Here is a 56,112-nt window from a genome sequence, read left to right as displayed (position 1 = left end):
TAGCCAGCAGGAAGTACGCACGCCAGGGACCTAGGTCCCGGATAACCGGGCCGAAGTGTGCACGGCGCGGGACGGGGTCCGACCCGGAAAACCGCACATCCCGGGAGGTCTCACCCGCCGACGCCCGCGCGGCGCGGGGAATCCCGCGTCATGCGGCGGGTTCGTTGGCCACCTTCTGCACCTCGGGCAGCAGGTCGCTCTCCAGCATCTCGGTGAGGAACACCGCAGCGACCCGGTGGTCGCGGTCCAGCACGATCGTCGCCGGAACGGTGCTGCGCGGGAAGTTCTGCAACGCCAGCAGCGAGCGGCCGGACGGGTCGAAGAGGGACGGATAGGTCAGCCCGCGGTCGCGGTGGAAGTCCGCCGCCGCGGACTGCTCGTCGCGCACGTTGATGCCGAGCAGCTGCACGCCCTGGTCGGCGGTCTTGTCCTGCACCGCCTGCAGGTCGTCGGCCTCGGCGCGGCACGGCCCGCACCAGGAACCCCAGACGTTGAGCACCACGACCTGGCCGCGGAAGTCGTCCAGCCCGACCTGCTCGCCCTCGCGCATCAGGCTCTCCCCGGACAGCCCGGTCACCGCACCGCGCTCCTCCGGCGGGTAGAAGATCCGCGTCTGCCCGCCCGGGGAGACGAAGGTGAACTCCTCGCCCATCCCGTTGTCCTCGCCGTCCCCGGTGGCGCATCCCGCGAGGAAGGCCAGCACCGCGGTGAGCACGGCGACTCGGGTCAGCAGCCGGTTGGTCGTCCTGCCTCGGAAGGGGTTCATGCGCCGGTCACCTTCGGATCGGTTCCGCCTGCCGGTTCGACGTAGGCGACGCGAACCAGCTCAGCACCGCGGAACACCAGACTGGTCAGCGAGGCCAGCGAGCACTGCCGCCGCCGCGGGTCGTGCCACATAGGCTTGCCCTCCAGGAACCGCCGCAGCGTCCAGATGGGCAGCTGGTGGGACACGCACACCGCCTCGTGGCCGTCGGCCGCCTCGCGGGCGCGCTGCGCGGCCCCGAGCATGCGGTGCGCGATCTGCAGGTAGGGCTCGCCCCACGACGGCCGGAAGGGGTTCCACAGCTTCGGCCAGTGCTGCGGCGAGCGCAGCGCCCCGTCGCCCACCGAAACCCGCAGGCCTTCGAACCGGTTGTCCGCCTCGATCAGCCGCTCGTCGGTGTGCACGTCGAGCTGGAACGCCGCCCCGAGGGGCCCCGCGGTCTGCTGCGCGCGCTGCAGCGGTGAGGCCGCCACCTGCGCGATGTCCCGGTCGGCGAGGAATTCGGCGACCGCCTCGGCCTGCTGCTCGCCCCGGTCGGACAGCCGGTAGCCGGGCAGCCTGCCGTAGAGGATCTGCTCCGGGTTGTGCACCTCGCCGTGGCGCAGGAAGTGCACGACCGTGCGCGGCGCGTCCACCTCACGCCTCCGGCGGCGGGGTGGCCGCCGCGGCGGCGCGCGCCGCGTGCGGCAGCGCGTTCTCGATGGTCTCGAAGGCGGCGTCGTCCATGGCCGCGTTGACGAACCAGCACTCGAACGCGCTCGGCGGCGGGTAGACACCGCGCGCGAGCAGTTCGTGGAAGAACCCGGGGAAACGCCAAGTCTGCTGCTGCTGGGCCTGCTCGAAGTCGTGCACCGGCTCCGCGGAGAAGAACACGCTGAGCATGTTCCCGGCGCGGGACAGCTGGTGCGGCACGCCCTGCTCGGTGAGCGCGCCGGTGAGCAGGTCGCCGAGCCGCAGGCTGTTGCGGTCCAGCGCCGCGTAGGCGTCCGCATCGGCGGCGCGCAGGTTGGCCAGTCCGGCGGCCACCGCGACCGGGTTCCCGGCCAGTGTTCCGGCCTGGTACACGGGTCCGGACGGTGCCAGCAGCTCCATGACGTCCGCGCGGCCGCCGAACGCCGCGGCGGGCAAACCGCCGGACATCACCTTGCCGAAGGTGTAGAGGTCGCCCGCGACACCGTCCACACCGAACCAGCCCGCGCGCGAGACGCGGAATCCGGTCATCACCTCGTCCATGATGAGCAGGGCGCCGGAGTCGCGGGTGATCTCGCGCAGGCCGGCGTTGAAGCCCGGCTGCGGGGCGACCGCGCCCATGTTGCCCGCGGCGGCCTCGGTGATCACGCAGGCGATGTCCTCGCCGTGCTCGGCGAACGCGCCGCGCACCGCATCGAGGTCGTTGTACGGGACGACGATGGTGTCCGCGGCCTGCGCGCCGGTGACGCCGGGGGTGCTGGGCAGGCCGAGTGTGGCCAGTCCGGAACCCGCGCCGGCCAGCAGCGAGTCGACGTGACCGTGGTAGCAGCCCGCGAACTTGAGCACTTTGCGGCGGCCGGTGAACGCCCTGGCCAGCCGCACCGAGCTCATCGTGGCCTCGGTGCCGGAGTTGACCAGCCGCACCTGCTGCACCGGCTCGACCCGGTCGATGATCTCCTGCGCGAGGTCGATCTCACCGGCTCCGGGCGTGCCGAACGAGAGCCCGTCCGTGGCCGCCTCGCGCACCGCACCGACCACGTCGGGGTGCGCGTGCCCGTTGATCATCGGGCCCCAGGAGGAGACGAGGTCCACGTACTCGTGGCCGTCCGCGTCCCACAGCCGCGGGCCGGAGCCGCGCACCATGAACCGCGGGGAGCCGCCGACCGAGTGGAACGCCCGCACCGGGGAGTTGACGCCGCCGGGGGTCACCTCGACAGCGCGGTCGAACAGCTGCCGCGAACGCGGGGCCGGGTCGTTGTTCGGGGTCGCTGGAGTCTCGGCTGTCACGACTCCAGTCTGACAGGCGGTCCGGAGTGTCCGGCCGCACCCCGCGCGCGGTCCCGGTCACACCCGCGGAAGGTTTCCGGCCGCCCGGCCGGTGCGACCTGCGCGGCGAGCCGGTGTCAGCCCGGCCGTCCGGTACCGGCGCGCGTGCGGCGACCGGGCCGCGGACCCAACCACAGCTGGCGGCACAGGTCGAGCAGCACCAGCCCGGCCGCGGTGGCCGCACCGATCGCGGCCGCCTGCCAGTTGCCGAGCGAGCGGGTCACCTGCTGCACCGCGCCCTGCTCACCGGTCACCGCGGGCATGTCGACGAGGACGGTTCCGCGACCCCAGGCCCACCAGGTCACCAGCACCAGCGCGAGGACGACGAGCAGCTCGGCGCCGGCCACCGCCACCCGCCGCGGTTCGCCGAGGCCGGTGGCGGTGGGATCACCCTGCTCGGCGGTGAATTCCGTTTCCTGCCCAGGTTCCCGGTCCTGCCCGGGGTCCGAGTCCTGCCCGAGTTCCCGGTCCTGCGCTCCCTGCCGAGCGCTCGGGTGGTGCGGTTGCGGAGACGTCACGCGCTGCAGCGTCTCACGACCGGAGGCGCCCGCCGACACCGTGCACCGGCCGCGGCTCATGCTTCACCGATGCGCGCGGCGACGGCGGCGGACAGCCCCGCGGGATCCCGCGCCCAGGCGAGCACGACCTCCCCGTCGGCCAACCGCAGCGGGACCTCGGCGGTGCCCTTGGGCGTGGTCCAGCTCCCGCCGAGCACCCGCGCGCCGACCTGCGGCCCGACCTCGGCCACCGCGCTGATCCGGGACACCGCCAGCTCCTCGCGACCCTGCACCAGCAGGTCCGGGGTGAGCCGCACCGAGACCAGCCTGCGCCGCCCGTGCACCCACACCGCCGCGCCCGCGGCGAGCGCACCGCCGACCAGCAGCCAGGTCCACGCGTGCACCGGGCCCGGAGTGAGCAGCTCGAACAGCAGCCCGGCCAGGGCGAACGCGGGTCCCCACAGCACCGGCCACCAGCTGCTGCCGCGTTCGGCGAACAGCACCGGATCAGTCATGCTCACCCGCGATCCAATCGCCGCTGGGCCTGCGCCACAGCAGGACGGCCGCTGCGGCACCGATGACCAGCACCACCGCATTCACGCTGAGCACCGCCCCGGTCCCCAGCAACATCAGCAGGTGCAGCACCCCCACCGCGGACAGCGCGATCCGCGCCCACGGCCGCCTTCGGAACAGCGCCGCGCCCAAGGCGAGGTAAGCGGCGGCGAAGACCACCGCCACCAGGGTGTTCACCAACAACAGGTGCTCGGCGCGGTCCTGCGCGGCCCCGGCGCCGACGGCGCCCTGGCGCAGCAGCACACCGGGCAGCTCGGCGCGGCCCAGCCACATCGACCCCGTCTGCAGCAGCAGCACCACCGCCACGATCCACCAGAGCACGATGGACACCCGCAGCATGCGCGGGGCGGGGGTCGACCCGCTCACCGGCCCGCACCGGGATAGCCCGCATGGCCCGGATATCCGGGGGCGGTGCCAGGACCCTGCCCCGCCACCGCCCGGAAGTAGCGGTTGGACGGACCGGCGAACGCCAGCAGCAGGAACGCGATCATGCCCAGCAGCCCCACCGCGGCCTGCGCGAAGCCGAGCGCGATCAGCCCGCCCGGCGGTTCGACCCCGCCCGGCAGTTCACCGGCGGAGAAGGCGGTCATCCCACCCGCGTTCGGCAGCATGCCCATGCTGACCAGCACCCACAGCCCGGCGAACACGGTCAGCACGACCCGCGCCCAGTTCTTCCCGGCGCGCATCTTGAACCCGAACACGATCCACAGCGCGGTCAGCACGAGGTAGGCCACCGTCAGCGAGATGAAGAAGACCAGCAGGAAGCTCTGCAGCCCGGCCAGCACCTCGTCGCTTTCCGGGGCCGCCCGCCCGGAGCCGGCTGTGGCGTCGAACATGGTGCTGATGAAGTTCAGCAGCAAGAGGTAGCCGACCACGGCCAGCACCGTGGCCAGCAGCGGAATCACCACGCTGATCCAGAACGCCGCCTCGGCGGTCTTCGGGCGCGCCTCTCCTGGCTGCGGAGCCGGATGCTGCGGAGCCGGGTACTGCTGCGCCGGGTAGTGGGGAGCCGGAGCGCCCCACGCGGACTGCTGGTTCCACGAGCCCTGCCCGGCGTCGGGTCGGCTCCAGGGATGCTGCGGCGATGTCACGGGCGAAACGGTAGGGAGCGGCGCGGTGCCGTGTCCACTCGCTCGGCGGAAACGGCCGCGGCTGAGCCGATCAGGATGCGAACCGGGAGCCGATCAGGACGCCGACCTGAGGTAGGCGTTGGATTCCGGCCGGAACGCCAGCACCACGGTCGCGCCGATCGCGATCAGCTGCAGGATCGCCAGCAGCGAGCCCTCCCCGCCGGTGGCGATCGAGGGCAGCGTCAGCACGGCCCACAGCCCACCGACCACGGTGATCACGATCCGGGCCCAGTTGTACCCGCGCCGCATCTGGTGCAGGAACAGGATCCACCCAGCCGCGATGACCACCAGGAACACCAGGGTCACGATCATCGTCGCGTCGTAGACGCTGCGGATCTGCTCGGGCGACAGGCTCGGTTCCTGCCGGGCGACCTCCTGCAGCACCGCGTCGAGATCACCGGCGGGCATCAGCACGAAACCGGTGATGACCACCAGGAACCCGATCACCACGCTCGCCACGCCGCACCAGAAGGACTGGTCCAAGGCCTTGGGACGATCGGGCTTGCTCGGTTCGTCCGGCGGAGTCGCCTCGAACGGATCGGGTTGCGTCACCGCCCCAGGCTAGAAACCGACAATTCCGTTGTCCAACGCGCACGTGTGGCTCAGCGGCGGCGCAACCGCGGCCGCATCCGCCGGAAGTACTCGTTGACCTCGGGGCGGAACATCAGCACGATCGCGGCGATCTCCAGTGCGGTGACCAGCACCTGGGCCAGCAGCTCCACGGCGCTCACCGACTGCCCGGCGAGCTGCTCGATGGTGCCCCGGCCCAGCACCGCCAGGCCGATCGCCGTGATGAACATCGCGAAAACCTCGAAGCCCGCCCACGCGGTGAGCACCAGCCGCGCCCAGTTGACGCCCTGCAGCATCCGGTTGGTCAGCAGCAGCACCACCATCAGCGTCAGCGCGCTGACCAGCAGGGTGAACAGGATGCCGGAGTTCGTCGCCGCATCCACCTCCTGCTGGGACAACTCCGGCGAGCGCTCGCGGATCTCGGCGACCAGCGTCTCGCGGTCGGCGAGCTGTACGACACTGGCCAGCAGGCCGAGCAGCATCGCGCCCAGCCAGACCCAGCGGGCCCGGCGCAACCATTCCGGCACTGCCGGCGCTTCCCCCGCGGAAGACCCGGACTCGTCCAGCTGCGACCGGTCGCTCATGCCCGGTCACCGCCCCGCAACCAGCGGGCGGCCTCGGCGGCCCAGTAGGTCAGGATCACGTCCGCCCCGGCGCGGCGGATCGAGGTCAGCGACTCCAGCACCGTGCGCTCCCGGTCGAGCCAGCCGTTGGCGGCGGCGGCCTCGATCATCGCGTACTCCCCGGAGACCTGGTACCCGGCGACCGGGACGTCGGCCACCCCGGCGACATCGCGCAGCACATCCAGGTAGGACATGATCGGCTTCACCATGACCATGTCCGCGCCCTCGGCGAGGTCCAGGTCCGCTTCGCGCAGCGCCTCGCGCCCGTTGGCCGGGTCCTGCTGGTAGGTCTTGCGATCGCCCTGCAGCTGGGAGTCCACCGCGTCCCGGAACGGCCCGTAGAACGCGGAGGCGTACTTGGCCGAATAGGCCAGGATCGCGGTGTCGGCGAAACCGGTGGCATCGAGGGATTCCCGGATGACGCCGACCTGGCCGTCCATCATCCCGCTCGGGCCGACCACGTGCGCCCCGGACTGCGCCTGCACCACACCCATCTCGCCGTAGAGCTGCAGCGTGCGGTCGTTGTCCACGGTGCCGTCCGGGCGAAGCACCCCGCAGTGGCCGTGGTCGGTGAACTCGTCCAGGCACAAATCCGCCATCAGGACCGCGTCATCGCCGAGATCGGCGGACAGGTCGCGCAGCGCCGCGTTGAGGACGCCGTCCGGATCCACCGCACCGGAGCCGGTCGCGTCCCGCTCAGCGGGCACGCCGAACAGCATCAGCCCGCCGACACCGGCCTCGACGGCCTCGGCCGCCGCGGCGCGCAGCGAATCCCGGGTGTGCTGGACGACACCGGGCATGGACGGGATCGGCGCGGGCTCGTCGATGCCCTCGCGCACGAACATCGGCAGCACCAGATGGCGGGGCTGCACGGAGGTCTCGGAGACCAGTCGGCGTACCGCCGGATTGCGGCGCAGCCGGCGGGGCCGGTGCGAGGGGTACATCGGGGCGGCTCCCAAACGGGCTGGACGGGGATGTCCACCCGAGCCTAGCGATCCGGGCGAGCCGCTCACCGCGCCGGGCGGTGCGGCATTGCGCACAGCGGTGGGAAAGACGATGACGGCCGGGCGGGGACGCTCCCCGCCCGGCCGTCATCGGCGGCTCAGCTGCGGCGCGCGCGCTTGGCCTTCTTCGGCGGCGGGAGCGCGCCCTCGGCGCGCAGCCGGGCGGCGTGCTCGGCCAACGCGTCCACGAGCGCCTCCACGCTGGCGACCTCGGGCCGCACGTCCACCCGCAGGCCGAATTCCTTGGCGGTCTCCGCGGTGTTCGGGCCGATGCAGGCCACCAGGGTCCGCGCGTGCGGCTTGCCCGCGATGCCGACCAGGTTGCGCACGGTCGACGAGGACGTGAAGCACACCGCGTCGAACCCGCCGGTCTTGATCATCTCGCGGGTCTCGGCGGGCGGCGGCGCGGCGCGCACGGTCCGGTAGGCCGTCACGTCGTCCACCTCCCAGCCGCGCTCGCGCAGGCCAGCGGACAGCGTCTCGGTGGCGATGTCCGCGCGCGGCAGCAGGACCCGGTCGACCGGGTCCAGGATGTCGTCGTGCGGCGGGAAGTCCTCCAGCAATCCCTCGCTGGACTGGTCACCGGAAGGCAGGAGTTCCGGCGTGATGCCGAAATCGCGCACCTTGTCCGCAGTGGACTCGCCGACGCAGGCGATCTTCACGCCGGAGAAGGCCCGGGCGTCCAGGCCGAACTCGGCGAACTTCTCCAGCACGGCGCGCACCGCGTTGGCCGAGGTGAACACGACCCACTGGTAGCGACCGTCCACCAAGCCCTTGACCGAACGCTCCATCTGCGCGGGCGAACGCGGCGGCTCCACCGAGATGGTGGGCACCTCGTGCGACACGGCACCGTGCGACCAGAGCCGGTCACTCATCACACCGGCCTGCTCCTTGGTGCGCGGCACCAAGACCTTCCAGCCGTACAGGGCGCGGGACTCCCACCAGGACAGACCGCTGCGGTCCGCGGACACCTCGCCGATCGTCACGACCAGGTTGCCCTGCAGCTCACCGGCATCGGCGGCCAGCGAAGCCAGCGTCGTGTCGATCGTGCGCTGCTGCACCGTGGTGCCGTTGGAGGTCACCGCCACCTGCGTCTGCGCGGGCCTGCCGTGCTCCACCAGCGCGGAGGAGGCCTCGGCGAGGTGGCTGCCCGTGGTGTGCAGCACCAGGGCACCGGGTACCGCGGCCAGCGCGGCCCAGTCCACGTCACCGCGGACATCCACCTCGGTGTGCACCGCGCCGAGCGCGATGCCCGCGTACGCGGGAACCGCACTGCCCGCGGTGACACCGGGGATCACGTCGAAGGTGCTGCCGGTTTCGGCGACCTCGCGGACCTCCCGCACGACCGCGTCCGCGGTCAGCGGATCGGCCGCCACGAGGCGCACCACCGGTCGGCCGTTCGCGGCCTCGTTGGCCAGGTCCTTGGCCACATCCGCCGGATCGCCCACGGCGGGGCGCACTTCGGCGCCGTCCGCCGCCATGCCGACGATGTCGGCAGGTACGTCCGGGTCGGTCACCAGCACCGCGGCACGGGTGATCGCATCCCGGCCCCGAACGGTGAGCAGTCCGGCGTCACCAGGACCGGAGCCCACGAAAGCAATCCGTCCGGGGGTCTTGCGTGCTCGGGTCATCAGGGCACTCCCCATCAACTACTGCCCGGGGCCGCTGAGCATCGCGGCCCTGGCATCGAGCAGCTCATCGGCCAGATCACGGCCAAGCTGCTCGGCGGCGGTCGTCTCACCAGCAACGGAGGCGCGGACCAGCTGATCGTCACCGGTCGCAACCACCCCGCGCACGGACAGCCGCTGCGCCACGCGGCCATCTGCGTCGAGGTCCTCCACCACGTCGGCCAGCGCGCCGATGGGCGCGCTACAGCCTGCTTCGAGCGCGGCCAGCATGGCGCGCTCGGCGGCCACCGCAGCGCGGCTGGCCGGATCGTCCAGAACGGACTGCAGCAGGTGCTCGTTGTCCACGTCGTCGACGCGGCACTCCACTGCGAGCGCGCCCTGGGCGGGCGCGGGCAGCATCTGCAGCGGATCGAGCGTTTCTGTGATCACCTCGTGCCGGCCCACCCGGGCCAGCCCGGCGCGAGCGAGCACGACGGCGTCCACCTCGCCGTCGGTCACCTTGCGCATGCGGGTGTCCACATTGCCGCGGATGCCGCGCACCTCCAGACCGAGGCCGAGGGCCCGGATCTGGGCGGCGCGGCGCGGCGAACCGGTGCCCACGACGGAGCCCGGGGGCAGTTCACCGAGCGTCAGCCCGTCCCGCGCCACCAGCGCGTCCCGCGGGTCCTCGCGGACCGGGACGGCGGCCAGTGACAACCGGGGGTCGGGATCGGTCGGCAGATCCTTGTACGAGTGCACCGCCACGTCGACCTCACCCGCGGCCAACGCCTCGCGCAGCGCGGAGGTGAACACCCCGACGCCGATCTCGGAGATCGGCGCCGACGAGCGGTCGCCCGGGGTGCTCACCGACACCAGCTGGGTGCGGTACCCGGCGTCCTCCAGCCGCTCGGCGACCCAGCTGCTCTGGGCCATGGCCAGCGCACTACCGCGCGTTCCGATGCGCAGTGTTGCCATCAACGGTCCTCACCGTCCTGCTCGGGGAGATCGCAGAGCTCACCGTTGCCGGCGGCCTTGGCCCACTGCGTGCTCGCCACGCTGGCCCCGCCGGGCAGCACTTCGTCGGCCTGCGGGGAGCCGAGGACGGCGGTGGTCTGCGGATCCAGTTCGAAGAGTTCGCGGAGGGCATCGGCGTACCCGGAACCACCGGGCACCGACGCCAGCTGCTTGACGCGGACGGTCGGGGTGTGCAGCAGCTTGTCCACGACACGCCGCACCGCGCGGTCCAGCTCGTCGCGGACGCCCTCCTCCAGCTCGGGCAGCTTGGAGTCCAGCCGCAGCAGCTCCGCGTCGACCACCTCGGCGGCGCGCTTGCGCAGCGCGGTCACCGTCGGGGTCACCTCGGCCGACCGCTGGGCGGCGAGGTAGCCGCGCAGTTCCTCGGCCACGATCTCCGCGGCGCGTTCGGCCTCGCCCGCACCGCGCTGCTCGGTCAGCCGCTGCTGCAGCGTCGCCAGGTCGACCACGGCCACGCCGGGCAGCGCGGCGATCTCGGGAGCGGTGTCCCGGGGCAGGCCCAGGTCGCAGAAGACCAGCGGCCGGGCACCGCGCCCGGCCAGCGCGGTGGAGGCCACCTCTTCGGTGATCACCGTGCCCACCGCACCGGTGCAGGTCACGACCAGGTCCGCGGCGGAGATCGCGTCGTGCAGGCCGTCCAGTTCCCGCGCGTGCGCGCTGACGCCCTCGGCCTGCAGCGCCTCGGCCAGCCGCTGCCCGTTCGCCGCGGTGCGGTTGGCGATCACCACCTCGCCGATGCCCGCGCGGCGCAGCTGCGCGGCCGCCAGCCCACCCATCGACCCGGCGCCGACCAGCAGCGCGCTGCGTCCGGCCAGGCCGTCGAGGGCGGTGTCCGCGTCGGCCAGCCCCTCGGAGACGACCGAGGCGCCTTCGGCGTCGATGTCGGTCTCGGCGTGCACCCGCTTGCCGACCCGCAGCGCCTGCTGCGCGAGCTCGTGCAGCGTCTTGCCCACGGTCCCGGCCGCGTCCGCCGCGGCGTAGGAGTGCCGCAGCTGGCCGAGGATCTGCGCCTCGCCGACGACCATCGAATCCAGCCCGGCGGCGACCGAGAACAGGTGCTCGACGGCGGCCCCGGCGTAGTACACGTAGAGGTGGTCGGCGAGCTCGGCGACCTCGGCACCGGCGTGCCGCGCCAGCACCCGGGTCACGTCGTCCAGCCCGCCGTGGAAGGTCTCGGCGACCGCGTACACCTCGACCCGGTTGCAGGTGGAGGTGACGAACGCTTCGCAGAGGTGGTCGCTGTGCAGGAGCTCGCCGAGGATCTTGTCCAGCTGGTCGGCCGGGATGGCCACGCGCTCCAGCGTGCGCACCGGTGCCGTGCGGTGCGACATGCCGACGGTGATCAGGTTCACAGCCGTTCCACCATCCTGTTCACGGGGTCGATCTCCTGGGACATCCGGCCGGACGTCCCCGGCGGTCCGACGTCCACGCCGTCCACCCCGGCCACACCGGAACCGCCGGCGGTCTCGGGAGCGTCGGCGTCCTGCTGGCGCCGCGCCACGTGGAACGACAGGATCTGCATCTCCACCGCCAAATCGACCTTGCGCACTTCGACGTCCTCCGGAACCTGGAGGACCACCGGGGCGAAGTTCAGGATGCACGCGACGCCGCCGGCGACCAGCCGGTCGCAGACCTCCTGCGCGCCCTGCGCCGGCGTCGCGATCGCACCGATGGTGACCTCGCGCTCGATGCACACCTGCTCGATGTCATCGATGTGGTCCACCGGGATGCCGCCGACCGGGACACCGATCAGGTCCGAGTCCATGTCGAACAGCGCGGACACCGGGAAGCCCCGGCTCGGGAAGCCCCCGTAGTTGGCCAGCGCGTGCCCGAGGTTGCCGATCCCGGCGACGGCGACGCTGTGCTTGCGGGTGAGCCCGAGCGTGCGCTCGATCTGCCCGATGAGCACCGCCACCTCGTAACCGACCCCGCGCGTGCCGTAGCTCCCGATGTAGGAGAGGTCCTTGCGCAGCTTCGCGGAGTTCACCCCGGCAGCGGCGGACAACTCCTCGCTGGAGACGGTCGTGACCTCCTGCTCGGCCATCCCGGACAGCACCCGCAGGTACACGGCCAGCCGTGCCACCGCTGCCTCCGGGATCGCGCGGGCCCGCTCGCGGGCAGCGGGGACCTCGATCGCCGGCTCCGGGGATCCGGTACCGCCGGCACCCGACCCGTCACCGTCCTGCATGTCCGCTCCGTGGACCGCCACGCTGGATCTCCCTCACCCTGCCTGCTGCATTCGCCCGCGCCATGGCGCGCTCGCCCCACCGGCCCGCACTTCCGGCTTCGCTGGAGGCAGGAACACGGCACCGGGGCGGCCGGTCCAACCGGCTCGGCACCCGAGCCCGGCGAGACCCGTCCGGTCCGGCACCCGATCCGACATCGAGCACCCGGGGGCACCGCCCGCCACACCGTAACCATTTGTGAACGCATGCACAAAGTCACCGGACCGCTGCCGCACCGCTTCCGCGAACCTCCTCGCGACATCATTGCTGATGCCCCCTCGACGTGCCAAAACGCGTGGTCTGCGGCACGTGGGCCGGGTCAGGGCGAGCTCGCCAGCGCGGCGCGCAGCCGCTGCTCCTCCACCCGCCAGAATCCGTGCTCGGCTCCATCGATCAAGATCACCGGGACCCGGTCGCCGTACTCGGCGCGCAGCTCCGGATCGGCGTCCACGTCGGCGCTCGACCAGTCGGCGCCCAACTCCGCGCAGATCCGCTGCACGTCCTGCACCGCGTCCACGCAGGCGTGGCACTCCGCACGGGTCAGCACGGTCACTTCGGGCATGCCTTCTCCCTGTCTCGCGAACCGGACGCCGAGCACGATTACCAGGTTCCGCGCGCCCCGGCGCGTCCGGGCGGCGGGACGCGCAGCCGCGGTGGGCGGCTGACGCGGCGCGCCCGCACCGGACCTCCGAGGTTACGCGCCGACGGAGTGACCACCGGTGATTGCGAACACTCTCCGGAGAACTGAACCACTCTTTCGCGTGGCGGAAATCACCACCAAACTGCGGCGACCCCCGCCACAACATCACGCAACGCGTTCATCTCATCACTGCTTTGCACTACCTACTTATGAGTAGCTACCCGTATGCTGCTGCCCCAACCCGCAGGACGGTGGCAGCCCGGCACGCGCTCGTCCCCCGCGCCACGGAAGGCCGGTCCGCCAACGACGGCAGGAGGTCGGAGTCATGAGCACGCCGAACACGCTCACCCGCGCCACCCCGCTCACCCCGATCAGCTCCGACCACCCGGCAGCACGGGACTCCCCCGAACACACCGCGGTGCCCGCGGTCCCCGGAACCGTCGAGTACCCGGCCGCCCCCGACCACCCGGGGCCCCTCGACCACCCCGGGCCCCTCGACCACCCCGGGTTCCCCGAACATCCCGGGTCCCCGGACCATCCCGGCACCTCCGAACACCTCGGCCCCGCGGAACCCGCGGGGACTCCGGAGCGGGGGGCCGCCGATCCCGCGCGTCGCATCGCCGTGCGCCAGGGCGGCACCAACTGGGCCTACGTGCGCGCAGCGCAGCGCGGCGACACGGACGCGTTCGGCCGCCTCTACGACGAGTACGCGCAGATCGTCTACCGCTACGTGCTGTTCCGGGTCAGCGACCACTGCCTGGCCGAGGACATCACCAGCGAGACCTTCCTGCGAGCCATGCGGCGCATCGCCTCGGTCAGCTACCAGGGGCGCGACGTCGCGGCGTGGTTCATCACCATCGCCAAGAACCTGATCCTGGACCACATCAAGTCCAGCCGGAACCGGTTGGAAGTGCCGACCTCCGACCTGGCCGACACCACGCCGGCCGGCCGCACCTCGGCGGGCCCCGAGCAGCACGTGCTCACCAATGCCACCAACCACGAGCTGCTCAGCTGCGTGCGGCGGCTGAACCCCGACCAGCGCGAATGCATCCACCTGCGGTTCCTGCAAGGCCTTTCCGTCACGGAAACCGCCGCGGCGATGCGACGCAACGAAGGTGCGATCAAAGCTTTACAACACCGGGCGATCCGGCGCCTGGCCCAACTGCTGCCGGACGACCTGCGCTGAGCAGCGACGGGCGGACGCTCCGAACGCGGCCAGGTGACCGCCGCCGGTTGGACTCAGGTCTTAAGCTGGAAAGTGGTCGGGACCGGACCACCCGGACGGCCGGGCCCGGCGGCCGTCGGGCGACCAGACAACACCGGCGAGACCCGGGAGGCGCGGCGGTGCCGACACGGCAGGGCTCGGTCGACGATGCGGATCAGGACGGCCCACGGATGCCCCGGCGGATGGAGAGCTTCGACAGCGCGAAGGTCGCCGGGCGGGCGTCCGCCGAAGCGGCCGTGGCCGCGGCGGGTGAACCGGACGCCTCGCTGACCACCCCGGCCGATCTCACCGCAGCCGCGTTCTTCGACGTGGACAACACGATGATGATGGGCGCCTCGCTGTTCCACTTCGCCCGCGGACTGGCCGCCCGCAAGTTCCTGACCGCCTCCGACCTGGCCGGATTCGCCTGGCAGCAGCTCAAGTTCCGGGTCGGCGGCCGGGAGAACGCGCAAGACATGCAAGCGAGCCGGGAGCAGGCGCTGTCCTTCGTCGCCGGGCGCAAGGTCTGCGAGCTGGTGGAGCTCAGCGAGGAGATCTACGACGAGCTGATGGCCGACCGCATCTGGGCGGGCACCCGCGAACTCGCGCAGCGGCACCTGGACACCGGGCAGCGGGTGTGGCTGGTCACCGCGACCCCGGTCGAGCTCGCGCAGATCATCGCGCGCCGGCTCGGCCTGACCGGCGCACTGGGCACGGTGGCCGAGAGCACGGACGGCATCTACACCGGCAGGCTGGTCGGCGAGATGCTGCACGGCAGGGCCAAGGCGCACGCGGTCCGCGCACTGGCGGCCAGTGAAGGCCTGGACCTGCGCCGCTGCACCGCGTACTCGGACTCGGCCAACGACGTGCCGATGCTGTCCACGGTCGGCACCGCGGTGGCGGTCAACCCGGACCAGGGCCTGCGCGAGATCGCCCGGGACCGCGGCTGGCAGATCCGCGACTTCCGCACCGGGCGCAAGGCCGCCCGCATCGGCATGCACTCGATGCTGGGGGCCAGCGCCCTCGCCGGTGCGGTCGCCGCCGGTCTGGCCTACCGGCGGCGCGACCGCTCCTGACGACGACCGCGGCGGGCCCCGCTGCGGTGTCGGCTCAGGTGGGCGCGGCCTCGGAACTGGGTTCGCGCCCGGAGGCCTGCTCCGGGACCCCGCCGCTCGCACTCGGCCGCGCCAGGGTCGTGACCAGCTCGTCGTCCTCGATCGAGGCGACGATCGTGTCTCCCGGTTGCACGTCCCCGGCCAGCAGCAACCGCGAGATCCGGTTGTCCAGCTGGCTCTGGATCGTGCGGCGCAGCGGCCGGGCGCCGAACTCGGGCTGGTAACCGCGGCGGGTCAGCCACTGCTTTGCCTCGTCAGTGATCTCCAGATCGACGTCCTGCGCGCGCAGCAGCCGCCTGCTGCGCGCCAGCATCAGGTCCACGATCCGCGCCAGCTCGTCCTCGCCGAGCCGCTGGAAGATGATGATCTCGTCCACCCGGTTGAGGAACTCCGGCGCCAGCCAGCCGTGCAGATCGTCCATCAGCTGGTCGCGGATCTCGTCCACCGCGCCCTCGTGCGCGAGGATCCGCTGGGCGCCGATGTTGCTGGTCATGATGATCACCGTGTTGCGGAAGTCCACGGTGCGCCCTTGCGCGTCGGTCAGCCGCCCGTCGTCGAGCACCTGCAGCAGCGCGTTGAACACGTCCCGGTGCGCCTTCTCGATCTCGTCGAACAGCAGCACGCTGTACGGCTGCCTGCGCACCTTCTCGGTGAGCTGGCCCGCCTCCTCGTAGCCGACGTAGCCGGGCGGGGCGCCGAGCAGCCGGGACACGGTGTGCTTCTCCTGGAACTCGCCCATGTCGAACCGCACCAGCCGCTGCTCGTCGCCGAACAGGTTCGCCGCCAGCGTCTTGGCCAGCTCGGTCTTGCCGACACCGGTCGGCCCCAGGAACAGGAACGAGCCGATCGGCCGGTCCGGATCGCCCATCCCGGCGCGGCTGCGCCGCACGGCCTCGGCGACCGCGGCCACGGCCTCCTGCTGACCCACCACGCGCTCGTGCATGGCCTCGTCCAGGTTCATCAGTCGGTCCTTCTCGCTGGCCGTGAGCTGGGCGACCGGGATCCCGGTGCGCCGGGACAGGACCTCGGCGATGTCCTGCGGGGTGACGTCGGCGACGCCTTCGCGGCGCTCGGCCTGCCCGGCGAGCTCGCCCTCGGCGACCTCCAGCCGGTGCTTGATCTCCGCGGCCCGGTCGTAGTCCTCGGCCGAGACGGCCTGGTCCTTCTCCCGGCGCAACTTGGCGATCTCGTCCTCCCGCTCGCGGACGCCGGTGCTGCGGTTGAGGCTGCGCAACCGCACGCGGGCACCGGTCTGGTCGACGAGGTCGATCGCCTTGTCCGGCAGGAACCGGTCGCTGACGTAGCGGTCGGCCAACACGGCGGCCGATTCCAGCGCTTCATCGGTGAACCGGACCCCGTGGTGCGCCTCGTAGGAATCGCGCAGCCCCTGCAGGATCTCCACCGTCTCGGCCACCGTGGGCTCGGGGATCATCACCGGCTGGAAGCGCCGCTCCAGGGCGGCGTCCTTCTCCACGTGCTTGCGGTACTCGTCGATGGTCGTCGCGCCGACCACGTGCAGTTCGCCGCGGGCCAGCGCCGGTTTGAGGATGTTGCCCGCGTCCATGCTGCCCTCGGCCGAGCCCGCGCCGACCACGGTGTGCAGCTCGTCGATGAACATGATCACCGAACCCTCGGCCGCGCGGACCTCATCGATGACCTTCTTCAACCGCTGCTCGAACTCGCCGCGGTACTGTGAACCGGCGACCAGGCCGGTCATGTCCAGGGCCACCACCCGTTTGTCCTGCAGCGTCTCCGGGACGTCCCCCGCGATGATGCGCTGCGCCAGCCCCTCCACGATCGCGGTCTTGCCGACGCCGGGTTCGCCGATGAGCACCGGGTTGTTCTTCGTCCGCCGGGAGAGGATCTCCACGGTCTGCTCGATCTCCTCGCCACGGCCCACCACGAGGTCCAGCGCACCGGACCGGGCCTGGGCGGTCAGGTCCCTGCCGTACTCGTCCAGCGTCGGCGTCTCGCTGGACGGCGCATTCGGCGCCCCCTCGGCCTGCGTGGAGCGCTCGACCCGCTCGCGCAGCTTGCCCGTGCTGATCTCCTGCGAGTCCAACAGCTTGACCGCGGCCGAGTTCGGGTCGTCGAGCAGGGCGCTGAGGATGTGCTCCGGGCCGATGTAGGACACCCCCGCGGCTTGCGACCGGGCGTGCGCGCCGATCAGCGCGCGCTTGGCCGCGGGCGTCAGCCCCGGTTCGGCCGAGGGCTGGCCGGAGGCGCCCGGCAGGATCTCGGCGATGCGCTCGGCGAGGTGGTCCGGTTCGGCGCCGGCGGCGATCAGCAGGTCGCGGGACGGGCTGACCCGGGTGGCCGCCCACAGCAGGTGCTCGGTGTCCAGATCGGCGCTGCCGTCCTGCTCGGCCCGCGCCGAAGCCGTGCGCAGCAGCTCGGTTGCCGAATCGCTGAGGAGTCTGCCGATCGGCACCCGCTGCACGTTCGGGGGCGCGTTGCGCGGCGACGTGCCGAAGAACCGGTCCAGCAGATCGGCGAAGGGGTCCTGGGAGCCGAACGGGGTCGGGAAGCTCATCGTGCACCATCCTTCGCGGCGGAGAACGCTCCCGGTCCGGCCGCGCGGCGCGGTGCCTCCGCGGGGAATCGGTCCCCGCGGGCCCCGGGCGGCCGGGCCACCTGGCAGTGACCGGGTGCGCGGCCCCGGCCGGTACGAATACACCAAGGCGCGGCGGGTCCCGCAACGCGGCGCAGGTCGGGCCGCCGCTTGCGGCGGCCCGGTTCGGGTGAACGCCTGGGACGCGGGCTCAGCCGAGGAAGATGTTGGTGCGCTGGGACAGCTGCCGGTACAGCATCTGCTGGATGTGCTCGCGCACCTGGTCGGTCAGGCTGAAGACGAGCATCGGGTCGTCCGCCGAGCCTTCCGGGTAGTCGGCGGTCTCGATCGGCTCACCGAACTCGATGTACCATTTGGACGGCAGCGGAACCGCGCCGAGCGCGCCGAAGTGCGGGAACAGCGGGGTGATCGGGAAGTAGGGCACGCCGAACAGCCGGGCCAGCGGGCGGATGTCGGCGAGCTTGGGGTAGATCTCCTCGGCCCCGACGATCGCGCACGGCACGATCGGCGCCCCGGTGCGCAGCGCGGCCGAGACGAAACCACCCCGGCCGAAGCGCTGCAGCTTGTAGCGGTCCTTGAACGGTTTGCCGATCCCCTTGAAACCCTCCGGCCAGACGCCGACCAGCTCACCGCCGGTGAGCAGGCGCTCCGCATCCGGGTTGCAGGCCAGGGTGTGCCCGGCTTTGCGGGCCACCGCACCGACCATGGGCAGCCGGAACGCCAGATCCGCCGCCAGCATCCGCAGGTGCCGGTGCGCCGGATGATCGTCGTGCAGCGCGACCGTGGTCATCAGCGCGTCCCACGGCAGCGTGCCGGAATGGTTGGCCACCACCAGCGCGCCGCGCTCGGCGGGGACGTGGTGGGTACCGATGGTGTCCACCCGGAACCACTGCTCGTAGAACGGGCGCAGGATGCGCAGGAACACCTCGTCGTTGAGCTCGCGGTCGAACCCGAACTCGTCCACCCGGTAGTCGCCGAGCAGCCGCCTGCGGGTGAAGGCCAGCGCGTCCAGCACGGCTTCCTGCCAGCCCGGCTCGTCCTGCCCGGTCTCCTCGGCCAGCGGGCGGCGATCCCGTTCCCGTTCCGTGCTGTGCAGCGGGATCACCTGCGCGTCCGCCATCGCTTCTCCTCGTGTCAGCGCATGCGCGCGAGCGCGTCGCCCACACCGCGCTCGACGGCCATGATGTCGTCCGGATCGATCATCGGGCGCAGCCCCCGGCCGTGCACGAAATCGTCGAACGCCTGCCGAGTCGTCCACCGCGGGGTGAACCCGAACTCCTCCTGCAACCGCGTGGTGTCCAGCACCCGGCCGAAACCGAGGTAGCGCAACTGCTCCGGGGAGAAGTCGACGAGCCGGGCGCCGCGGAAGAACTGCGCCAGCGGGGGCACCGCCAGACCGGGCAGCGGCACCGCGGGGCGGCCGGCGCGGCGGATCGCCTGGGACAGCAGCAGCACGCCGGCGCCGGCGACGTTGAACACGCCGGGGCGGTCCTGCCGGGTCGCGTGCTCCAGCACGGCCAGCGCGTCCTCGGAGTGCAGCAGCTGCAGGCGCGCGTCGAAGCCGAATACGGTCGGGATCACCGGCAGCGAGAAGTAGCGGGGCAACATCGCGTCGATGCGCGGGCCGATCAGGTTGCTGAACCGCAGCATCGTGATGTCGACCTCGGGCCTGCGCCTGCCGAAACCGCGCACATAGCCCTCGATCTCCGCGGCGTCCTTGGCGTAACCGGAGGAGGGCAGCCCCTTGGGCTCGATGCCCTCGGTGAACACCGCCGGGTCCCGCGAGCTGGAGCCGTACACCGCGCAGGTCGACCGGATCACGAGTTTGCGCACGGAAGCGGAGTTCTGGCACGCGGCGAGCAGCTGCATCGTGCCGATGACGTTCATTTCCTTCATCGTGGCGCGCCCGCCGGAACCGGTGTGCGTGTTGACCGCGGCGTGCACCACGGTGTCCACGTGACTGCTGTCGATCACCTTGTTGATGAGCGGGTTGCGGATGTCGGCGCGCACGAACTCGGTGCGCCCCATCTTGCGCAGCAGATCACGTCCGGGACGGACGGTGTCCACCCCGAGGACCCGTTCGATGCTCGGGTCGGCGGCCAGGCGCGCGGCGAGGTGGCCGCCGAGGAACCGGCTCACACCGGTCACCAGCACGACGTTCGGACTCATGGGTCCCCCTGCGCTGTTCGACCCGGGCTATCGCTGTGCCGGCCAGGGCTGCCGTTGTGCCGACCCGGGCTGCCGCTGGGCGGGCGCGGGCCACGACCGATCGCCGTGATGCTACCCGTTATCGCGACCACGGCTCGCCATTCGTGAGGTAACGAAACGACGTCCGCGGGGAACACCGCGTAACGGAAATCGGGCGAGGGCCCGGGAACGCGAAACCGCCGCCGACTACGAGGCCGGCGGCGGTGCGGAGCGGGAGCTGCGCTGGCTCACTTGCCCAACTTGCGACGCTGCACGCGCGTCCTGCGGAGCAGCTTGCGGTGCTTCTTCTTCGACATGCGCTTGCGGCGCTTCTTGATGACCGAGCCCATGCGCGGACTCCTTCGCTGTCGGGGGCACTTCGATGTCTGCACCGCACCGGTGCAGCCGCAGGAAGCGCGCGCACCAGGCACGACCAACACGGGACTTTACCCGCCCGGGTCCGGTGCCCTGCGCGCGCGGCCCCGCGACGCCGCGGCGACGACCGGCGGCGACGTCGGACCCTCCCGGTCAGCCCGCGCTGTAGTAGGCGTTCTCCAGGTACGCGTGCACATCCTTTTCCGCGACCCGGAACGACCGGCCGACGCGCGCCGCGGGGAGTTCGCCCGCGTGCACCAGCCGGTAGACGGTCATCTTGGACACCCGCATCAGCTTGGCCACCTCGGCGACGGTCAGGAACCGCACCTGCCCCATCGGAGGTGCCTGCTGGCTCGGTTCGGAGTTGGCAGACATGCTTCACCGTGCCCTTCAGCACGCTTCGCGTCCGCCGGCTTCCCCTCCGGCGGAAACCTCACGCACGTGCTCCATCGAGAGTAGCGGGACGGCTGGGATGGCTGCGATGCCCGAAGTGCGCGGGATCGACTTGCACCGGGTCAGTCCTCGTGGGCCCTGCCCAGCTCCGCCGAGCGTTGCCGGGCGGCTTCCACGGCGTCGACCACGGCCGACCGGACGCCGTGCCGGTCCAGTTCGCGCAACCCGGCCGCCGTGGTCCCGCCCGGGGAGGTGACCGCCTCGCGCAGCCGGCCGGGGTGCGCGCCGTCGGTGCGCAGCATGGCGGCCGCACCCGCTGCGGACTGCACGACGAGTTCGGCAGCGGTGTCCCGCGGCACGCCGGCCAGCACACCGGCCTCGATCATGGATTCGACCAGGTAGTAGAAGTAAGCCGGGCCGGAGCCGGACAGCGCGGTGGCGGCGTCCTGCTGCCCCTCGGGAACCAGCACCGCGGAGCCGACGCTGGACATCATCTCCTCGACCAGCTTGAGGTCGGCGTCCTGCGCGTGCGCACCACCGGAGATGGCGCTCATCGCCTCGCCGACCAGCATCGGCGTGTTCGGCATCACGCGGACCACGGCCGTGCCCGCGGGCAGGCTGCGCTCGAACAGCGAGGTGGGCAGCCCGGCGCACAGCGAGACGACGAGCTCGCGCCCGGTCATGTTCGGCGCCACCTCGGCCAGCAGCGGGTCGATGTCCTGCGGCTTGACCGCCACCGCCAGGACGTCGGCGTCCCGCACCGCCTGGGCAACCTCGACCGCGGCGACGCCGTAGCGGTCGGTGAGTTCGGCAGCACGAGCCGGGTAGCGCTCGGTGAACTGCAACTCGCCCGGGGACCACCCGGCCGAGATCAGGCCCGAGAGCAGCGATTCCCCGATCTTTCCCGCACCGAGAACGGCAATGCGCGTCATGCAGCTCAGGGTGCCAGACCACGCAGCGCAGGCGGTACGAGCCGACCCGTCACGCAGCGTCGCCGCGCGCGGGCGATTCGGGAACTTCCCGCGGACCACCCGAACGAACTAATGTGGCTATCACCACAGCGCCCGCCACGGCCGAGTGATCTTTCGCGCACCAGGGGCGACCAGACCGAAGGAGCTCTGAGAACCAGATGCTGAGCACGATGCAGGACGGCGCGTTGTCGATCGCCCGGATCCTGCGCCAGGGCAGCGGACCGCACGGGTCCGCGGAGATCGTCACGTGGACCGGTGCCGAACCGCGCCGCACCACCTATGCGCAGATCGGCAGGCGCGCCGCGCAGCTCGCGCACGCGCTGCGCGGGCTCGGCATCACCGGGGACGACCGGGTCGGCACGTTCATGTGGAACAACGCCGAGCACGTCGAGGCGTACTACGCGGTGCCGTCGATGGGCGCCGTGCTGCACACGCTGAACATCCGGCTGTTCCCGGAACAGCTGGTCTACATGGCCGACCACGCGCAAGACCGGGTCATCCTGGTCGACGCGACGCTGCTGCCGCTGTTCGGCAAGATCCTCCCGCAGCTGCGCGAGGTGCGGCACGTCATCGTCGTGGGCGGGGACGCGTCGGCGATCGAGGCGCCCGCGGGCGTCGAGGTGCACGACTACGAGCAGCTGCTGGCCGGCCAGCCGGAGGAATTCGCGTGGCCGGACGTGGACGAACGCAGCGCGGCGGCGATGTGCTACACGTCCGGCACCACCGGGAACCCGAAGGGCGTCGTCTACTCGCACCGGTCCATCTACCTGCACTCGATGCAGGTGTGCATGACCGACGGGATGGCGCTGGGCCAGACCGACCGCGCGCTGGCCGTGGTGCCGATGTTCCACGTGCTGTCCTGGGGCCTGCCCTACGCCGCACCGATGGTGGGCGCCTCGATCATCATGCCGGAGCGCTTCCTGCAGCCGGAACCGCTGGTGCGGATGATCGTGTCCGAGCAGGCCACGATGGCCGCGGCGGTGCCCACGATCTGGCAAGGGGTGCTGCAGCAGCTGGAGGCGCAGCCGGAGGACATCTCCTCGCTGCGCGAGGTCGTCGTCGGCGGCTCGGCCTGCCCGCCGTCCCTGATGCGCGACTTCGAGGAGAAATACGACGTCCCGGTGCTGCACGCGTGGGGCATGACCGAGACGTCCCCGCTGGGCAGCGTCGCCCGTCCTCCCGCGGGGGTCGACGAGGAACAGCGCTGGGCCTACCGGCGGAGCCAGGGCCGGTTGTCCACGAGCGTGCGCGCGCGGCTGGTCGACGACACCGACCACGAGCTGCCCTGGGACGGGTCCAGCGTCGGTGAGCTGGAGGTCGCCGGGCCGTGGATCACCGGGTCCTACTACGGCGAGGACGACCCGGAGAAGTTCCACGACGGCTGGCTGCGCACCGGCGACGTCGGCTACATCACGCCGGACGGGTTCCTCAACCTCACCGACCGCTCCAAGGACGTGATCAAGTCCGGCGGCGAGTGGATCTCCTCGGTCGAGCTGGAGAACCTGGTGATGGGCCACCCGGCCGTGGCCGAGGCGCTGGTGATCGGCGTTCCGGACGAGAAGTGGTCCGAGCGGCCGCTGGTGGCGGTCGTGCTGCGCGAGGGGCATGCGGCCGACGCCGCCGAGCTGCGCGAGTTCGTGGCCGAGAAGGTGGCCCGCTGGCAGGTTCCGGACTACTGGACGTTCGTGGCCGAGGCGCCGAAGACCAGCGTCGGCAAGTTCGACAAGAAGCGGCTGCGCAAGCAGCACGCGGACGGCGAGCTGGACGTGCTGCGCCCCTGACGGCGGCACCTGTCCCCGCTGCGGTCCGCCCGAGTTCCGGTGCGGACCGCAGCGGGCTGACCCGGTCCCGCGCGGATCAGTCCCGCTCCGGGGCGAGCGCCAGCTGGCGGGCCTGGCAGACTAGCCGGCCCATCGAGTCGACGACCGTGACGTCCTCGTCGAACCACGAGCCCTGCACCGCGCGGGACTCGGCCTGGAGGCGCAACCAGCCGTTGGCCGGCCGGGCGCGCAGCAGCGCGGTGAGCTGGACCGTGGGCGACCAGCCGAACCGCCCGAGGTTGAACGTCACCGGCACCGTGAGGTCCCCGGCCAGCAGCCCGAACAGCGCATCCGGAAACCCGGACTGCGGACGGGCCCACAGCCGCAGCCGCGGCGGACCCTGCTCCCCGCGCAGGAAAGCGGCCGTGCCCGGATCCAGCCGCACGTCGCAGACCTTGGACAGCGCGAAGAACGTGCGCGCCTCGGACGAACCGAGGTCGATCGCCGAGGTGGGCGGGTTCACCGGCATGTCCGGCACCTGCGACCACTCCGCTTCGTCGGCGGCGAACTCACCGGTGGTGACCGTCGCGTCCACGCAGGCGCGGCCGCGCTGCTCCAGCACCAGGCGCAGCACGGCCGTGGTCCGGCCGGTCTTGAGCCGTTCGGTGCGGATCAGCACGGGTCCGACGCGCGGGGCGTGCAGGAACTGGGCGCTCACGGCCAACGGCGACTCACCTGTCGCGAGCTCGGCGGCTCGGGCGAGCACGGCGAGCAGGTAACCGCCGTGCGGGCGGTCGCCCACCGACCAGTCGGGATCGAGGCTGGCGGTGCAGCTGCCGTCTCCCAGCGGTCGTACGGAGATGGCCGTGGCGAACGGGGCGAGCTCCTGGCTCACGTGCGCTCCGCCGCGGGGTCAGCGGCCGCGCCGAGAAAAAGGTTCATGTTCTCGAATTCTAATGAACGCTCCGCGATGTTGATCAACGGGAAGCGGCGGGACCGGAATCCCCGCGCACCGGCTCCAGGTGCAGCCGCGCGAACAGCTGCGCCTCGGCCAGCAGGGCCGCCCGCTGCTGCGCCGTGCGCGCCTTCCGGGTGTTGACCTCCAGCACGACCGCGCCCCGGTAGCCGTCGGCGGCCAGCGCCTCGCAGACCTCCGCGCACGGCTGGTTGCCCTGCCCGGGAACGAGGTGCTCGTCGCGCGGCGCGCCGGTGCCGTCGGCCAGGTGCACGTGGGCCAGGCCGTCCTTCATCCGCTTGAGCAGCTCGATCGCGTCCACGTGCGCCGCGGCCGCGTGCGAGACGTCCAGCGTGTAGTTGCGGTAGCCGACCTCGGTGGGATCCGGCGAGGGCTTGAACGCGGAGAGCCCGGCGCCCTTGCCACCGCGCAGCCTGCTCCAGGTGTTCGGCGGGCGCAGCGGGAACATGTTCTCCACCGCCACGGAGATCCCGCTGGTCTCCTCCAGCTCGCCGACCAGTTCGCCGAAACCCTCCGCGTAGCGGCGCTGCCAGCGGAACGGCGGGTGCACGACGACGGTCGACGCCCCCAGCTCGCTCGCCGCCACCACCGCGCGCCGCAACCGCTCCTCCGGCTCCGCCGACCACACCCGCTGGGTGATCAGCAGGCAGGGCGCGTGCACGGCGAGGATCGGCACCCCGTGCTGCTCGGACAACCGGTGCAGCGCGGCCACGTCCTGGCTCACCGCGTCCGCCCACACCATCACTTCGACACCGTCGAACCCGAGATCGGCGGCCATCTCGAAAGCCGCCCTGGCAGGTTGCGGCCACACCGAGGCGCTGGACAGCCCCACCGGGATCCGATCGGGGGCCGTCTGCCGCGGCTCCGCATCACGTTGCTCTGTCATGACCCGACCAGGATGACTGAGGGTTGGCGGGACGTTGCGCAGAGGTAGTCCCTGGCGGAGTGCCCGCGCGGCGGTGCGAGCCGCGTGCCCCGCCGGGTACGGGGGAACTCGGGGGAAGCACGCCCTAGTGGTTGATCAGCAGCAGCGCCGCGGGCGACATGGTGCACAGCACCCCGGCGAGCACGGCCAGCAACATCGTCTGCAAGTCGTTGCTGCGCAAGACCTTCCACGCGACGAACACCAGGCAGGCGCTGACCATCAGCGCCGCGGCCAGCGCCGCGAACGCGTTGGCCGCCCACAGCCAGCGGAAGCCCAGCCAGAGCACACCGCCGCCGACCAGGGCACCCACCACCTGCACGGCCAGCACGCCCCATTCCCGGCCCGCCGACGGAGCCGGTTCCTCCTCCTCGGCCAGCTCGGACGAGCCGATGCCCGCGGGCAGTTCCGGGTCGTAGTCATCGGCGTACGCGGCATCTCCGCCGCGGGCCGCCCCCGGGTACTCGTCATCCGAGCGGTCGCCGAAGGCGTTGTCCAGGTCGTAGTCGTACGGATCGGGCTGCGGGTCGTCGTCGGGGGCCGGGGCGGCCGGCGCCAGGAAGGTCGTGCCGTGCTGGTCCGGCTGGGCCGGGAGCTCGACGGGCGGCAGCTGCACCGTCGCGCCTTCGACCTGCTGCGCGGGTGGCGCGGGCGCCTGCGGGGCGGGCGGTGGGGAAGCGGGGAGCGCAGGCTGTTGCAGCGTGGTCTCGGTATCGGCGTCGGCATCCGCGTCCACGGCCCCGCCGCGGCTTCCGCCCGCCGAGGCGAACCGCTGCGCCCAGTAGTTCGCCCCCTCGGCCTGGGCCGCCGGCACCGCGGGCTGCTCACCGGACTGCTGCGCGCGATCGGCCTCGCTGCCCGCCGGTGGTCCCGGGGGCGGGGCGACCGGCCCCGGCGGGGCCTGCGGCGGTTGGGCCGGCGCGCTCGGGACCTGCTCGGGCTGCGGGGCTTGCTCCGGCTGCGGGGACGGCCGGTGGCTGCGGGTCTGCGGCGGCTCGGCGTCCGGGTCGATCGGCCGCAGTTTGCCGCTGTCGGACAGCACCCGGTCGATGATCGCCTGCGGCGCGGTCTCGGTCGGATCCTCCGCGCGCCTGCGGCGCTTGCGGGCGTTGCGCTGACCGCTGTCGTCGTTGCCGTACTCGGCGAGCAGCTCCGCCACGGTGCGCTGCGTGGGCTGTTCGGCCCCGCTGTCCCGACTCATCGATCCCACCGTGTCCCGTGCTGTTCCTGCAGTCCAAATCCTTCCGCGGTCCCCGACTCCGCCGACCCGATCTCGGACCGGGCCTCGGGTGCAGTGTGCCGGTCTCCGTGCACGCGGTCCAGCCGCCGCAGGATCACCCCCTCCCGCAACGCCCAGGGGCAGATGTCGAGTTCCCGCAGGGACAGCGCCCGCATCGTGGCCTCGGCCACCAGCGCTCCGCCGACCAGCTGGTGCGCGCGCGCCGAACTCACTCCGTCGAGCGTCGCGAGATCGCCGGACCCCATCCTGGTGATGAACGTCAGCAGCCGGTGCAGGCCGGACTCGGTCAGCGTCCGCGGCACCCGCGGCCCGGCCGAGGCAGCAGCTGCCCCGGTCAGCCGGGCCAGCGTGCGGAACGTCTTCGAGGTGGCCACGGCCCGGTCCGGCGCACCGGCCTCGCGGAACCGCTCGGCCACCGGTGCCAGCTGTTCGTCCAGCCAGCCGCGCACCTTGTCCAGGTCGTCGCGCCCGGGCGGATCGCCGGGCAGCTGCCGCGCCATCCGGCCGGCGCCCAGCGGGAGCGACTCGGCCACAGCCGGCTCCTCATCGATGCCGACGGCCATCTCCAGCGAACCGCCGCCGATGTCCAGCAGCAGCAGGTTCCCGGCCGACCAGCCGTACCAGCGGCGCGCGGCGAGGAAGGTCAGCCGGGCCTCCTCCGTCCCGGGCAGCACCTCCAACTGCACTCCCGTCTCGGATCGCAGCCGATCGAGCACCTCCGCCGAGTTGTCCGCCTCGCGGATGGCCGAGGTCGCCAGGCCCAGCAACTCGTCGCAGCCCGCCCGGTCCGCGGCTTCCCGCGCCCGCTGCACGGTGCGGATCAATTCGTCGGCATCCGCCTCGCCGAGCCGGCCGCACTGCGCACCGATCCGCTCGGCCAACCGGAGCGCGGTCTTCTCGGACGTCATCGGGGTGGGGTGGCCACCGCGGCGCGCGTCCACCACGAGGAGGTGGACGGTGTTGGACCCCACGTCGAGCACACCCAGGCGCATGGCGGACAAGTTACCGGCCGGAGACCTGCCGGCACCGCATCTCGGGACATCGGCGACACGTGACGCGCACCGCTCCGCCCGCCGGGCGGAAGGCCGTCAGGTCTCGAACTTGTACCCGAGCCCGCGCACAGTGATCAGGTACCGCGGGTCGGTGGGATCCGGTTCCAGCTTCGAGCGCAGCCGTTTGACGTGCACGTCCAGCGTCTTGGTGTCGCCGACGTAGTCCGCCCCCCACACCCGGTCGATCAGCTGCGCCCGGGTCAGCACGCGCCCGGTGTTGCGCAGCAGGTACTCCAGCAGGTCGAACTCCTTGAGCGGGAGGCTGACCTCCTCGCCGTGCACGGTCACCACGTGCCGCTCCACGTCCACCCGGACCGGCCCGCCGGCGAGCACCTGCTCCTGCGGTTCCTCGACCTCGCCGCGGCGGCGCAGCACCGCGCGCACCCGGGCGATGAGCTCGCGCGCCGAGTACGGCTTGGTGACGTAGTCGTCGGCGCCCAGCTCCAGGCCCACGACCTTGTCGATCTCGCTGTCCCGCGCGGTGACCATGATCACCGGCACCGCGGAGCGCTGGCGCAGCTGCTTGCACACGTCGGTCCCGCTCATCCCGGGCAGCATCAGGTCCAGCAGCACGATGTCGGCACCGTTGCGGTCGAACTCGTCCAAGGCCGCCTGCCCGTCCGCGGCCACCGCCGCGGTGAAGCCCTCCTTGCGGAGCATGAAGGTAAGCGGGTCGGCGAAGGACTCCTCGTCCTCCACGATCAACACCCTGGTCACCGAATTCCTCCCGTTTCGACAGCGGCGCGCCCGTCCGCGCCTTCGACAGCGGACCCGGCGGTCACCACCGCCCGATCCGGTTCGGCGGCGAGTTCCTCACCGTCCGCCGGGCCGTGCGCGGGCACCCGGAGCGTGAACGTGGAGCCGGTTCCCGGCCTGCTCCACAGCACCACTTCGCCTCCGTGGTTGGCCGCGACGTGCTTGACGATCGCCAGGCCCAGCCCGGTCCCGCCGGTGGCCCGCGACCGCGCCGGGTCCACGCGGAAGAACCGCTCGAAGACCCGCTCGTGGTGTTCGGGGGCGATGCCGATGCCCCGGTCGGTCACCGAGATCTCCACGTAGTCGCCGGACACGCGGCGGCTCACCGACACCGCGCTGTGCGGCGGGGAGTAGGACACGGCGTTGTCGACGAGATTGCTCAGCGCGGTGACCAGCAGCGTCCGGTCGCCGTCGAGCAGGAAGCCGGTGGGACCGTCCACGTCGATCTCGATGCCCGCGGTGTCCGCGGCCACCCTGCTGCGCTCCAGCGCCTCGTCCACCACGGAGTCCACGTGCAGCGTGCTCAGCTCGGGCAGCCGCTCGGCGCCCTGCAGCCGGGACAGCGCGATCAGCTCGGAGACGAGCGTGGCCAGCCGGGTCGACTCGTGCATGATCTTGCTGCCGAACCTGCGCACCTCGTCCGGATCGTCGGCGGCGTCGACCAGCGCTTCGGCCAGCAACCCCAGCCCGCCGACCGGGGTCTTGAGCTCGTGGCTGACGTTGGCCACGAAGTCCCGCCGGGTGGCCTCCAGCCGGACCGCATCGGAGTCGTCCGCGGCGTCGACCACGGTGAACCCGTCGCCCAGCGCCCGGACCTCGCCGAACACCGCCCGCGGACCGCGGCCGCGCACCGTGCCCTCCGGCGGGGAGAGGTCGACCGGGGTCGCTTCCCCGCTGCTGCGGACCCGGTCGGCGACCTCCCGGGCGCGCGGATCGGCGCGGTGGTCGCGGATCAGGCCGAGTTCGTCGGCACGCGGGTTGTGCAGCACGACGTCGCCGAACCTGTTGAGTACGACGATGCCGTTGTCCCCGGTGTGCACGAGACGCTGCAGCAGCTCCGCGACGGTCGGGCCGCGGGGCCTGCGCCGCCGATAGCGTTCACCGGCCCGGGTGGCGAGGAATCCGCCGGTCGCGCCGAGTAGCAGCGCGACGATGATCAGGGCGGTCGAGCCCAATGCGCTCACACCCCGCATCGTAAGCGTGCGCAGGTGCCTCGGGGCCAGCTTGTGCGGCACATCCGTGATACCCGTGACACGTGCCGAGGGATACGTCACCCGCCGTTCACCGCGATCAGCGGCGCCGTTCACGCGCCGGCCACCGGCCGGTACCTCACCCGGACGGAGGAGGCATCCCCCGGACAGACGAAGGGCGGGCGGTGCCGATCACCGCCCGCCCTCGGTCGGGAGCTCGTCCGCCCGCGCTCAGCGACCCTGGTTGGCGACCGCGGCAGCCGCGCTGGCCGCCGCGTCCGGGTCCAGGTAGGTGCCGCCCGGCACGGTGGGCCGCAGCTGCTCGTCGAGGTCGTAGCGCAGCGGGATGCCGGTCGGGATGTTCAGCCCGGAGATGTCGGCGTCCGAGATGCCGTCCAGGTGCTTGACCAGAGCGCGCAGCGAATTCCCGTGCGCGGCGACCAGGACGGTGCGCCCGGCGCGCAGGTCCGGCACGATCGCCGAGTCCCAGTACGGCAGCAGCCGCGCCACCACGTCCTTGAGGCACTCGGTGCGCGGCATCTCCGCGCCCAGGCCGGCGTAGCGCGGGTCGCCGTCCTGGCTGAACTCGCCGCCGAGCTCGATCTCCGGCGGCGGGGTGTCGTAGGACCGGCGCCAGAGCATGAACTGGTCCTCGCCGTAGGTGTCCATGGTCTGCTTCTTGTCCTTGCCCTGCAGCGCGCCGTAGTGGCGCTCGTTGAGCCGCCAGTCGCGCCGCACCGGGATCCAGTGCCGGTCCGCGCCGTCCAGCGCGATGTTGGCGGTGGAGATCGCGCGCCGCAGCAGGGAGGTGTGCAGCACGTCCGGGAGTACCCCGGACTCGCGCAGCAGGTCGCCGCCGCGACGTGCCTCGCCCTCGCCCTTCTCGGACAGCGGGACGTCCACCCAGCCGGTGAACAGGTTCTCGGCGTTCCACGTGCTCTCGCCGTGCCGCAGCAGCACCAGGGTCGCAGTCATGCGGTCAGGCTATCGAGCCGCCGAGGGACCCGCGCAGGACTGTCCGCATGACCGCGGGGAGGTCGCTCCGGGCGCTCGCCGCGCCTGGAGCGCAGCGCCGCGCCCCGGTCACCGTGCGCTACCGGAGGCGGTCCGGCAGCGTCGCGGAGCCCCGGGACCGCCCGGGGAGATCACTGCTCCATATGGGTGACGCAGGGCGGCGAAGCCGGCCCGCGCGGCGAACTCCCACGGCCGCGCCGACCCGGCGTTTCAACCCTTCTTGTCACCTGACAGTTATCCGATCACCGCAGGTCTGTAATTCGAAAGTGTCGCCCATCACGCGCGTTTGCCTTCCGGGGCCGTTTTGACTTCCCAGCGTTACCTTCTTCGGAAAACATCACACCAATGGAGTAATCCGGCGGTCTTGTGGCCACTGCGCGACTCTGCGAAGTTGACATCGCTCTCCTTGATCGGATCCCACGCACTCCCCGATCACCGGAGAGCGGCGCGCGACCCGTTTCCCCCATCGGATCGCGCCCCGCCGGGCAGTGGGCCCCCGCCCACGTCCGCCGGGACCCCACGCGGGGCGGCTCGATTCGCGACTCCCCCTCTCTCCCGAGCCGCCCCGCGCGGTCCCCGCCGGACCGCGCCGGGCACACGAGGGCCCGACCAGGCGGGAGCCGAGCAGCCGGGAGCCCGATCAGCACCGGCGCGCGATCAGCGCGGGTGACCGATCAGGACGCACCGTCGTCCGCGGGCGGCAGCGCACCCGCGCGCTCGACCAGCTGCTGGAACGGCCGCAGGTTCGCCAGCGACTCGCCGCGCGATTCGCGCCAACCCCACTCCCGCCGGATCGCCGTGGCGAACCCGAGCTCCAGCAGGGTGTTGAAGTCGCCGTCGGCCGCCTCCAGCACCTGCCCGAGGATCCGGTCCAGCTCGTCGGCCGTCACCGCGTCCGGCCCGATCCGGCCGACCAGGTAGACGTCACCGGCCGGGTCGAGCGTGTAGTGCACCCCGTACAGCCGGGCGTTGCGGCGCAGCAGGAAGCGGTAGACCTCCTCGTGCGCTTCGTCCGGCTTGCGGCACACGAACGCCTCGACCAGCAGCGCGTGCTCGGTGGGGACCAGCCAGCAGTTGGTCTGCAGCTTCTTGCTGCCGGGCAGCGTGACGAAGAACCGGCCGCCGTCCTCCCGCACGTGGTCCAGCCCGCTGTCGACCAGGGCCGACTCGATCGTCGCCGCCAAGCTCACGCCGTGACCTCCTGCCGTCGTTGCGCGTGGAACGCCTTGCGGGCGCCAGCGTAGGCATCCAGCAACGCCTCGGTGGTCCGGTCCCAGGAGAACCCGGCGGCGTGCCGGGCGCTGCCCGCGGCCAGGCGCTCGCGCAGTCCCGAGCGCACCAACAGCGAGGACAGCGCATCGGCCCACTGGCCGGTGCGGTGCCCGTCCACCAACAGCCCGGACACCCCGTCCTCGACGGCGATCGGCAGCCCACCCACGGCCGCGGCCACCACCGGCGTCCCGCACGCCTGGGCCTCCAGCGCCACCAGGCCGAACGACTCGTTGTAGCTGGGCACGGCGACGAGATCCGCGGCGCGGTAGACGGCGCGCAGATCCGCGCCGGTGCGCGGCGGCAGGAACCGGACCACATCGGTGATCCCCAGCTCCGCGGCCAGCTCGTGCAGCGCGCGAGGGCGCTCCAGCCCGCTACCGGACGGTCCGCCCACCACCGGCACCACCAGCCGCTCCCGGAGCTCCGGGTGGCGGTGCAGCAGCTCCGCGGTCGCCCGCAGCAGGACGTCCGGTGCCTTCAGCGGCTGGATCCGGCCGACGAAGGCCAGCACCACCGCGTCCTGCGGAAGATCCAGCTCGCGCCGGGCCGCTGCGGTGTCGCCCGGACTGAACAGGTCCAGGTCCACCCCCGGCGGGACCGTGCGGACCGCGTCCGGATCGGCGCCGTAGCGGTCGATCAGGTCAGCGGCCTCGACCGAGGTGTTGGCGACCAGCCGGTCCGCCTCGTCGACCACCTGCTCCTCACCCACGATCCGGGCGCGCGGCTCCGGGCTGTCGTCCGCGGCGAGACTGGCGTTCTTGACCTTGGCCAACGTGTGCGCGGTGTGCACGAGCGGGACGCCCCACCGCTCGCGGGCCAACCAGCCGACCTGGCCGGACAGCCAGTAGTGCGAGTGCACGAGGTCGTAGTGGCCGGGCTCGTGCCGGGCCTCCACCCGCAGCGCCCCGGCGGCGAAGGCGCACAGCTGGGACGGCAGTTCGTGCTTGTCCAACCCCTCGAACGGCCCGGCCACCACGTTGCGCACCAGCACGCCGGGCGCCAGCTCCGCGGTGGGCGGGACGTCGGACGACGTGGCCCGGGTGAAGATCTCCACCTCGGTCCCGTGCTCGGCCAGGCGCTTGGCGGTCTGCGCGATGTAGACGTTCATCCCGCCGGCGTCGCCGGTCCCCGGCTGCTCCAGCGGGGAAGTGTGCAGGGAGAACACGGCGGCGCGGCGCGGCCGCACGCGTAACGTTCGGAAGGTCATCTGCTGCCCATCGCAAAACCGGTCGGCCCGAGGTATTCGGACGCACTCCACCCCGACACCCGGCGGTGCGAAAACATTCCCGGCCGCCGGACGCCCCGGGCGCACCGGGGGTCGGGCCTCGCAGTGACGCTACCGCCGCGGACCGGCGAAGCCGGCGGATCCGCCGAAGACGGGTGGTGCTGCTCACACGACGCACCCGGCCGGTTCCACTCCGCGGCACCGCCTTGTCCCGGACGCGGGGAGCTGATCAGCTGTCCGCGCACACCGTTCGGCAGGAGGATCCGCTTTGCCAACCAGTTCACCCCGCACCGCAGTCGTCACCGGCGCGAGCTCGGGCATCGGCGCCGCTACGGCCCGCAGGCTGGCGCAGGAGGGCTTCCACGTGGTGCTCGGCGCCCGGCGCACCGACCGCCTCGCGGAGCTGGCCGCGGAGACCGGCGGGACCCCGATCGCGCTGGACGTCACGGACGCCGATTCGGTCGACCGGTTCGCTGCCGAGGTCGCGCGCTGCGACGTGCTCATCAACAACGCCGGCGGGGCCAAGGGCACGAACACCGTCGCCGCCGCGGACGAGGACGAGTGGCGCTGGATGTGGGAGACGAACGTGCTCGGCACGCTGCGGCTCACCAAGGCGCTGCTTCCCAAGCTCGTCGCCTCCGGCAACGGTCACGTCGTCACCGTGACCTCGGTGGCGGCCAGCCAGATCTACGACGGCGGCAGCGGCTACACCTCGGCCAAGCACGCGCAGTCGGCGCTGCACCAGACGTTGCGCGGCGAGCACCTGGGCGAGCCGGTGCGGTTCACCGAGGTCGCCCCCGGGATGGTGGAGACCGAGTTCTCCGAGGTGCGCTTCGGCGGCGACACCGAGCGCGCCGCCGCCGTCTACCGCGGGTTGACCCCGCTGACCGGCGACGACGTGGCCGATGTGATCGCGTTCGCGGTGACCCGCCCCGAGCACGTCAACCTGGACCGCATCGAGGTCAAACCGCGCGACCAGCACTCGGCGACCCGGGCGCACCGCACCGGGAACTGATCGGGCGGCGCGGTCACATCGGGCGGCGCGGTCACGGGGTCAGCGGCTGCCGCGATCCGGACGGCGAGGTGCACAGCTGCACGTCCAGCTCGACCAGCACGTCCCCGATCGGGCAGGCGAAGCCCACCGCGCCCATCCGGGCGGCGGCCAGCTGCACCCCGACCGCGCGTCCGTCGGTGTCCAGCACGGCGGCCCCGGCATCGCCCGGTCCGCAGAACCGCGACCCGACCGCGATGATCCGGATCTGGTCGCGCAGCACGCGCACGCCGAGCGCTGCGCCGTGGTCGAGGCGCAGCGTGGCGTCCACCGAAGTGACCACGCCGACCGTGACTCCCGTGCCGAACCCGGTCTTGCGCACCCATTCCCCGGGATAGGTGGGAGCGTGCCCGGTGACCTGGCCCGCACCGTCGCCGTCCGGCAACCGGCCGGACAGGGCCACCGCCGCCGCGTCCACCCGGGCGGACAGCGCCGCGCGCGCCAGGTCGGCGTAGCCGCGGCCGTTCTCCGGATCGACCATCCGGTCCCCGATCGACCAGGCGTCGTCCAGGCACGCGACGTCGAACGTGGTCAGCCCCATCTGCGTCCCGGCTCCGGTGACCAGCAGGCCCAGCGTCCCGGTGCGCCGGTAGCACCCCCCGGCGGGGACGTCCGGCGGTTCCAGGCGCACCTCGCGCGCCGGGGAGATGCCCGCTACCCGGCGGCGGGGTGCGGGGGACAGCTCGCGCTGCGAATGCAGGTGCTGCAGCACCGGGCGCTCCTCGACCACGTCGGTGGGCACGCCGAAGACCTCGGACGGCACCCGGTGGGCCGGGACCAGCCGCTCGATCGGCAGCTTGTCCGCCACGGAGACCACGATCGCCTGCCTGCCGGTGGGCGCACCCGCACTGAGCTCGGCACCGACGTCCACGCCGGTCACCCCGGGCAGGTCCAGGAACTCGTCTTCGACCGCCCGCTTGATCGGGCGGATCACCGCCCGGTCGCGAAGTTCCCTGATGCTCAGCATGGTGGCCGCCTCCACCTGCACCATTTAACACTCACGGTGACGCGTCAGTCACTGGGAGTCACCCTGACGGCCGGTAGGCCGCGCCCCGCTACAGCGAACAGTCCACCAGCACCGGCTCGGGGACCAGCGAAACGCCGAACGCGCTGCGCACTCCGTCCCGCACTTCACGCGCCAGGGTGAGCAGGTCGGCGGTGCTGGCCCCGCCGCGGTTGGTCAGCGCCAGCGTGTGCTTGCCGGACAGCGCGACCCGGCCGCCCGGACCCGCGTACCCCTTCGGGAACCCGGCCCGCTCGATGAGCCAGGCCGCGGAGAGCTTGGTGCCGCCCGTCGCGGCGAACTGCGGGATGCGCTGCTCGGCACCGACCCGCTGCTCGATGCGGGCCAGCACCCCGGGCAGATCCTCGTCCGCCACGATCGGGTTGGTGTAGAACGACCCGGCACTCCACGTGTCGTGATCGGCCGGGTCCAGGACCATTCCCTTGCTCCGGCGCAACCGGAGCACCTCGGCGCGCGCCGCGGCGGCATCGACCCGCGCCCCGGGCTCGGCACCGAGCCCGCGGGCCAGCTCGGCGTACTTGACCGGCGCCGACCAGCCGCCGTCCCGCAGCAGGAACCGCGCGCGCAGCACCACGGCGGATTCGGTGTGCTTGAGCACGCTGCTGCGGTAGGTCAGGCCCAGCTCGGCGGCCGGGAGGGTGCGCACCTTGCCGTCCGCGCGGTCCAGCACGTCCACCGACACGAGCAGTTCGGACACCTCGACGCCGTAGGCACCCACGTTCTGCACCGGCGTGGCCCCGGTCATGCCCGGGATCCCGGACAGGCACTCCAGCCCGCCCAGGCCCTGCCGCACGGTGTCGGCGACCACGTCGTCCCAGTCCTCGCCGGCTTCCGCGGTGAGCTGCACCAGGCCGTCGCCGACGCTGTCGTACTGCTTGCCCTTGGTCGCGATCCGCACCACGTGCCCGGCGAATCCCTCGTCGGCGACGACGAGGTTGGAGCCGCCGCCGAGCACCAGCAGCCGGTGCCCGCCCTCGTCCGCGGCGCGCACCGCGGCGGCCAGGTCCTCGGCCTGCTCGGCGACCACCATCCCGCCCGCCGGTCCGCCCAGCCGCAGCGTGGTGCACGCGGCGAGCGTCGGATCCCCGGCGGCGCGCTCACCGGGCAGCGGCGTGTCACCGGTCGCGTTTCCAGCACCGGACGTCGAGGGGTTCACGGTTGCCAAAGGTAACCTCCGCTGCATGGCACGCCGCATCGAGCACCGCAGCACCTCCGCGTGGTCCGCCGCCGAGGTGCACGCGGCGCTGATCGACCTCCGGTACCTCACCGACCGCCTGGCCGAGATCGGCGGGCCGAACGCCGCGCTGGTGCAGCACACCCCGACCGAGGACGGCGGCGTGCACCTCCAGTTCAGCCAGGACGTCCCCGCCGACTCGCTGCCCGCGGTCGCGCGCACCGTGGTCGGCGACGACCTGGCCATCGACCGCAGCGAATCGTGGCGGCGCGTCGACGAGGGCCATTACACCGGGGAGATCGCCGCCGAGATCAAGGGGGCGCCGTGCTCGATCACCGGATCGATGTGGCTGCACGACCTGGCCGAGCCGGGCCCGGCCGCGGTCAGCGAGCTCGTGGTGTCCGGCGAGGTGCGGGTCGGCGTGCCGTTCATCGCGGGCAAGCTCGAAGACCTGGTGGCCGAGCAGGTGGAGAAGCTGCTGATCGCCGAGGAGGCGTTCACCGACGACTGGCTGACCCGGCGGACGTGAGCACCGCACCCAAGAAGCGCAATCCCCGGTTGGCCGCGGGTCGGGCCCGCGCGCTGGGCGTGCCCACCCGGGGGACGACCAACCCGAACCGGCTGCGCCGCGTCGACCGCTGGATCACCGGGACCCGCCGGCCCGCCCGGGCACTGACCGATGCCGCCGAACCCGTGGTGGTGGACCTGGGCTACGGCGCGGCACCGGTCACCACGGTCGAGCTCAGCACGCGGCTGCGCGCGCTGCGCCCCGATGCGCGGGTGGTCGGACTGGAACTGGACACCGAGCGGGTGGCCGCGGGCAAGCGGGTCGCCGCGCCCCCGGAACTGGAATTCCGACACGGCGGGTTCGAGCTGGCCGGGCTCGCCGCGGGCATCGCGGGGCACCGGGGGCCCGCGCTGGTGCGCGCGCTGAACGTGCTGCGCCAGTACACCGAACCCGAGGCGTGGACGACCTGGCGGGAGCTGTCGGCCCGGCTGGCCCCGGACGGGCTGCTGGTCGAGGGCACCTGTGACGAGATCGGGCGCCGCTGCTGCTGGGTGGCGCTGGACCGCGGGGGGCCGCGCACGTTCACGCTGTCCTGCCTTCCCGCTGATATCCGACAGCCGTCCGACCTGGCCGAGCGGTTGCCCAAGACGCTGATCCACCGCAACGTGCCGGGCGAACCCGTGCACGACCTGCTGACCGCCCTGGACGAGTGCTGGGCGCACGCGGCCGGGCACGCGCCGTTCGGTCCCCGGGCGCGATGGGTGCGCACCGCGGAGCTGTTCGCCGCGCGGGGCTGGCCGGTCCGGGACGGCAGGCGGCGCTGGCGGCTCGGCGAGCTGACCGTCGACTGGCGCGCCGTCGCCCCGGTCTGATCCACCGCCCGGCGGGCAGGGGAAATGTGATCTGCGCCGGAATCGCCGACCCGGCAGCGGTTGCTGCACGATGCGGAGCGTGACGACTCCTACACTCCGAGCCATGTCGAGCGACTTGCACCACCACGAGCTGGAGACCCAGGCCGCCGCCTTCCGCAGCGCAGCGCTGCGCGCCGGACCGGCCGCGGCCGTAGCGACCTGCCCGGGCTGGGACGTGCTGCGCCTGGTCCAGCACGTGTCCCGGATGTACGCGATGGCCAACACCGCGCTGCAGCAGGAGCCGGACGTCGAACCGCCGCGGGCCCCGCGACCGCCCGCGGAGTTCGACGACGCGCTGACCTGGTGGGACGAGCGGTTCGCCGAGCTGACCGAGAACCTGTCCAAACTGGACCCCGCCGAGCCGGTGTGGTCCTACTTCCGCGGCGGGACACCGGAGTCCTGGCTGCGGCGGATGACGCACGAGACCGCGGTGCACCGGCTGGATGCCGAGCACGCCGTGGCCTGCCTGGAGCCGGGCGGCGTGCACGAGCTGATCTTCGATCCGGCGCTGGCGGCGGACGGGGTGGACGAGGCGCTCGGGGTGCTCGTGCCCGCCCGCGAGGAGTGGGACGACCACGACGTGCAGGGCCGGGTGCTGTACCACGCGGCCGACGCGGGCCGCGCCTGGCTGATCGAGTTCCAGCCCCGCCAGGCACCCCGGGTCGGCCTGCCCGCGGACGCGGCGCTGGAGGCCGAGGCCACGGTGGCCGGCACCGCCGACGCGCTCTACCGGCACGCCTGGGGGCGGCCGAGCCAGGCCGCCGTGACCGGGGACACCTCGCTGGCGAACCTGGCCACCGCGGGCTGAACCCCGCAGGCCCGACCCGGACACCGATCGCACGACCTGCGAGAATGACAGACCGTGACATCTCCTGAGCGTCGTTTCGTGATCAGTCTGGGCTGCCCGGACGCCACCGGCATCGTGGCCCGCATCGGGGCGTTCATCGCCGACGCGGGCGGTTGGATCGTGGAAGCGGGATACCACACCGATCCGGACACGGGCTGGTTCTTCACCCGCCAGGAGATCCGAGCCGACTCGCTGCCGTTCGACGTGGACGAACTGCGCCGCCGGTTCAGCTCGGTCGCCGAGGAGCTCGGCAGCCGCACGTCGTGGCGGGTGTGGGACACCGCGCAGCGCCGCCGGGTGGTGATCCTGGCCTCCAAGGAGGGGCACTGCCTGCACGACCTGCTCGGCCGGATCGGCTCCGGGGAGCTCGATGTGGACCTGGGTGCCGTGATCAGCAACCACGAGCGACTGGGGCCGATCACCCGGGCGCACGGGGTGCCGTTCCACCACGTCCCGTTCCCGTCCGACCCGGAGGGCAAGTCCGCCGCGTTCGAGCAGGTGCGCGAACTGGCCGAGAAGCACGACCCGCACGCGATCGTGCTCGCCCGGTTCATGCAGGTGCTACCGCCGGACCTGTGCGAGCGCTGGCTCGGGAGGGCGATCAACATCCACCACAGCTTCCTGCCGTCGTTCGCGGGTGCGCGGCCGTACCACCAGGCGTACGAGCGGGGCGTGAAGCTGGTCGGCGCGACCTGCCACTACGTGACCGCCGAACTGGATGCCGGACCGATCGTCGAGCAGGACGTGATGCGCGTCGATCACGCCGACGCGGTACCAGACATGGTGCGCAAGGGGCGCGACCTGGAGAAGCTCGTGCTCGCGCGGGGACTGCGCTGGCACCTGGAGGACCGGGTGCTGGTCTACGGCAAGCGCACGGTCGTGTTCTGAGGGCCTCCGCGGTCAGCGGCCGAGATCGGTGCGGACCTCGGCGCCGGGCAGCTCGGCCAGCACGGCGCCCGGGACGATCAGCTTGCTGCGGCGCAGACCGCTGCCCACCACGAACGCAGCACCGCGGGCCACCCGCTCGTCGATGAGCAGCGGCCATTCGCCGGGCAGGCCGAGCGGGGTGATCCCGCCGCGCTCCATACCGGTCAGCCGCACCGCGTCGTCCATCGGCGCGAAGGACGCCTTGCGCACGTCGAGCCGCCGCTTGACCAGCCCGTTGACGTCGGTGCGCGTGGTGGACAGCACGGTGCACGAGGCGTGGCGGAGCTCGCCGGAGCGCTTGCCCGCGACGACGACGCAGTTGGCGGACAGCTCCGGCGGCGAGGCGTACCGCGCGCAGAAGTCCGCGGTGTCGGCGAGTTCGGGGTCGATGGCGACGACGCCGATCCGCTCGTCGGCCAGCTGCCGGACCCGCTCGGCCACCGGATCGGCGAGCAGGTCGAGGTGCTGCAGCGCCGGGGCCACGTCCAGCGTCCCGGCAGCGTCCGTCCAGTCGGTGCGCATGCGGCGACCGTACGTGCTCAGCGCAGGTGCTCGGTCAGCAGGGCGCGCAACCGGGCACGGTGGGTGAGCATCGGCGCGGCGGAGGGCAGTAGTTCCAGCCGGGCGTCCGGGAACGCCGCGGCGGTCGCTTCGGCGGTGTCGGCCGGGTGCAGCGGATCCTCCGTGGCACCGACTACGAGCACCCCCGCCCGCACGGCGGCCAGCGCTGCGGCGTCGTCGATCGGGTAGCGCTCGGGCAGCGCGCGCAGCGCCTCCGGCACGCGGAGCAGTGCGGCGGCCCGCTGCTGCAGGTGATCGCCGACGTCGGCACCCTCCGGGACCTCGGCCCGTAGCACCCGGTGCAGCTGCGCACCGCCGTCGGCGTCCGCTGCGGCGACGGCGGCGGCGAGCTCGCCGAACGCGGCGGCGGTCCGGGTGTCCCGCGGGCCGTCCAGCGCGGCGGGCAGCAGCAACGCCACCTTCGCGAACCGGTCGGGCTGCTCGGCGAGGATCCGGGTCAGCGCGCCGCTGCCCAGCGACACCCCGACCGCGCGGGTCGCGGCCACCTCGTCGGCGACCTCGCGGACGTCGGCAGCGATCCGGGCGTAGTCCCAGTAGCCGGGCGGTGCGTCCGGTGCGGTGCCGTGCCCGGGCAGGGTCAGCACGACGCGGGTGCCGGCCAGACCGGACGCGGGGATGCGCGCTTCGCCCGCGGTGGCGCCGAGCCCGTGCACGACCAGCGTGACCGGGTCGCCCCGACCGTAGGCCGTCCAGCGCACTACCAGGACTTCCCCTGGATCTCCCGCACCTTCGGGCGCACGTCCAGGAGGTAGACCAGCACCGCCACCAGCGGCGCGATCCAGATGATGGAGAACGGCCCCTGCTGCATGAGGATCAGCAGCAGCGCCGAGACACCGGTGATGCCCATCCAGGCCGGTTTGGTGAGCTTGCCGACCGCGGTGAAGGCGTCCGCGCGCTGCAGCGAGGCGTGCACGAACGCGAACACGCCCACCGGGATAGCGGCGAGCCAAATGATGAAGAGGATCCACATCCACACAGGCATCTGCAGCACCACGCGGCCAGCCTACGTGGTCACACCCGATGCGCAGTGCCCCCTCCGGTCATGGATGCGGAGGGGGCATGCGCGCACCGGACGTCAGGAGTTCTTGCCGGTCGCCTTCTTGGCGGTGGACTTGCTGCCGCTGCTGCCCTTGGCACCACCGCTCTTGCTCGTCGACTTGGTGGAGCCCGTGGCGGACGAGACCTTGCTCGCGGCCTCGTCGGCGGCGTCGGCGACCTTCTCGGCGGCCTCGGTGGCCTTGGCGCCCGCCTCGTCGGCGGTGTCCGCGACCCGCTCGCGCACCTCGTCGGCGGCATCCGCGGCCTTGTCCCCGGCCTCCCGGCTGGTGCGGCTGACCTTGCCGAGCACGTCGTCGGCGAGCTCGCGGACCTCGCCGACGGTCTCGCCCACCCGGTCCTGCGCGGTCTCCACCTGGTCGCGGACCCGCTGGACCTGGGGCTGGGACTGCAGCCGCTCCAGGGTCCCCTCCCCGCGCTCGGCGAGGTAGCCGTAGAGCTGCTTGGCGTTCTCCGCGTAGTCGTCCACGCGCTTGCGCAGCTGCGCGGGCTCGATTCGGGCGCGCAGGTCGGTGAGGTCGGCGGGCAGGTCCTGCTGGGCGTGCTCGACGCGCTCGTTGAGCTGCGTACGGACCTTCTGCACCGCCTCGTAGACGGTCTGCGCGGCGAGATCGCCGGCACCGAGCACGGCCAGCAGCGGTGTCTTGGCCTGCTCGGCCGCTCCGCCCAGGGCGTTCACCGCCTGCTCGCGCGCCTTCTGCACGTCATCGGTGTTGGGAAATGCCGGCACGGCACATCACTCCTCGGATGGCTGGGGTTCCCCGTCGGCGGTGTCGTGTTCCCGCCGGAACGAGGCGTATATGTCCAGAAGCACTTGTTTCTGCCGCTCGCTGAGGTCGTCGTCGGCGAGGATCGCGTCCACCACCGGCCCGCCTTCGCGGCGCTCCAGGATCCCGGCCTGCACGTACAACGCCTCGGCGGAGATCCGTAGTCCGTTGGCGATCTGCTGCAGGATCTCCGCGCTGGGCTTGCGCAGTCCCCGTTCCACCTGGCTCAGATACGGGTTCGACACACCGGCTGCCTTGGCCAGCTGTCGCAACGAGATCTGCGAGTTGTTGCGTTGCGTCCGGATGTAGCTGCCGAGGTCGCTGACCGCCTGGTTCACGGCCTTGTTGACGGCTTTGTCCACGCGTTCCATCGGTGTGCACCTTCCGGTCAACACCCACGATAACCTCGGGTGCTAGCTATTGCAAGCACCCTGCTTGCACCTGTTCGCGATCACTCCGCGCAGGCGCACATGCAGAACGGGTGCCCGGCGGGATCGGCGTACACCCGGAAGTTCGCGTCCAGCTGGCCGGCGGGCTGCTCCAGCGGGACGGCGCCGGCCGCCAGTGCCAGCTCAGCGCCCTCCTGCAGGGTCGACACCCGGATGTCGAGGTGCGCCATCTGCGGGAGCTCCCGGCCCGGCCAGGTCGGGCGGCGGTGGCCCGGGTCGCGCTGGAAGGACAGCGGGGCACCGCCCGCCGGATCGGCGAGCTCCACCCAGTCCGCATCGGAAGCGCTCTCGTCGACCGCCCAGTCGAGCAGCCTGCCGTAGAAGTCGGCGAGCGCTCGCGGGTCGGGGCAGTCCAGCACGTAGGCGGCGAGCCGTCTCGGGGCCATGTCTCCTCCACGTCGATCATCGGATCCGGACCGCGCGCGTCGCACCGCCCGAGTAACCAGTGAATCCTGGTGACAGGTTAGTAACCAGTATGCCTAGATTGGCGGTTACATCTGCGCGGCGCAACCGCCTATTGACTTACGATGGTGTTCGTGAACAGCAGAGCTGTCGCTCCGGAACCGCCTCTTCCTGCGGAGATGGCTGATCTCGGCCCGGAACGCGACCTCGACCTGGTCCTGTCCTTCCTGAACACCTGCGATGCCGAAGCGGGCACCGACGCGCTGGGTGATGCCGCCCAATGGCGGCGCTGGTGCGCCGACCAGTCGCTGGGTGAGCCGCCCGCCGTGGACGCGGCCCGCGACCTGCGCACCACGATGCGCGAGTCGGTCGCCTGCGGCACCGTCCGCCCGGCGAGATTCAGCCCGAGCTGGCCGGTGCGGGTGGAGATGCACGACGGTCTTCCGCGGCTGGTGGGCACCGACGCGCTCGGCAAGGTGCTGGTCGCCGCGGCGCGACTGGTGCACACCGGCCACTGGGAGCGGCTCAAGATCTGCCCGGCCGAGGACTGCCTGTGCGCGTTCTACGACCGCTCCCGCAACCGGTCGCGCACCTGGTGCTCGATGCGGGTCTGCGGCAACCGGGAGAAGGCGCGCTCCTGGCGCGAACGGCACGCGGTCTGAGCGCCGCCGCGCTGCCCGGTCCGGCGAGCGGCCCCGGCCGCACCACCGACCGGTCAGAGCAGCAGTTCGGACAGGGTGTGGATGGTCAGCCCGGCCAGGGCGCCCACGACGGTGCCGTTGATCCGGATGAACTGCAGGTCCCGACCCACCTGCACCTCGATCTTGCGCGAGGTCTCCCGGGCGTCCCAGCGCTCGACCGTGTCGGTGATCAGCGTGGTGAGCTCGGTGCGGTAGTTGGACACGACGTAGACCGCCGCGCCCTCCAACCAACCGTCCACCTTCCGCTGCAGCTCGGGTTCCCGCGCCAGCCTGCCCCCCATCGTGCGCAGGCCTTCGCGCACCCGGAGCCGCAGCTCGCTGGACGGGTCCTCGGCGGCGTCCAACAGCATCCGCTTGGCCGTTCCCCAGGCCGACGAGATGACGTTCTGCACCTCCGGGTGGGCCAGCACCTGGTGCTTGATCTGCTCGGCCTTGGCCACGGTCGCCGGATCGTTCTGCAGGTCGTCGGCGAACTCGACGAGGAACCGGTCGACGGCCTGTCGCATCTGGTGCTCGGGGTCGGTCTTCACCGCCCAGGCGAAGGCCACCACCTCGGCGTAGATCTTGTCCGCGACCAGCGAATCGAAGAACCTCGGCGACCAGGACGGCGCGCGCTGGCTGACCACCCGCATGACCGTCTCGTAGTTGTCCCGCACCCAGTCGTAGGCCCGGTCGCAGACCAGGTCCACCAGCTTGTGGTGCGAGCCGTCCGCGAAAACCTGGCCGAGCAGGCGCCCCAGCGGCGGACCCCACTGCTGGTCCACCACCTTGCGCGTGACGATCTGCTCCAATACCGCCTGCACGTCCTCGTCGCGCAGCACTCGCACCGCACCGCGCACGGCCGTAGCCAGCTCCGAGGTGACGCGTTCCGCATGCTCGTCGTCGTCGAGCCACTCGCCGGCGCGGCGGCTGATCTCCGCTCGCCCCAGCTTGTCCCGGACCACGTCCTCGGACAGGAAGTTCGACCCGACGAACTCGCCCAGGCTCCGGCCGAGCGCGTCCTTGCGGTTCGGGATGATCGCGGTATGCGGGATCGGCAGGCTCAGCGGCCTGCGGAACAGCGCGGTCACCGCGAACCAGTCGGCCAGCGCACCGACCATGCCCGCTTCCGCCGCCGCGCGCACATAACCGACCCAAGCCGGTCCGGCGTCCTCGTTCAGCCTGGCGATGATGTACACGACGATCGCGGCGACCAAGAAACCGGTCGCCACGGTCTTCATCCGCCGCAGACCGCGGCGCTTCTCGACTTCGGATCCAGCCATCTGCTGCACAGCCCGATTGTGGCAGCGCAGCGGACGCGGCCGTGGGCGGTCTCCGCAGTCGCCCCTGTCCGCGGGCTGGGAGCCGGTGCAGGCGGGTACTAGGGTGTGCCGCGTGCGACACCCCGCCCTGACCTCTCGCCTGCAGCCGTTCACCTCGACGATCTTCGCCGAGATCACGGAACTGGCGCGACGCACGGGCGCGGTCAACCTCGGCCAGGGCTTCCCGGACACCGACGGTCCGGCCGGGATGCTGCAGCGCGCGCAGCAGGCCATCGGTGACGGGGTCAACCAGTACCCGCCGGGAGCCGGCGAACCCGAGCTGCGCGCGGCGATCTCGGAACACCGCGGGGACCGCTACGGGATCGAGCACGCCCCCGAAGACGAGATCCTGGTCACGGTCGGGGCCACGGAGGCGCTCACCGCGTCGATGCTCGCGCTGGTCGAGCCGGGCGACGAAGTCGTGCTGATCGAGCCCTACTACGACTCGTACCCGGTGGCGGTCGCGATGGCCGGCGGTGTCCGGCGCACCGTTCCGCTGCGGCTGGGCGACTCGGGCCGGTTCGAGCTGGACGTGCCGGCACTGCGCGCGGCGGTCGGACCGCGCACCCGGGCGGTCGTGGTGAACACCCCGCACAACCCCACGGGAACGGTGCTCACCGACGGCGAGCTCGGCGCGATCGCCGAGGTGTGCCGGGAACACGACCTGATCGCCATCACCGATGAGGTCTACGAGCACCTGACCTTCGACGGACGTCCGCACAACCCCCTGGCGACCTTGCCGGGAATGGCCGAGCGGACCCTGTCCCTCTCCAGCTCGGGCAAGAGCTTCAGCGCCACCGGCTGGAAGATCGGGTGGGTCTGCGGACCCGCCGAGCTCGTGGCGGCGGTACGCGCGGCCAAGCAGTTCATGAGCTTCGTCGGCGGAGCCCCGTTCCAACCCGCCGTCGCGCACGCGCTGCGCGCCGAGCTCGACTGGGTCGAGCAGCTGCGCAAGAACCTGCAGGGCAAGCGGGACCTGCTCGCCGAGGGCCTGTCCCAGGCGGGATTCCGAGTCCTGCCCAGCGAAGGCACCTACTTCGTCTGCGCCGACGTCCGCCCGCTGGGCTTCCAGGACGGCGCGCAGCTCTGCCGCGAACTCCCGGAACGCGTGGGAGTCGCCGCCATCCCGGTGCAGGTGTTCTGCGATACCCCGGACGACACCCGGCACCTGGTGCGGTTCGCCTTCTGCAAGCGCGACCAGGTGCTGCACGACGCGGTGGAACGGCTCAGCGGACTGCAACGCGGTTGACCCGCGCGGCCGGGCGGTCACCGAGCGCACCTCCCGCCGTAGCCGAGGCAGACGAACCCGCTCTCCCCGTGCTCGTGCTGCGCCGCGGCCAAGGCCTGCGCCGGCGGCACCGACCGGCGCAACCGGCGGTGCAGCGAGAGCATCACCGCCGCGGTCCGCTCGTCCGGCACCGGAACGACGCTGGCGATCACCGTCGACGTCCCGCGGCCCAGCAAGGTCGCCGCCACCCCGCTGACCTGGTTGCCACGACCGGCCACCGATCTGCCCACCTCGCACGCCGAGAGCACCACGGTCGCCGGAGCGGTGCGGATCCGGTCCAGGTCGTAGCAGTACAGCGGCCCGTCGGCGAGATCCAGGCAGGACAGCAGCGGCTGCTGGTCGCGGAAGGTGCCGTGCGCGGCGATGTGCGCGATTCGCACCCCGTCCAGCGCGGCCAGCACATCCGGGCAGCGCGCCCGGGACCCGGTCAGCAGCCGTCCAGCCGCCTCGCCGTGCAGCGCGCGGACCTCCCGCTCCGCGTGGTCCAGGCCCGGTCCGGACACCCACAGCCGGCCGCGCCCGGAGTTCGCTCGCGCATCTCGGGCGGCACGCAGCCAGCAGCGCAGCGACGGACTGGCGGTGACCTCCCGCCCGCGGCACACCGGGAGCGCGGACCACGGCACGGCGTGCAGCGACCCGGACGGAACGATCACCAGGGGACGACGTTCGCCCAGCTCGTCCAGCACCGGCCCGAGCAGGCGGGACTGCACCTGCCGCGCGGCCCGCGCCAGTACCGACGGGCGGACCGCAGCCGGATCCACGGCGTCCCGCTCGGCCTGCCGGGACAGCAGGTGCACGAGCCGTGCGACCTGCCCGTCCACCTCGTCCCTGGCACCGATCTCGTGCAGCCGCACCCGGCCGGAGACCACGGATGCGGCGCGCAACCGCCCGGCATGGCCGAAGAAGCTGAGCAGCACCGCGTCACCCAGTTCGTCGTGCACATCGTCGAGGCAGAGCTCGTCCCCCGTCCCGCGCACACCGTCCCGCGCCAGCATCGCCCGGTGCCGGACCTGCTGTTCCAGCACCCCGACCTGCTCCAGGGACGGCTTCGGCGCGGCCGATCCGCGCACGTGCAGTGCAGCCGACCGCAACCGGACCAGGGCCGCGTCGAGCTCGGGATCCGCGGGTGGCAGCAGCGCCGGCCGGTGCAGCGCGCTCGCCCGGACGCGCTCGGTCCAGCGCAGCACCCCGCGCGCCGAGCCGGACCGCAGCGAGGCGCGCACCGCCACCTCGCCGAGCTCCTGCACCGGCGCCAACGCCTGCGCGCGCAGTTCGAACGGAGCGATGCCCGCGGCGTGGTCCTGCGCCTCGCGCAACCCGGCCCGGCACGCCGCGAACAGCGCCGCAGGCTCGTCGGCCTCCTCGGCCAGCAGCGCCTCGGCGAGCCAACCGGTGCAGCGCTGCTGTGACGTCGCCGCGGCGTCCTCGCGGATCCCGCGGGCGAGCCGCAGCAGTCGCCGGTAGCGCTGCCGCATGCCCGCCCGGTGGGCGCAGCGGGCCGCGGTGAGCCACAGCCGGGCGGCAGGACCGACCCACCCGTACGCAGCGCAGAGCCGACCGGTGCGCTGTGCCGCGACCAGTTCCCGGGACGAGCAGACCCCGCCGAGCAGCCTGGCCTGCAGGCCGGTGGCCGCCGCGAGCGCCGCCCACGCCGGCTTGTGCTGCTCGCGGAACAACTGCCCGGCCTGCTCGGCGCTGCACCGAGCGGCTGCGGCATCGCCCGCGCGCAGCCGGCAGCCGGCCAAGGCCAGCAGCGCCTCGGCCAACCGCACCCCGCGACCGCGCTCCGCGGCCAACCGCCGCACGGCCCGCTGCACCGCGGTGTGCGCTTCGTCGTGCAGCCCCGCCTCGGCCAACGCCTCGGCGCGGTCCAGCAGCACGTCCGGGCACGAGCCGGTGTCCAACCCGGCGGCCACCGCGCGCTCGAACAAGCGCAAGGCACGGGGGAGATCACCGGCCCGGAACGCCGCGCACGCCCGCCGGTGCACGCACCCAGCGGCCTGCTCGGTACACCCCTGCGCGGCGAAGATCCGTTCCGCCTCGACCAGATCCCGTTCGGCCGCACCGAGCTCGCCGGAACGCATCCGCGCCGAACCGCGTCCGACGAGGGCCAGGGCGGTCCCGCTGCGGTCCCCGGTCTCGCCGAACCCGCGCACCGCGGACGTCAGTTCCGCGACGGCCTCGACGAACCGGTCCCGCTGGCACAGCAACAGCCCGCGCAGGCACACGGCTCGCGGCCGATCGGCATCGGGCAGGTGCAGCTCGGCCGCGCGCAGATTCCGGGAGCACGCTCGGAGATCTCCGCCGTCCAGCTCGATCCGGGCCAGGGTCAGCCGCAACCGGGCAGCGCACTCCGGCAACCCGGCCCGGACCGCGGCGCGCAGGCCGGACCGCGCGCGGTGCGCGGCCCGGCGCAGGTGCCCGCGTTCGAGCTCGGCCTCGGCCACCTCGTGCGCCGCGGCCGCGCGCGAGTGCGGATCACCTGCCGCGCACGGCTCGATCCCGCGCTGGACCGTTTCCGGCACGCGGTCCCGCCCGGCGGGGGCCGCCCGCCGGACGACCGCGCGCACCCCGGCCGTCAACAGACCAGCCAATCCGCACCGGCGGCCGCGCCGCAGCCCGGACGCAGCACCACGCTGATCGGCCCCCGCGGAATCCCCGCGATGCGGAAGCTGCCGTGCTCGTCCAGCTTTCCGCTGCATTCGCCGCGCGGGTGGCGCACCACGACCGAACTGCCCAGCGCGACCGCTCCCGCGTGCTCCAGCACGATCCCGGTGGCGAGCAGGAACCCGCGCCGGGCGGGCACGAGATCCATGTCCAGCGTCCGCTCGGCGGTGGTGAAGGTCAGTTCCCTGGTCCGCGAACGGACTCGCCGGGCCGCCTGCGCGGAGTCGGCCACCAACTCCAGTCCGGGAACCGGACCACTCGCATACCCGCCCGCCGCGTAAGCCGCGGCCACGACCGCGCCGGGAACCGGGTCACCCGACTCGAAGACCGTCCGCAGGGCGGCCAACTCCGGAGGTGTGCGCTTCCTCATCCCGCGGCCTCCTCCGGCATTCCCGAGGCCAGCAGCCGACGGCGCAGCGCGACCAGGCAGCGCCCCCGTTTCGGGCCGATCGAGCCGTGCGGCATGCCCAACACCTCGCCGATCTGCGCATAACTGGCCTCCGGCGCTACCGCGAGCACCCGCAGCAGCTGCTGGCAGCGATACGGCAACTCGGAAAACGCCTGCCACAGCACCGAATACGTCATCGACCGCAGAACCTCGTGCTCCGGATCCACGTGGTGGACCGGTCCGACAGCTCCGATCTCCTCGGTACCGACCCCCGACGGCGATTCGCGCCGCCGAGCCGTGCTCAACCGGATCGATTCCCGCCGGGCGGTCGTGACGAGCCAGCCCGGCAGCGCCGCCGGATCCCGCACCCGGTCGAGGTTCTCCGCCAGCAGCAGCCAGGTCGCCTGGCACACGTCCTCGGCGTCGGCGAACGTCGCCGTGTAGGCACGCGCCACACCCCAGACCATCTGGTGGTTCCGGTCCACCACCTCCCGCCACGCGCGCTGGCTGCCCAGCGCCGCCTTCCGCAGCAGGTCCGCGGTGGATTCTCCGTCCCCGGTTTCACGCATCACCGGTTACCTCCAGCCCCCTCGTCTGTTCTCTCGGTGGATAAGAGGGCTCGGCGGCTGCTCAGGATTCATCCCTGGCCGATGACCGCCCGAACGGGTCACCCCGGAACCGGGGCCGCAACGCGCTGACCTCCGATGACGACCTCCGGTGCCGGATCACGGGCGAACAGCATTCGCGAATGCGGGAGCACAGCACGAGTTCCGCGGGCCGGAACTGCGCATACCGTCCACAGCGGACACGGGGGGGTGGTTGCCGATCAGCCGGGTGCTCGCCGCGCACCGATGTCGCACCAGCACCCCCTGCCAGGGTGACGCGGCGTCGCCGATCCAGGTGGTTGAATGCCCGCGAACGGATTGCCGGATGCCCGGGCCTGCGGACGGACGGCCGCCGACCGGATCCGAGACCCGCGGCGACCGGCGCGGACACCCTGCCCGGCGACGGTGCCGGGTGCGCAGGATCCGCCGCCCCGAGCAACCGGCCGCCCGGCACGGGGCGGACACCGACCGACGGCGCGGTGCACTGCCGACTCGCTCACCGGCGACGACCGGGCGGGCCGACCACCGGGGTGCGCCGATCCTGCGGACCCGGGCGGCGCCCGCCATGCTGGCAGCCGGCGCTGGAACTCCGGATCGGTCCGCGTCAGGCCGGTCCGGAACCGGGGCGGTACCGGGCGCTTCCACTCGTGGAGGCGTACCGCGGTCGCACCCGGCCCGGTCCGCGACTGCCCCCGCGGTACCGGGCGTCGACAGGTCGTCCGCCGGCACGACGAGGGGCCGTGCCGGCGGACGACCGTCCCGCGCTCAGACGATCGGCGAGGTCAGCGGATCCGCCGCGGCACGGCCCCGCACTGCGGCGTCCGCCGCCGCGAGCCTGCCCACCGCATCGCCGACGTCCGGCACGGGGGCGGTGAACGGCAGCCGGACGCGGTCCTCGAAACCACCGCGCACGCCGAACCGCGGCCCCGGCGCGATCCGCACCCCGTGCTGCTCGGCCACCACCGCCAACCGGGTGCTCACCGGTTCCCCGATATCGCACCACAGCGAGAGTCCTCCCTCAGGCGCGCGGAAACCCCACTGCGGCAGGTATGCGCGCAGTGCCTCGACCAGCGCATCCCTGCGCCTGCGGGCCTGGTCGCACCGACGGGCCGCGATCGTGCCGGCATCGGCGAACAACTCGGCCAGCACCAGCTGCTCCAACACCGGGCTGCCCAGGTCCAGCGCCGCGCGCCCGGCGAGCACGCGCTGCACGAACCGTTCCGGCCCGCGCAACCACCCCAGGCGCAACCCGCCCCAGAACAGCTTGCTCGCCGAACCGATCGTGACCACCCGCTCGTCGAACGCAGCAACCGGGGGCGGCGGGTCCGCGTCACCGAACTCGATGCCGACCAGGGTTTCGTCCACCACCGCCGTCGTCCGGGACCGGTGCAGGGCGCGCACCAGCTGCTCGCGGGCCTCGGCATCCATGCGCACTCCGGTGGGGTTCTGGAAGTCCGGGATCAGGTACGCCGCACGCGGAGCCGCCTGCTGCAACGTCGCCGCCAGCAGCTCACCGTCCCAGCCCCGTTCGGACATGGGGACTTCCACCGGCACCGCGTGGCAGCCGGACACCGCTTCCAGCGCGTTCGGGTAGGTCGGGTTCTCGATCAGGACCCGCTCACCCGGCGCGACCAGCGCCCGCAGCGCGAGCGCGAAGGCGTGCTGGGCCCCGTTGGTGACCAGGATCTGCTCCGGGCCGGTGGGCAGGCCGCGCCGCGCGAAGTGCTCGGCGATCCGCGCGCGCAGCACCGGCAGCCCACGCGCCTGGTACCCGTGTCCGAGCAGCTGACCGGGCAGCGCGGCACTCGCGCGCTCCACCGCCGCGGGCAGCTCCGGCGGTGCCGCCGGGGTGGCCTGCGCCAGGTCGAGCACCTGTTCGTCCGCACCGGGCAGCCACGACCCGCCCCCGCTCTGGACGCCCCCGGCCGCGCCCGGCAGCCGGGCCCAGGAACCCGCGCCGCGCCTGCTCTCCGCGAATCCCGTGTCGCGCAACCGGTCGAGCGCACGCACCACCAGCGTGCGGCTCACGTCGAGACCGCCCGCCAACTCCCGCTCCGCCGGCAGCCGGGTCCCGGGAGCCAGCCGCCCGTCCAACACGAGCCTGCGCACGGCATCGGCCAGCGCCGCCGACGACGGGCGATCCGATCCGTGCCACGCACCGAGCAGCTCGGCGAGCCTACGTCCGGAGACGTGTCCCGAAGTCGAGAGCACAGCATTCCAATCTTTCTCAATTGGATATCGACCAGAGAGCCAATCATGCCTTAAACAGCAGATGTGGCGTCAAGAACTCCTTCTCCGGATCTTTCTCCCGTCCCACTGCGCGTCCGACCGGCAGGGCGCCTCGTCGTCCTGCTCGGCGGACTCGCGCTGTACGGCACGAGCATGGCGCTCATGGTCCGCGCCGAGCTCGGCCTGGGACCGTGGGATGTGCTGCACGAAGGCGCTGCGCAGCGCCTGGGCATCAGCTTCGGGACCGTGACCGCGCTGACCGGCGCTGTCGTGCTGCTGGCCTGGATCCCGCTGCGCCAGCGCCCCGGAGTGGGCACGGTGGCCAACATCGCGGTCATCGCCGTGACCGCGGACATCGGGCTGCGCCTGGTGCCCCCGGCGACGGGCCTGCCCGGGCAGATCACACTGATGCTCACCGGGATCGTGCTCAACGGGCTCGCCACCGCCACCTACGTGGGAACCCGCCTCGGACCGGGACCGCGGGACGGCCTGATGACCGGGCTGCACCTGCGCACCGGCGCATCGGTGCGCATGGCGCGGACGATCGTCGAGCTGTGCGTGCTCGCCGCGGGATGGGTGCTGGGCGGGACCGTCGGCGCCTGCACGGTGCTGTACGCCGGCGCGATCGGGCCGCTGACGCAACTGTTCCTGCGGTTCACGGCGATGGGGCAAAAGCGCACGGGTTCCCCTAGAGACATCCCAGATACCACCGAGTAGCATTGGGGAGTCCACCTGACCCCCAGGGGTGGACTTCGACGCCCCCGTACTCCCGGTAACCCCCAGACCGGTTGAGCACGGGGGCGTCTTCAACGGACCGCATGCCTGCACACCCCGTGCGGTGCAACGATGATGGTGCGCGCACCATCGACGACACCGCTACGCACCGGGACGACGCGGCGCTGATCTGGGCCGAGGCCACCGTGCGTGACGGGGACACCGGGATCGCGGCGCTGGAGCACGCGCGCCCCGTGATCGAGGCAGCACTGGTCAAAACCCGCTCGTTCCTGCTCATCGCGCTGGACCCGGATGACCGGGCGATCGGGCTCACCGCCACGGAGCCCAGCCCGGCCGCCGACTCGCGCACTGCCGATCTGCGGTTCCGGGCCACTGGGCCCGCGGAGTCGGTACCGCGCTACTGACCCGGGTGCCCCCGCGGAGCTGGTACGGCGCAGCTTCGATGCGGCCGGCTGAAGGTTTACCCGAACAGCGACCGCGCAGTGCGGCTGTACGGGGGAGTGGGCTGGCACCGCGAGGGCGAGCCGGTGCTGCACCCGGCGACCGGGAATCCCGGACACCGGTACCGCATCGACCTGGCCTGAAGCGCGGACGGAGCACTGCTACCGCGTCTCGACAACAAAAAGCCCCCGCCTGGACGGGGGCTTTTCGTGGCTCTACGCGGTGGCCAGGGGCGGGGTCGAACCGCCGACCTTCCGCTTTTCAGGCGGACGCTCGTACCAACTGAGCTACCTGGCCGCAAGCGTCCGGCATGTACCGATCGCCGTGGCGACCCAGACGGGACTCGAACCCGCGACCTCCGCCGTGACAGGGCGGCGCGCTAACCAACTGCGCCACTGGGCCATGCTTACTGCTCTTCAGTTGTCAGTACCCCCAACGGGATTCGAACCCGCGCTACCGCCTTGAAAGGGCGGCGTCCTAGGCCGCTAGACGATGGGGGCTTGGCCGGTCCGAAACCGACCCGGCCTCGCCTCCAACCGGCTTCCCTTCCGGGCTCCCGTTCGGAGTGATGAAAGCTTACGACACACCTCAACCCCGCCGAACACGGGGGGTCGGTTGTGCGGCCGAAGCAGCCGGCGGAAGCACGCTGCAGCCCGCCGCCCATTCCATCCTACCCTCGCCACCAGCGGGTTCACCGAGTCGAAGCCGGATCATGCCCTTCTCGGGGCGGCCTCGGAATCCGATCGCCGGCGCACCAGCGGCACGCGATCCGGACAAACCGCAGGGCGGGTCGGTGCTGTGATCCAGAGCTCAGACGGGCACCCCCGGGTCGCGTCGCCCAGAACGGGGCCGCGACCGACGAACGGGTGATCATCGTCGTGCCGCGATGTCACTCCGCGTGCAGCACGCCGTCGACGCGCGGACTCGGTCGCGCAGCACCGCGCCCGGCCAGACCCGTGCAGGCGCGCCGGCCGGGTGGATTCCCCCGCAGCCCACCGGCGGGCGAGCGGTTCAGCGCGCCACCGGGGACTGGCCGTCCTCGTCCGGAACCAGCCCCAGCATGTCCAGCAACTGCTTGCAGTCCTGGGCGTCCCGCGATCCCCGCGCCACGGCCACCCGTGCGCGGGAGACCTGCTCGTCGGAGATCCGCGCGGGCTCCCCGGAGCGCTGGGCGGGCACCGAGGACGAGCCCCCGGACGACCCTTCTTCCTGCTGCGAAAGGAACTTCCGCACATCAAGCGACCCGTACATACCGCCTCCCCGGCTCGGGTTTCGGCCGCAGGTTATCCACAGGCTGTCAACACCCGCAGCCCCCCACAGAGTGATTCAGCGTCGACGCAGAGTAACTTCCACGATGCGGCAGTCCGCATCGGCCGCCGGACGCCCGAACCGCGGGGATGCTACGTCCGCTGTTTCGTCCACACTGGACGATCAGTGCGCCGGCGCGGGCGTTCCACCCGATCCGGCACAGTGCCCCGCACGGCCGCCGCGGTCCGGCACCCGCTGGCACCGATGCCCTCCGGTTCGACCCCGCCGCGCCGGAGCATCGCGGCAGACGAACCGCGCCACCGGTCGAGCGGTCGGCAGGAGCAAGCCGCCGGTCGGCCGGACCCGTGGCGCCGGACGCACGAATCGCGGCGAAGAGGGTCCCGAAAGCAAATTCCGCGTGCCACAATCGAAATCGCTGGCTCACCCCCTGGTCAGCGTTGTGGAGATCCCCTCCAGCCCCCGCGTTCCTCCCCCTGGCGCGGGGGCCTCCGCGACACCGGTCCGCTGCGGCAACGGGGACGCGCGGCGATCGGCCGCGGTGATAGCCGACACACGGACGCGCGCGTCGCAACCCAACCGTTACCGTGTAGGCGTGGCTCTAGGACGAACGAAGATCGGTCGCCGGCAGCAGACCGCTCAGCCCGACACGGAACCGGCCGAACCGGATCACGAGCTTGAGTCGTACCTGGCTGCGCTCGCCCCCGAGGAGAGCGTCGAAACGACCGGCTCCGGCCGCCGATTCGGCAACTCCGACGTCTACCAGTTGCGGCTCCCGCTGATGGCGAACGAACGCCTCAAGGAACTCGCCGCCAAGCAGGGGACGTCTCCGGCCGCGCTCGCGCGGGACTGGGTGCTGCAACACCTGTCCGAGGAACCCGATCCGGCACCCGCCGGCTACGGATCCGCGGGATCGCAGGTCACTGAGGAACCGGCCTGGCCGTCGCAGGACACCCAGCGCACCCTCACGACCTCACACGCCCGGCCGGACCAGCAGCACACCGGGATGCTCGACCGCGGGCTGTTCGACGAACCGCAGGACGTCGAACGCACCGACGAGATCACGGTGCCGCACAAGCGGATGCAGCGGTAGCGGACCCGTGCGGGCCGCGCACCCTGGACCGAGAACCCCGACATCGCACTCCGGACGCCGGCCACCGACACCAACCCCGACAATGCCGAACCCCCGACACTGACGACCCCGACAACCCCGGAGCCGGTGGAGGTCACGCACCTCCCACCGGCTCCGCGCATATCGGCCAACGTTGCCGGGCGATATGCGCTCAGCCGGGCAGACCCAGCTCGCGTGCAATGAGCATGCGCTGCACCTCGCTCGTTCCCTCGCCGATCTCCAGGATCTTCGCGTCCCGGTAGAACCGGCCCACCGGTGTTTCGTTCATGAAGCCGTACCCACCGAAGATCTGGGTCGCGTCTCGGGCGTTGTCCATCGCGGCGTTGGACGAGGCGAGCTTCGCGATGACGGCCTGCCTGGTGTACGGCTCGTCACGCAGCATCCGCGAGGCCGCGTCGTAGTAGGCCAGCCGAGCCGTGTGCGCCCGCATCTCCATGTCCGCGATCTTGAACTGGATCGCCTGGTACTGGCCCAGCGTCTTGCCGAACGCCTCCCGCTCACCGGCGTAGCGCAGGCACTCGTCGACGCAGCCCTGGGCGAGGCCGACACCGAGCGCGGCGATCGCCACGCGCCCCTCGGTGAGGATGCTGAGGAACTGCGCGTAGCCGCGGCCGCGGGCACCGATCAGGTTCTCGGCGGGGACCCGGCAGTCGTCGAAAGTCAGCCCATGGGTGTCCGACGCGTTCCACCCCACCTTCGAGTACTTCGGCGCGACCTGGAAGCCGGGCGTCCCGGACGGGACGAGGATCGTGGA

The 56,112-nt window shown here is 72.4% G+C and carries 58 protein-coding genes and 3 tRNA genes (1 of these 61 cut by a window edge); 13 read left to right on the top strand and 48 right to left on the bottom strand.

Translation table 11 applies throughout. The annotated features are described in order from the left end of the window. Positions 1–148: 148 nt before the first annotated feature. The 15 genes from IQ251_RS10590 to IQ251_RS10520 all read right to left on the bottom strand — a co-directional run bounded on the left by IQ251_RS10590 (position 149) and on the right by IQ251_RS10520 (position 12,605). Positions 149–766: a TlpA family protein disulfide reductase gene (locus tag IQ251_RS10590; RefSeq protein WP_193928315.1), complete on the bottom strand. Its 618-nt coding sequence runs from the start codon at positions 764–766 to the stop codon at positions 149–151. Continuing rightward, complete coding sequence (locus tag IQ251_RS10585; RefSeq protein WP_193928314.1) at positions 763–1,398, bottom strand: histidine phosphatase family protein; 636 nt, start codon at positions 1,396–1,398, stop codon at positions 763–765. The genes IQ251_RS10590 and IQ251_RS10585 overlap by 4 nt, the downstream gene beginning before the upstream one ends. 1 nt (position 1,399) lies before the next feature. Beyond that, entirely contained in the window at positions 1,400–2,683 is a 1,284-nt protein-coding gene (gene hemL / locus IQ251_RS10580; protein WP_228046549.1) for a glutamate-1-semialdehyde 2,1-aminomutase, read from the bottom strand. A 173-nt stretch (positions 2,684–2,856) separates the two neighbouring features. Further along, positions 2,857–3,297, bottom strand: coding sequence for a hypothetical protein (locus IQ251_RS10575; RefSeq protein WP_193928312.1), 441 nt, complete (start codon positions 3,295–3,297; stop codon positions 2,857–2,859). A gap of 56 nt (positions 3,298–3,353) precedes the next feature. Beyond that, the gene (mce1N, locus tag IQ251_RS10570; protein WP_193928356.1) at positions 3,354–3,791 is read right to left on the bottom strand and encodes a transport-regulating membrane protein Mce1N; all 438 of its coding nucleotides are present in this window, start codon (positions 3,789–3,791) and stop codon (positions 3,354–3,356) included. Next, entirely contained in the window at positions 3,784–4,215 is a 432-nt protein-coding gene (locus IQ251_RS10565; protein WP_193928311.1) for a hypothetical protein, read from the bottom strand. The genes mce1N and IQ251_RS10565 overlap by 8 nt, the downstream gene beginning before the upstream one ends. Beyond that, positions 4,212–4,940, bottom strand: coding sequence for a hypothetical protein (locus IQ251_RS10560; RefSeq protein WP_193928310.1), 729 nt, complete (start codon positions 4,938–4,940; stop codon positions 4,212–4,214). The genes IQ251_RS10565 and IQ251_RS10560 overlap by 4 nt, the downstream gene beginning before the upstream one ends. Before the next feature lie 93 nt (positions 4,941–5,033). Beyond that, complete coding sequence (locus IQ251_RS10555; protein ID WP_193928309.1) at positions 5,034–5,531, bottom strand: hypothetical protein; 498 nt, start codon at positions 5,529–5,531, stop codon at positions 5,034–5,036. Positions 5,532–5,581: 50 nt separating this feature from the next. Continuing rightward, on the bottom strand, positions 5,582–6,133 hold the full coding sequence (locus IQ251_RS10550) for a hypothetical protein (protein ID WP_193928308.1): 552 nt from the start codon (positions 6,131–6,133) through the stop codon (positions 5,582–5,584). Next, positions 6,130–7,116, bottom strand: a complete 987-nt coding sequence (gene hemB, locus IQ251_RS10545) for a porphobilinogen synthase (RefSeq protein ID WP_193928307.1) — start codon at positions 7,114–7,116, stop codon at positions 6,130–6,132. The genes IQ251_RS10550 and hemB overlap by 4 nt, the downstream gene beginning before the upstream one ends. 158 nt (positions 7,117–7,274) lie before the next feature. Then, positions 7,275–8,807, bottom strand: a complete 1,533-nt coding sequence (locus IQ251_RS10540) for a bifunctional uroporphyrinogen-III C-methyltransferase/uroporphyrinogen-III synthase (RefSeq protein ID WP_193928306.1) — start codon at positions 8,805–8,807, stop codon at positions 7,275–7,277. Between the two features lie 18 nt (positions 8,808–8,825). Continuing rightward, a complete protein-coding gene (gene hemC / locus IQ251_RS10535; RefSeq protein ID WP_193928305.1) occupies positions 8,826–9,761 on the bottom strand; it encodes a hydroxymethylbilane synthase in 936 nt (311 codons plus the stop codon). Then, entirely contained in the window at positions 9,758–11,170 is a 1,413-nt protein-coding gene (locus IQ251_RS10530; RefSeq protein ID WP_193928304.1) for a glutamyl-tRNA reductase, read from the bottom strand. The genes hemC and IQ251_RS10530 overlap by 4 nt, the downstream gene beginning before the upstream one ends. Further along, positions 11,167–12,006 carry a redox-sensing transcriptional repressor Rex gene (locus tag IQ251_RS10525; RefSeq protein ID WP_193928355.1) on the bottom strand — a complete coding sequence of 280 codons (840 nt, stop codon included), beginning with the start codon at positions 12,004–12,006 and terminating at the stop codon, positions 11,167–11,169. Before IQ251_RS10525 ends, IQ251_RS10530 begins: the two co-directional genes overlap by 4 nt. Positions 12,007–12,362: 356 nt before the next feature. Further along, positions 12,363–12,605 (bottom strand): glutaredoxin family protein, encoded by a 243-nt coding sequence (locus IQ251_RS10520; protein WP_193928303.1) that lies wholly within the window; start codon positions 12,603–12,605, stop codon positions 12,363–12,365. A 403-nt stretch (positions 12,606–13,008) separates the two neighbouring features. Between IQ251_RS10520 and IQ251_RS20275 the strand changes: the two genes are divergently transcribed. After that, positions 13,009–13,869, top strand: coding sequence for a sigma-70 family RNA polymerase sigma factor (locus IQ251_RS20275; RefSeq protein WP_370591320.1), 861 nt, complete (start codon positions 13,009–13,011; stop codon positions 13,867–13,869). Positions 13,870–14,078: 209 nt separating this feature from the next. Continuing rightward, on the top strand, positions 14,079–14,963 hold the full coding sequence (locus tag IQ251_RS10510; RefSeq protein WP_193928353.1) for an HAD family hydrolase: 885 nt from the start codon (positions 14,079–14,081) through the stop codon (positions 14,961–14,963). Between the two features lie 34 nt (positions 14,964–14,997). Here the strand turns inward: IQ251_RS10510 and IQ251_RS10505 are convergent, their stop codons facing one another. From IQ251_RS10505 to proC, 6 genes are all read right to left on the bottom strand, one after another. Then, positions 14,998–17,535: an ATP-dependent Clp protease ATP-binding subunit gene (locus tag IQ251_RS10505; RefSeq protein ID WP_193928302.1), complete on the bottom strand. Its 2,538-nt coding sequence runs from the start codon at positions 17,533–17,535 to the stop codon at positions 14,998–15,000. A gap of 229 nt (positions 17,536–17,764) precedes the next feature. After that, positions 17,765–18,694 (bottom strand): lysophospholipid acyltransferase family protein, encoded by a 930-nt coding sequence (locus IQ251_RS10500; protein ID WP_193928301.1) that lies wholly within the window; start codon positions 18,692–18,694, stop codon positions 17,765–17,767. A 14-nt stretch (positions 18,695–18,708) separates the two neighbouring features. Next, positions 18,709–19,743: an NAD-dependent epimerase/dehydratase family protein gene (locus IQ251_RS10495; RefSeq protein WP_193928300.1), complete on the bottom strand. Its 1,035-nt coding sequence runs from the start codon at positions 19,741–19,743 to the stop codon at positions 18,709–18,711. A 266-nt stretch (positions 19,744–20,009) separates the two neighbouring features. Continuing rightward, on the bottom strand, positions 20,010–20,111 hold the full coding sequence (locus IQ251_RS10490; protein WP_003402602.1) for a 30S ribosomal protein bS22: 102 nt from the start codon (positions 20,109–20,111) through the stop codon (positions 20,010–20,012). 178 nt (positions 20,112–20,289) lie between these two features. Continuing rightward, positions 20,290–20,511: a helix-turn-helix domain-containing protein gene (locus IQ251_RS10485; protein ID WP_193928299.1), complete on the bottom strand. Its 222-nt coding sequence runs from the start codon at positions 20,509–20,511 to the stop codon at positions 20,290–20,292. Between the two features lie 140 nt (positions 20,512–20,651). Continuing rightward, positions 20,652–21,461, bottom strand: a complete 810-nt coding sequence (gene proC, locus IQ251_RS10480; RefSeq protein WP_193928298.1) for a pyrroline-5-carboxylate reductase — start codon at positions 21,459–21,461, stop codon at positions 20,652–20,654. A gap of 197 nt (positions 21,462–21,658) precedes the next feature. Between proC and IQ251_RS10475 the strand changes: the two genes are divergently transcribed. After that, a complete protein-coding gene (locus tag IQ251_RS10475; protein ID WP_193928297.1) occupies positions 21,659–23,281 on the top strand; it encodes a long-chain fatty acid--CoA ligase in 1,623 nt (540 codons plus the stop codon). 76 nt (positions 23,282–23,357) lie between these two features. On the opposite strand, the gene IQ251_RS10470 is transcribed toward IQ251_RS10475, so the two are convergent. The 9 genes from IQ251_RS10470 to mshA all read right to left on the bottom strand — a co-directional run bounded on the left by IQ251_RS10470 (position 23,358) and on the right by mshA (position 32,889). Further along, positions 23,358–24,155: a thioesterase family protein gene (locus IQ251_RS10470; protein ID WP_193928296.1), complete on the bottom strand. Its 798-nt coding sequence runs from the start codon at positions 24,153–24,155 to the stop codon at positions 23,358–23,360. Positions 24,156–24,237: 82 nt separating this feature from the next. After that, the gene (locus tag IQ251_RS10465; protein ID WP_193928295.1) at positions 24,238–25,122 is read right to left on the bottom strand and encodes a sugar phosphate isomerase/epimerase family protein; all 885 of its coding nucleotides are present in this window, start codon (positions 25,120–25,122) and stop codon (positions 24,238–24,240) included. A 124-nt stretch (positions 25,123–25,246) separates the two neighbouring features. Beyond that, positions 25,247–26,359, bottom strand: coding sequence for an Rv0497 family membrane protein (locus tag IQ251_RS10460; RefSeq protein ID WP_193928294.1), 1,113 nt, complete (start codon positions 26,357–26,359; stop codon positions 25,247–25,249). Next, complete coding sequence (locus IQ251_RS10455; RefSeq protein ID WP_193928293.1) at positions 26,356–27,390, bottom strand: Ppx/GppA family phosphatase; 1,035 nt, start codon at positions 27,388–27,390, stop codon at positions 26,356–26,358. Before IQ251_RS10455 ends, IQ251_RS10460 begins: the two co-directional genes overlap by 4 nt. 96 nt (positions 27,391–27,486) lie before the next feature. Next, on the bottom strand, positions 27,487–28,167 hold the full coding sequence (locus IQ251_RS10450; protein ID WP_193928292.1) for a response regulator: 681 nt from the start codon (positions 28,165–28,167) through the stop codon (positions 27,487–27,489). Next, complete coding sequence (locus IQ251_RS10445) at positions 28,164–29,390, bottom strand: sensor histidine kinase (protein ID WP_193928291.1); 1,227 nt, start codon at positions 29,388–29,390, stop codon at positions 28,164–28,166. Before IQ251_RS10445 ends, IQ251_RS10450 begins: the two co-directional genes overlap by 4 nt. A gap of 237 nt (positions 29,391–29,627) precedes the next feature. Then, positions 29,628–30,371 carry a phosphoglyceromutase gene (locus IQ251_RS10440; RefSeq protein WP_193928290.1) on the bottom strand — a complete coding sequence of 248 codons (744 nt, stop codon included), beginning with the start codon at positions 30,369–30,371 and terminating at the stop codon, positions 29,628–29,630. Positions 30,372–31,084: 713 nt separating this feature from the next. Beyond that, positions 31,085–31,600: a type III secretion system chaperone family protein gene (locus tag IQ251_RS10435; RefSeq protein ID WP_193928289.1), complete on the bottom strand. Its 516-nt coding sequence runs from the start codon at positions 31,598–31,600 to the stop codon at positions 31,085–31,087. Next, positions 31,597–32,889 (bottom strand): D-inositol-3-phosphate glycosyltransferase, encoded by a 1,293-nt coding sequence (gene mshA, locus IQ251_RS10430; RefSeq protein ID WP_193928288.1) that lies wholly within the window; start codon positions 32,887–32,889, stop codon positions 31,597–31,599. Before mshA ends, IQ251_RS10435 begins: the two co-directional genes overlap by 4 nt. Positions 32,890–33,175: 286 nt before the next feature. Between mshA and IQ251_RS10425 the strand changes: the two genes are divergently transcribed. Further along, complete coding sequence (locus tag IQ251_RS10425; protein WP_193928287.1) at positions 33,176–33,922, top strand: SDR family NAD(P)-dependent oxidoreductase; 747 nt, start codon at positions 33,176–33,178, stop codon at positions 33,920–33,922. Between the two features lie 31 nt (positions 33,923–33,953). Here the strand turns inward: IQ251_RS10425 and IQ251_RS10420 are convergent, their stop codons facing one another. Together IQ251_RS10420 and IQ251_RS10415 are read right to left on the bottom strand one after the other, a co-directional pair. Further along, entirely contained in the window at positions 33,954–34,925 is a 972-nt protein-coding gene (locus tag IQ251_RS10420; RefSeq protein ID WP_193928286.1) for a hypothetical protein, read from the bottom strand. 88 nt (positions 34,926–35,013) lie between these two features. Next, positions 35,014–36,147 (bottom strand): UDP-N-acetylmuramate dehydrogenase, encoded by a 1,134-nt coding sequence (locus IQ251_RS10415; protein WP_228046493.1) that lies wholly within the window; start codon positions 36,145–36,147, stop codon positions 35,014–35,016. 16 nt (positions 36,148–36,163) lie between these two features. Here IQ251_RS10415 and IQ251_RS10410 point away from each other — a divergent pair, with 16 nt between their 5' ends. The 4 genes from IQ251_RS10410 (at position 36,164) to purU (ending at position 39,310) form a co-directional block, all read left to right on the top strand. Then, the gene (locus IQ251_RS10410) at positions 36,164–36,685 is read left to right on the top strand and encodes a DUF2505 domain-containing protein (RefSeq protein ID WP_193928285.1); all 522 of its coding nucleotides are present in this window, start codon (positions 36,164–36,166) and stop codon (positions 36,683–36,685) included. Beyond that, positions 36,682–37,536 (top strand): class I SAM-dependent methyltransferase, encoded by an 855-nt coding sequence (locus IQ251_RS10405; RefSeq protein WP_370591319.1) that lies wholly within the window; start codon positions 36,682–36,684, stop codon positions 37,534–37,536. Before IQ251_RS10410 ends, IQ251_RS10405 begins: the two co-directional genes overlap by 4 nt. A 103-nt stretch (positions 37,537–37,639) precedes the next feature. Beyond that, entirely contained in the window at positions 37,640–38,383 is a 744-nt protein-coding gene (locus IQ251_RS10400) for a maleylpyruvate isomerase N-terminal domain-containing protein (protein ID WP_193928284.1), read from the top strand. Between the two features lie 54 nt (positions 38,384–38,437). Further along, a complete protein-coding gene (gene purU, locus IQ251_RS10395) occupies positions 38,438–39,310 on the top strand; it encodes a formyltetrahydrofolate deformylase (protein WP_193928283.1) in 873 nt (290 codons plus the stop codon). A 12-nt stretch (positions 39,311–39,322) separates the two neighbouring features. Here purU and IQ251_RS10390 read toward each other — a convergent pair whose 3' ends face one another. From IQ251_RS10390 to IQ251_RS10365, 6 genes are all read right to left on the bottom strand, one after another. Beyond that, entirely contained in the window at positions 39,323–39,871 is a 549-nt protein-coding gene (locus IQ251_RS10390) for a YbaK/EbsC family protein (protein ID WP_193928282.1), read from the bottom strand. A 17-nt stretch (positions 39,872–39,888) separates the two neighbouring features. Further along, the gene (locus tag IQ251_RS10385) at positions 39,889–40,629 is read right to left on the bottom strand and encodes an alpha/beta fold hydrolase (RefSeq protein ID WP_370591318.1); all 741 of its coding nucleotides are present in this window, start codon (positions 40,627–40,629) and stop codon (positions 39,889–39,891) included. Continuing rightward, positions 40,629–40,913 carry a DUF2516 family protein gene (locus IQ251_RS10380; protein WP_193928281.1) on the bottom strand — a complete coding sequence of 95 codons (285 nt, stop codon included), beginning with the start codon at positions 40,911–40,913 and terminating at the stop codon, positions 40,629–40,631. Before IQ251_RS10380 ends, IQ251_RS10385 begins: the two co-directional genes overlap by 1 nt. A 93-nt stretch (positions 40,914–41,006) precedes the next feature. Next, a complete protein-coding gene (locus IQ251_RS10375) occupies positions 41,007–41,717 on the bottom strand; it encodes a hypothetical protein (RefSeq protein WP_193928280.1) in 711 nt (236 codons plus the stop codon). 6 nt (positions 41,718–41,723) lie between these two features. Then, a complete protein-coding gene (locus IQ251_RS10370) occupies positions 41,724–42,125 on the bottom strand; it encodes a helix-turn-helix domain-containing protein (protein ID WP_193928279.1) in 402 nt (133 codons plus the stop codon). Positions 42,126–42,205: 80 nt separating this feature from the next. Next, positions 42,206–42,589 carry a VOC family protein gene (locus IQ251_RS10365; RefSeq protein ID WP_193928278.1) on the bottom strand — a complete coding sequence of 128 codons (384 nt, stop codon included), beginning with the start codon at positions 42,587–42,589 and terminating at the stop codon, positions 42,206–42,208. Positions 42,590–42,730: 141 nt separating this feature from the next. On the opposite strand from IQ251_RS10365, the gene IQ251_RS10360 reads away from it, so the two are divergent. Beyond that, positions 42,731–43,267 (top strand): CGNR zinc finger domain-containing protein, encoded by a 537-nt coding sequence (locus IQ251_RS10360; RefSeq protein ID WP_193928277.1) that lies wholly within the window; start codon positions 42,731–42,733, stop codon positions 43,265–43,267. 53 nt (positions 43,268–43,320) lie between these two features. Here IQ251_RS10360 and IQ251_RS10355 read toward each other — a convergent pair whose 3' ends face one another. Further along, positions 43,321–44,568 (bottom strand): DUF445 domain-containing protein, encoded by a 1,248-nt coding sequence (locus tag IQ251_RS10355; protein ID WP_193928349.1) that lies wholly within the window; start codon positions 44,566–44,568, stop codon positions 43,321–43,323. A 112-nt stretch (positions 44,569–44,680) separates the two neighbouring features. On the opposite strand from IQ251_RS10355, the gene IQ251_RS10350 reads away from it, so the two are divergent. Then, on the top strand, positions 44,681–45,856 hold the full coding sequence (locus tag IQ251_RS10350) for a pyridoxal phosphate-dependent aminotransferase (RefSeq protein WP_193928276.1): 1,176 nt from the start codon (positions 44,681–44,683) through the stop codon (positions 45,854–45,856). 17 nt (positions 45,857–45,873) lie between these two features. Here IQ251_RS10350 and IQ251_RS10345 read toward each other — a convergent pair whose 3' ends face one another. The 4 genes from IQ251_RS10345 to yczR all read right to left on the bottom strand — a co-directional run bounded on the left by IQ251_RS10345 (position 45,874) and on the right by yczR (position 51,766). Beyond that, on the bottom strand, positions 45,874–48,489 hold the full coding sequence (locus tag IQ251_RS10345; protein WP_193928275.1) for a CHAT domain-containing protein: 2,616 nt from the start codon (positions 48,487–48,489) through the stop codon (positions 45,874–45,876). Then, positions 48,474–48,932, bottom strand: coding sequence for a hypothetical protein (locus tag IQ251_RS10340; RefSeq protein WP_193928274.1), 459 nt, complete (start codon positions 48,930–48,932; stop codon positions 48,474–48,476). Before IQ251_RS10340 ends, IQ251_RS10345 begins: the two co-directional genes overlap by 16 nt. Next, complete coding sequence (locus tag IQ251_RS10335; RefSeq protein WP_193928273.1) at positions 48,929–49,519, bottom strand: RNA polymerase sigma factor; 591 nt, start codon at positions 49,517–49,519, stop codon at positions 48,929–48,931. Before IQ251_RS10335 ends, IQ251_RS10340 begins: the two co-directional genes overlap by 4 nt. An 801-nt stretch (positions 49,520–50,320) precedes the next feature. Beyond that, positions 50,321–51,766: a MocR-like transcription factor YczR gene (gene yczR, locus IQ251_RS10330; protein ID WP_193928272.1), complete on the bottom strand. Its 1,446-nt coding sequence runs from the start codon at positions 51,764–51,766 to the stop codon at positions 50,321–50,323. Positions 51,767–51,829: 63 nt separating this feature from the next. On the opposite strand from yczR, the gene yczE reads away from it, so the two are divergent. Together yczE and IQ251_RS10320 are read left to right on the top strand one after the other, a co-directional pair. Beyond that, positions 51,830–52,501, top strand: a complete 672-nt coding sequence (gene yczE, locus IQ251_RS10325) for a membrane protein YczE (RefSeq protein WP_193928271.1) — start codon at positions 51,830–51,832, stop codon at positions 52,499–52,501. A 101-nt stretch (positions 52,502–52,602) separates the two neighbouring features. Next, positions 52,603–52,923, top strand: a complete 321-nt coding sequence (locus IQ251_RS10320; RefSeq protein WP_193928270.1) for a hypothetical protein — start codon at positions 52,603–52,605, stop codon at positions 52,921–52,923. 260 nt (positions 52,924–53,183) lie between these two features. Here the strand turns inward: IQ251_RS10320 and IQ251_RS10315 are convergent. From IQ251_RS10315 to IQ251_RS10300, 4 genes are all read right to left on the bottom strand, one after another. Further along, positions 53,184–53,257: transfer RNA gene (locus IQ251_RS10315), tRNA-Phe, on the bottom strand. A gap of 28 nt (positions 53,258–53,285) precedes the next feature. Continuing rightward, positions 53,286–53,362: transfer RNA gene (locus IQ251_RS10310), tRNA-Asp, on the bottom strand. A 25-nt stretch (positions 53,363–53,387) separates the two neighbouring features. Next, positions 53,388–53,460 (bottom strand) — tRNA-Glu (locus tag IQ251_RS10305). A 511-nt stretch (positions 53,461–53,971) separates the two neighbouring features. Beyond that, the gene (locus IQ251_RS10300; RefSeq protein WP_193928269.1) at positions 53,972–54,211 is read right to left on the bottom strand and encodes a hypothetical protein; all 240 of its coding nucleotides are present in this window, start codon (positions 54,209–54,211) and stop codon (positions 53,972–53,974) included. 610 nt (positions 54,212–54,821) lie between these two features. Between IQ251_RS10300 and IQ251_RS10295 the strand changes: the two genes are divergently transcribed. Further along, complete coding sequence (locus tag IQ251_RS10295; RefSeq protein WP_193928268.1) at positions 54,822–55,319, top strand: hypothetical protein; 498 nt, start codon at positions 54,822–54,824, stop codon at positions 55,317–55,319. Positions 55,320–55,509: 190 nt separating this feature from the next. On the opposite strand, the gene IQ251_RS10290 is transcribed toward IQ251_RS10295, so the two are convergent. Next, positions 55,510–56,112: the 3' portion of an acyl-CoA dehydrogenase family protein gene (locus tag IQ251_RS10290; RefSeq protein ID WP_193928267.1), read on the bottom strand. The gene runs 555 nt beyond the window's last position; only the last 603 of its 1,158 coding nucleotides appear in the window; the start codon falls outside the window, past its right edge; the stop codon is at positions 55,510–55,512.

Origin of the sequence: Saccharopolyspora montiporae (assembly GCF_015209505.1) — a bacterium.
GTDB classification, from domain to species: Bacteria; Actinomycetota; Actinomycetes; order Mycobacteriales; family Pseudonocardiaceae; genus Saccharopolyspora; species Saccharopolyspora montiporae.
This window is presented reverse-complemented; position numbering and strand designations above follow the sequence as displayed.

Bases quoted from the DNA above. Each gene is read 5' to 3' on its own strand.
- IQ251_RS10510 (WP_193928353.1), top strand. From the start codon at position 14,079: ATGCCCCGGCGGATGGAGAGCTTCGACAGCGCGAAGGTCGCCGGGCGG.
- IQ251_RS10365 (WP_193928278.1), bottom strand. From the start codon at position 42,589: ATGGCCCCGAGACGGCTCGCCGCCTACGTGCTGGACTGCCCCGACCCG.
- IQ251_RS20275 (WP_370591320.1), top strand. From the start codon at position 13,009: ATGAGCACGCCGAACACGCTCACCCGCGCCACCCCGCTCACCCCGATC.
- IQ251_RS10355 (WP_193928349.1), bottom strand. From the start codon at position 44,568: ATGGCTGGATCCGAAGTCGAGAAGCGCCGCGGTCTGCGGCGGATGAAG.
- IQ251_RS10390 (WP_193928282.1), bottom strand. From the start codon at position 39,871: ATGCGCACCGACTGGACGGACGCTGCCGGGACGCTGGACGTGGCCCCG.
- IQ251_RS10590 (WP_193928315.1), bottom strand. From the start codon at position 766: ATGAACCCCTTCCGAGGCAGGACGACCAACCGGCTGCTGACCCGAGTC.
- IQ251_RS10540 (WP_193928306.1), bottom strand. From the start codon at position 8,807: ATGACCCGAGCACGCAAGACCCCCGGACGGATTGCTTTCGTGGGCTCC.
- IQ251_RS10550 (WP_193928308.1), bottom strand. From the start codon at position 6,133: ATGAGCGACCGGTCGCAGCTGGACGAGTCCGGGTCTTCCGCGGGGGAA.
- IQ251_RS10490 (WP_003402602.1), bottom strand. From the start codon at position 20,111: ATGGGCTCGGTCATCAAGAAGCGCCGCAAGCGCATGTCGAAGAAGAAG.
- IQ251_RS10400 (WP_193928284.1), top strand. From the start codon at position 37,640: ATGTCGAGCGACTTGCACCACCACGAGCTGGAGACCCAGGCCGCCGCC.
- IQ251_RS10505 (WP_193928302.1), bottom strand. From the start codon at position 17,535: ATGAGCTTCCCGACCCCGTTCGGCTCCCAGGACCCCTTCGCCGATCTG.
- IQ251_RS10420 (WP_193928286.1), bottom strand. From the start codon at position 34,925: ATGCTGAGCATCAGGGAACTTCGCGACCGGGCGGTGATCCGCCCGATC.
- IQ251_RS10440 (WP_193928290.1), bottom strand. From the start codon at position 30,371: ATGACTGCGACCCTGGTGCTGCTGCGGCACGGCGAGAGCACGTGGAAC.
- IQ251_RS10495 (WP_193928300.1), bottom strand. From the start codon at position 19,743: ATGAGTCCGAACGTCGTGCTGGTGACCGGTGTGAGCCGGTTCCTCGGC.
- IQ251_RS10340 (WP_193928274.1), bottom strand. From the start codon at position 48,932: ATGAGGAAGCGCACACCTCCGGAGTTGGCCGCCCTGCGGACGGTCTTC.
- IQ251_RS10320 (WP_193928270.1), top strand. From the start codon at position 52,603: ATGCCTGCACACCCCGTGCGGTGCAACGATGATGGTGCGCGCACCATC.
- IQ251_RS10525 (WP_193928355.1), bottom strand. From the start codon at position 12,006: ATGCAGGACGGTGACGGGTCGGGTGCCGGCGGTACCGGATCCCCGGAG.
- IQ251_RS10410 (WP_193928285.1), top strand. From the start codon at position 36,164: ATGGCACGCCGCATCGAGCACCGCAGCACCTCCGCGTGGTCCGCCGCC.
- IQ251_RS10380 (WP_193928281.1), bottom strand. From the start codon at position 40,913: ATGCCTGTGTGGATGTGGATCCTCTTCATCATTTGGCTCGCCGCTATC.
- IQ251_RS10455 (WP_193928293.1), bottom strand. From the start codon at position 27,390: ATGCGCCTGGGTGTGCTCGACGTGGGGTCCAACACCGTCCACCTCCTC.
- mshA (WP_193928288.1), bottom strand. From the start codon at position 32,889: ATGACCTTCCGAACGTTACGCGTGCGGCCGCGCCGCGCCGCCGTGTTC.
- proC (WP_193928298.1), bottom strand. From the start codon at position 21,461: ATGACGCGCATTGCCGTTCTCGGTGCGGGAAAGATCGGGGAATCGCTG.
- IQ251_RS10460 (WP_193928294.1), bottom strand. From the start codon at position 26,359: ATGAGTCGGGACAGCGGGGCCGAACAGCCCACGCAGCGCACCGTGGCG.
- IQ251_RS10485 (WP_193928299.1), bottom strand. From the start codon at position 20,511: ATGTCTGCCAACTCCGAACCGAGCCAGCAGGCACCTCCGATGGGGCAG.
- IQ251_RS10360 (WP_193928277.1), top strand. From the start codon at position 42,731: ATGGTGTTCGTGAACAGCAGAGCTGTCGCTCCGGAACCGCCTCTTCCT.
- IQ251_RS10370 (WP_193928279.1), bottom strand. From the start codon at position 42,125: ATGGAACGCGTGGACAAAGCCGTCAACAAGGCCGTGAACCAGGCGGTC.
- IQ251_RS10475 (WP_193928297.1), top strand. From the start codon at position 21,659: ATGCTGAGCACGATGCAGGACGGCGCGTTGTCGATCGCCCGGATCCTG.
- IQ251_RS10465 (WP_193928295.1), bottom strand. From the start codon at position 25,122: ATGACAGAGCAACGTGATGCGGAGCCGCGGCAGACGGCCCCCGATCGG.
- hemB (WP_193928307.1), bottom strand. From the start codon at position 7,116: ATGTACCCCTCGCACCGGCCCCGCCGGCTGCGCCGCAATCCGGCGGTA.
- IQ251_RS10520 (WP_193928303.1), bottom strand. From the start codon at position 12,605: ATGCCCGAAGTGACCGTGCTGACCCGTGCGGAGTGCCACGCCTGCGTG.
- mce1N (WP_193928356.1), bottom strand. From the start codon at position 3,791: ATGACTGATCCGGTGCTGTTCGCCGAACGCGGCAGCAGCTGGTGGCCG.
- IQ251_RS10500 (WP_193928301.1), bottom strand. From the start codon at position 18,694: ATGGCGGACGCGCAGGTGATCCCGCTGCACAGCACGGAACGGGAACGG.
- IQ251_RS10300 (WP_193928269.1), bottom strand. From the start codon at position 54,211: ATGTACGGGTCGCTTGATGTGCGGAAGTTCCTTTCGCAGCAGGAAGAA.
- IQ251_RS10335 (WP_193928273.1), bottom strand. From the start codon at position 49,519: ATGCGTGAAACCGGGGACGGAGAATCCACCGCGGACCTGCTGCGGAAG.